Raw genomic sequence first — 41,921 nt, 5'->3', positions numbered from 1 at the left:
TCTGCAATTTAAACTCGTCGTTATAATGCTGCCTCGTTTTCCCCATTGTGAACACCTCACCTTTTATTAGGATTATTATCTGTCCAACGTTACGAGGTGTCCACTTTTTATTCTAATTGCAATTTGCGGCTTAAACACTCTCATCTCGCAAGTTTACGTCCAAATCGAGGGGGATAAGAGGAAAATATCCCCTTACAGCCTGATTGAAGAGAGTGGTCCTCAGCTGTAAGCACGAAAAAGCCTTTTACAAAGAGCAGACAGAGCAGAATTCCATAGATATCGCTGCAAGAAAAGAATAGCCTATTCCGACTGATTGGTCGGAACAGGCTATTGCGATAGTTACTGACCCTTGAACATGAGGGTCAAATAATAGATAGAATAACTACTGCCAATCCAGTTTATTCTCTGACTGGCGTGCTTCCTCGCTTAACAACGTATACATGCCACTCGCTTCGTCCTTTTTCGTCGTCTCAGCAATCCGCTCCACGCGGACCGTGATGATTTTCTGGCCGAATTGAATTTTGAGCTCATCGCCGGCTTTGACGGTGCTGCTCGCTTTGGCTTCACGTTCATTGATCCAGACACGTCCTTGGTCGGATACGTCTTTGGCGACAGTGCGCCGTTTGATCAAACGCGATACTTTGAGAAATTTATCTAAGCGCATGAACTACTTGATTGCTTCTTTCAGCTTATTGCCCGCTTTGAATGCAGGAATATTGGATTCAGCGATTGTGATCGGGGCGCCTGTCTGCGGGTTGCGGCCAGTACGTCCAGAGCGTTTGCGAGTTTCAAACGTGCCAAAGCCGATCAGTTGGACTTTATCTCCACCTGCAAGCGCGTCAGTTACTTCACCCAAGAATCCGTTCAATACGACTTCAACATCACGTTTAGTCAAGCCGCTCTTAGCTGCAATATTGTTGATCAGATCTGTTTTGTTCATGTTTTTTTAGCCTCCCAAAAGTTTTCTGCGATAGTAACCTGTTATGCTTCTTGCGAGTAGAAAACTTGCCTCGTAAGCATATGCCTAGTTTTCTGCGATAGTAACCTGTTAAGCTTCCTGCGAGTAGAAAACTTGCTTCGTAAGCATATGCCCAGTTTTCTGCGATAGTTCCTTGATAAGCCAGAGGAGCGCCATGGTGCTGCATGATTGCTCTCTTTCGAAAGATACTATTCTGCTTGCTCCTAAAAAAATCCTGCTGTTTCGGCAAACTTTTTGCGATTCCTGGGGAATTTGAACGATTTTTGACGAAATAGGTCATGGAATCCGCTTGGCTTCCTCCCAATAACGGTCCATCTCTGTTAAATCAGTTTGGTCAAACGTTCGTCCACTTATACGAAGCTGCTCTTCTATATATAAGAATCTCTTTCTAAACTTCTGATTCGTTCGCGCAAGCGCCTCTTCAGGGTCCGCATGGATAAATCGCGATGCATTAACCGTCGCAAACAGCAAATCCCCCAGCTCAGCAGCCTGCTCCTCCGAATCCTTGCTTGCAATCGCTTCGCGCAGCTCGCCGAGCTCCTCCTGGATTTTATCCAATACCGGGTTGATGTCATCCCAATCAAAGCCTACCTTGGCTGCTTTTTTCTGAATCTTATAAGCCTTCATGAGTGCAGGCAGATCCGGAGGAATACCGTCAAGCTTCGATTGTAGTGCAGGATCGATGCCTTTGCGGCGCTTCTCCTCTGCCTTCATCTGCTCCCAGTTCTGGAGGGCTTCCTGAGCATCGACGGCACCCAGCTCGCCAAACACATGCGGATGACGGAACAACAGCTTCTCGTTCAGCGTTTGTATGACGTCATAGACGGAGAAGGAGCCCATCTCCTCTTCCATTTGGCTGTGCAGCATGACTTGAAGAATAACATCGCCGAACTCCTCGCGCATGCCGTCAGGATCATCGTTGTCGAGCGCTTCAATGGCTTCATACGTCTCCTCGATGAAGTTCTTCCGAATCGATTGATGCGTCTGCTCGCGATCCCACGGACAACCATCAGGACTTCGCAGGATGGAGACAATTTCATGCAGCCGGTCAAAAGAACGGTTCTGAAGCGCCGCGTCATTCGATTGCGGAATCCAGATCAGCGATAGGTTTCCATACCCCTGAAGCCGATCCAGCTCATATAGAGGAACGGTTGTAATCTGCTCTTCTTCAGGAACGCCAAGCGCATGGCCGACTGTCACCTGATGATCGTCCGGATACCGCTCCATCAGCGTTAGCTTGACGTCAGAGGCGGTATATTCATCATATACCTGTCCGATTAAAGTGTGCAGCTTAGGTTGCAGCAGGGATGGCTCCAACGCTGTTGCATCCAGCAGCTGAAACCCCTCGATGGGATCAAAGCCAAGCCGTGTGAACGCCTGGTCAAGAAAGCTCTCCCCGCCAAGGACAGTGAGCGTGATGCCCTCCTGTGAGCAACGATCGCGCAGCAGCTGAACTGTGCGTTCGGCTACCATCGGGTGTCCCGGGACGGCATACACAATATGGCCCTCCAGGGCAGCCTTCTCCAGCAGCACATCCGCAATCGCCGCGTAGACATCCGGGAAGGAATGAAGCTCTTCGTACAAATAATCGAATGACGTATAAGATAGCTGATGATCCGTAAAAAGCCGCATCGTTGGGTGCTTGTCCGTCCGCACGTAACGATGTTCAGCAGCCTGAAGCTTCCGCCAAATGCCCATCGTCAACTGATCAGTATCCCCCGTGCCAAGCCCGACGACAGTAATACTTGGTTGCATGTATGTATCCTCCTCTATTGTTAACGCTATCACGCATTGAAATGTTACAGTCGGCGGGGCAGCCAGCCAGCGAATTGCTTGCGCCGCAGGCAGCTACTCTCCGCGCGGCAGCAGCCGCCAGCGACGCAAGCGCGAGGCGATCGCCTCGCCGCCGGGCAATGCGCGCAGATCGCGCGCTTGCAGGCAGCCGCTGCGCAGCGCGGCGGCGAAGAACAACGCTGCGCCGAGGGCGGTGCCCCCGAGCGCAAGCGCCGCAGCTGCCGCCCTCGGCGGCAGCGCAGGGCCGAGCAGCGCAGCACCGCCGCGCTCGGCCAGGATGAGCGCCGCGGCCATGACCGCGAGCGCAAGTCCTATGCCCGCAGCATGGCGTGCGGGCATAGCTGCGCCTGTGGCGCGGCGAACGGCGCCCGCGCTCAGCAGGGCGGCGACCGCAAGCGCGGCAATGCCCGCGCAGGCCGCGCCAGCAATGCCGAAAGGCGGCACGAGCACAGCGTTGAGTGCCGCCTTAAGAGCAGCAGCGGCAAGCATGAACAGCATCGGCCCGCGCAGCAGGCCAATTCCCTGCAGCATCGCCGCTGCAACCGCATTAACAGTACCGGCAAGCGCGGTACAGCCTACAAGAGCGAAAGCTAACGATCCCTTATCATCCGCATACAGCAGCACATTAATGGGCTCGGCCAGAATAACGAGCCCGACGGCAGCGGCGGCGCCTAAGGACCATGCCGCCCGCATCGCAAGCGCGGCATGCTGGCGTACAGCCGCTTGGTCACCGCGCATGCGCGCCGCCGCTAACGCAGGAACAAGCGCTGCGCCTATCGCGCCTGCAACCATGACAACCAGCTGCACAAGCGGCTGGCCTCTGCTGTAAAGGCCGAATAGAGTCAAGGAATCGGCTGCACTTGCCCCCGTGTCGCGTAGAAGACGAGGAATAGAAAAGGCATCAACAACGCTCAGGACTGGCACAGCTAATGCCCCCAAAGCAACAGGCAGGGCAAGCGCGGACAGACGGCGTACAGTAGCGGCAAGCCCTCTGGGCATTTTCCGGCTATCTGGGACATCGCCCCTCTTCATCACGAAATCGCGAGCCTCGCTGCGTACGACATCGCTATTCCTTCGGCTATCCTGCTCGGCCCCGCCGCTTCCAGAGCCATCCTGCACGATATCGCCGTTCCTACGGCTATCCCTCTCGGTCCCCCCGCTCCCGACATCCCCGCTCGAATCATTCCGCCTCTCTCCGCTGCGGCGGCGAGGGTCGCGAAGCCAGTACGCGACCATGACCCCGAGCCCAACAGCTCCGCCTATGGCCGAGCCCGCCGTCGCTCCAGCAGCGAGCTCCGGCTCAGCCCAGCCCAGCTGCCAGCCCGCTGCCAGCAGCATGAGCATGGCTGCAACCCGGACACTCTGCTCAGTCAGTTGCGATATCGCGGAGGGTAGCATCCTCCCCAGCCCCTGATAATAACCACGAAGAGCTGCCATGAGCGGCACAACCCACAGCGCAAGAGCCGCCATCCGAATAGCGGGCGCTGTCCCTCTGTCGCCTATCCAGCTTGCAATCCAATCAGCCCCGACCCATAACAATATAAAACCTGCCGCACCGCTAATAGACAGCAGCAGCGCACTCGCGCCCAGAACCCTTCGGGAACCCGCATGGTCTCCAACAGCCTCTCGCTCAGCGACCAGTAGCGACACAGCTACAGGAAATCCGGCTGTCACCATGACCAGCAGCAGCTGGTACAACGGATAAACTGCATTATAGATCCCGAACACTCGATCACCCGCAATATTTTGCAGCGGTATCTTCTGCAAGGTACCGATTACCTTGCTTATTAACATCGCAATCCCCATCACTGCCGCGCCTCTCCACAACGAGGCCTTGCCTGCACGCCTGCCCGGATCCACGGACGGCCCGTCAGCTGCGGAAGTCTCGGCACTGGTGCCGGAAGGAACCGCATTCTTGTCCAGCCCGCTCTCCAATTCGTGCACCGCCTATCTCTTCTCCTATCCCTCATTATACCCCGTAATGCTCCTGCTCGTACAATAAGCAGAATATATGCAAGGATGCTGCAGCTGCTGCCTAAAGGTTCATTTTTCCCAAAAAAAAGCTCCCTTGAAGAGCAATCTCCAGGAAGCTTCTCTATTATTGTTCCATCTGTTTGGCGAGAAAACCCGCGGCGGTCTCCGACATCTTCACTTCCATATCCGCCATCTTCACATTCTCTTCCTTGCTAAGCAGGACAACCGTGCCAATAGGGTCCCCGCCAGCAATGATGGGAGCAGCGACGAAGGAGCTGAAGGTTTCGCCGATATCCTTAACAACCTCGAATGAACCGCCCGTTGCTTCCACTACCGTTTTCCGATTCTCCATGCAGCCTTCAAGCAATGCCCCGATCTGCTTCTCCAAATATTCTTTCTTGGGGGCGCCCGCCAGTGCAATAATATGATCACGGTCGGTAATCATGGCAATATGGTTCGTGCTTTCGGATAGCGACTCCGCATATTCCTTGGCGAAGTCACCCAATTCTCCGATTGGCGAATATTTCTTCAGAATAACCTCTCCATCACGGTCAACGAATATTTCTAACGGATCGCCTTCGCGTATACGCAATGTACGGCGGATTTCCTTCGGTATGACGACCCGGCCAAGATCATCGATGCGGCGAACAATTCCAGTTGCTTTCATATTCTAGTTGCCCCACTTTCCTTGAAGATTTGAATTTGACTGGGATACATACAGCTTGTCTATCGATCAAGAGGAGATGATCCATGAAAATGTTGATTTCGAATCTGACCATAGTATTCATCCCCTCCCAGATTCTTATGCACGAATTGCCCCGTCCTTCACCCTATCTGACACCTGTCGCCCCATTACCATCAGCGTTCGTACAGCCTAAGCCGCTGTTGCTGCTCGTCGTGACCGCCCCCTTCCCCGATCGGGCCAAACAAAATCAATTGCTCCCATGAATTCGTTCTTAGCGTAAAGGATACCCAGCAAAGCGCTTCAATATCACGGAATGAATTCCATCTCAGTGGGCACTATCCAAGTCCACCATTCTTCTGCACCGCGCGCAGCTCCCAGCGCGCGGTGGGACGGTACGGGTGTCCTCACCGCTGCCAAAGGGCCAAAGGGCCATATACAGCAAACATCCTGCTTCTCATGTATGAGCAGCAGGATGCGAAAACATTTACACCGATTACTTATGTGCAGCCGGCATGCCGCTGCCGTCTCCGTGATTGCCTCGGCCTCCATAATTACGAGAGATCACCCATAGCGCGGCCAGCATAACAAGAACACCGATAACCCCCGCCGAGCCAACCTTCAGCGCATTTCCTGACAACCCAGCGACTTCATAATCCGGTATCGGAGCCCAGTTAAAGACTGTTTTTGCAGAATCAAGGAATCCATGATCTTCAGCGACACGCTCCAGTCCGTCAGGGGAAGAAGACGCCCAGGGCGACAGAAGCCCTGCAACCGCGAATGTCGATGCCAGCATAATGATCCATTTGGTCTTATTCACCGTAATAACATAAGAGCTCGCACTCTCTGCCCCAGCAGCATTTGTTTCCTTATCATTAAGCATGCTGCATCTCTCCCTTGGCAAGCGTCATCTTCCGCTCCAGCAGGAAGCCCGCTACAACAGCTGTGATTGCCCCTTCTCCAATGCCGATCAGACTGTGCCAGCTGATCATTGCCCCAAGCGCCGTGCCCAGCTCGAAGGTTCCTGACCATGACAGCAGCAACGCCACACCAGCAGATGCAGCCACAATGGACAACCACGACGCGAGGAATGTGATTATAATACGTCCTCTGCCGCGCGATAGAGCCATTCCCGCACGGTAAACGCCATATCCGGCAAAACAGCTGATAACTCCAGCGCATAGCACATTAGCACCTAATACCGTCACGCCTCCATCATGGAACACAATCGCCTGAATAGCGAGTACTGCCGCCATAATGAGTGTCCCAATCCAGGGTCCGAACAAGATTGCGGTCAATGCCCCACCGAGAAAATGACCCGAGGTCGCCCCCGCAATAGGAAAATTAATCATCTGAGCGGCAAAAACAAACGCCCCTATCAACGCTACCATAGACACCTTATCAGGCTGCAGAGCCAGCTTCGTTCGCTTCAGACTGTAAGCTGCCGCACTCGCTCCGATCACTGTCGTCGTTATCCACACCTTCGTGTCAAGAAATCCATCTGGAATGTGCATATCAAATTCCCTCCCATAAATCGTTCGCTCACACGGTCAAATAACGGCGAATGACTTCATCATCCAAAGCCTCCAAGCCACCCTCCCATGCAATAGAACCCTTCTCCAAAATATAGAAATAGTCCCCGACACTCTTCACGAATTCCAAGCTTTGCTCTGCAAGAAGAATAGCCGTGCCTCCCTCCGCTTTGATGGACCGAATAACATCCCGGATATCATCCACGATTGACGGCTGTATGCCTTCGCAAGGCTCGTCAAGCAGCAGCAGTGCTGGCTCAGATGCCAGCGCGCGGGCAAAGGCAAGCTGCTGCTGCTGTCCCCCGCTCAGATCGCCGCCGTTCCGTCCATACATGGTCGGCAGCACTGGAAACTTCATAATAGCTGATTCAGGAATTATGCGACCCTTGCCAGGAGTCGCCTCCAGACCAAGCAGCAAATTCTCGAACACGGTCAGCTGAGGAAATATCTCCCTGCCTTGCGGCACATAACCAATCCCCCGCCTCGCCCGCTCCCCAGGCGCCCGCTTCGTCAGATCAGCTCCGCTGTAAGTGACATGCCCCTTGCGAGCCTTGAGGACACCCATAATACTCTTCATAAGCGTCGTCTTGCCTACGCCATTGCGGCCCAGCAAGCAGACGACCTCGCCGCGCTGCACCTCCAACGTTACATTCCGTAGAATGACACTCTCGCCATATCCCGCTTCAAGCTGTCGAACGGCCAGCATCGGCATCCCGCCTTTTCCCCAGATAAACCTCCGCAACCCGATCATCCCGCTGCACTTCCTCCATGGAACCTTCTTTGAGCAGCTTTCCTTCATGCATGACGGTCACCTTGCTTGCGAAATTACGGACAAACTCCATATCATGCTCCACGACGACAATCGACTGCGTCTGGCTGATCGCTCGGAGCAGCTCGCCCGTCTTCTCCGTTTCATTGTCTGTCATCCCTGCAACAGGCTCATCCAGCAGCAGAATCTCCGGCTCCTGCAGCAGCATCATTCCGATCTCAAGCCACTGCTTCTCCCCATGGGAGAGCCCGCCAGCCCGCCAAGAGGCTTTCTCTTGAAGGCCGATCATCTCCAGCTGCGCTTCGATCCGCTCCTGCTCCTCTGCCCTCAGCTTCGCGCGAAGAGCAGCGAGCACACTCCGATTCTGCCGCATCGCAATCTCCAAATTCTCGAACACCGTAAGTGTCGGGAATATCGATGGCGTCTGGAACTTGCGTCCGATGCCAAGCTCGGCGATCTGATGCTCCTTCTTCCTGGTGATATCAACCTTCCCCCCGAACAATACCTTGCCTATAGTCGGCTTAACCTTCCCGCAGATCACATCCAGCATCGTTGTTTTACCTGCTCCGTTAGGTCCGATAAGGAATCTCAGCTCACCTTTTTCAAGCCGGAAGTTCATCCCTTGAACCGCTTTGAATCCGTCAAAATCAACCGTCACCCCGTCACACTGCAGGATAGTGGACTCCATCCCCTTCTCCATGCTTCGCCCTCCTTCTTCTAAGCCACTTGAACTGTCCAAGCAAACCAGCCGCGCCCTTCGGCAAGAACACAACGACGATGACGAACAGCAGGCCCATGAAGAACAGCCAGGCGTCAGGGTAGGATTCACTGAATACGCTTTTGGCTGAATTGAGCAGAATAGCTCCAAGCGCCGCGCCAATCAACGTTCCGCGCCCGCCAATCGCAACCCATAGCACCATTTCTATCGAAGGAACGATACCCATCATAGATGGCGAGATGATGCCAACGTGGAGGACGAACAGCATGCCGGCAAGTCCGGCCAATCCAGCTGAAATGCTGAACGCAACCATTTGATAGATAGCTGGGTTATAGCCGATAAACCGAACCCGGTTCTCGCCATCGCGAATTGCCCGAAGCACCTTGCCGAACCGGCTTTTGACAAGGAAACGGCATAACGCATAAGCAGCAATGAGCGCGATGACCGTCACCCAATACAGCATCTGCTTCGTATCCGGCGAAGCAAGCGATTGTCCGAACAGCTTGCCGTATCCCGTAATGCCATTCGTTCCGCCCGTGAACGCTTGCTGACCGATAAACAGCGTAACGGTAATGATGACAAGCGCCTGCGTTAGAATCGTGAAATAAACGCCCTTTATCCGATTGCGGAAAGTAAAATAGCCCAGCACCAATGCCAGCAAGGCAGGCAGCAGAATACCCGCCGCAAACGCAAAGCCGAAGCTGCTGAACGGTTTCCAGAACCACGGCAGCGCAGACAGGCCGCTCCAATCCATAAAATCCGGCAGACGGCCGCCGCTCGCCTCCAGCTTCAAATACATCGCCATTGCATAGCCGCCCAGACCGAAGAACACCCCGTGACCCAGACTCAGAATACCGGTATAGCCCCATATTAAATCCAGACCGAGCGCAACAATGGCGAATGCCAGAAACTTAGCGAGCAAATTAAGGCGAAAATCACTTAGGAAGAGCGGTGCGCAGAACAGCGCCGTCGCCGCTGCCGCATACCCCGCCAGCAGCCATAGCCGCTGGCGCGACATCAATCGCTTATGCATGCATAGTCCCACCTTTATCCCTTAGTCAAGTGAACGCGAGCGCATCGCCACAAGCCCCATTGGCTTCCATTGCAGAAAGGCGACGATGCACAGGAACACCAGCACCTTGCCAAGAGAGGCTGTAGTCCAGTATTCAAACACCGTATTGGACAGTCCGATGCCAAGCGCTCCGAACACCGTTCCGATCAGCTTGCCAACACCGCCCAGCACAACGACCATGAAAGCATCCACGATATAATACGTCCCTATGGACGGACCAATCGGACCCATCAACGTCAGCGCACAGCCGGCAATGCCCGCAATGCCAGAGCCAATAGCAAATGTCATCGCATCGACACGGCGTGTCGAGATGCCCAGACAAGCCGCCATCTCGCGATTCTGCATCACAGCCCGCATCCGGCGTCCAGAATGACTGCGGTAAATATATACGTACATCGCGACCAAGCATAGACAGACAAGCGCGATAATAAACAAACGTTTATATGGCAGTACAACATCGCCCATAATCGTCATCCCGCCATTCAGCCAAGACGGGCTTGTTACCCCGACATTAGGAGCGCCGAAGATCGTTCGTGCAAGCTGCTGCAGCATGAGTCCAATCCCCCAAGTTGCCAGCAAGCTATCTAGAGGTCTTCCATAAAGGAATCGAATCAATGTCGCCTCAAGCAGAAGCCCAATTAGAAAAGCAACGATAAAGCTGAATGGAATCGCAGCAATAAAGTACCAATTGAACATCGACGAGGGCATATAGGAGAGAAACAAGTTCTGAACGACATACGCTGAATAGGCGCCAATCATAATAAGCTCTCCATGCGCCATATTAATGACTTTCATAAGTCCGAATGTAATCGCAAGGCCTAGCGCAATAAGCAGCAAGATAGAGCTGACGCTGAAACCATTAAACAGCTGGAGCACAATAACATCCATACACTCACCCCTGAGAGAACAGCATCAGGCAACAGGACAAGGGAGGTATTCGAGGCGTCAGCCGACGAATACCCTCCCCGCCATCACCTGCCATTGAAAAGCTCTTTAAGAAGGATCAATTAGTTGCCTGCGCTTAAGCTGCCCGCCCAGTCGTATCCCTTCAGATAAGGATCAGGCTTCACAGGATCGCCGGAATTCCACAGCTCCTTGAACTGTCCATCCGCCTGCACCTCGCCAATACGGACCGTCTTGTAGATGTGCTGGTTATCGCCATCGATCTTGATTTTGCCTTCAGGCGCATCCCATTCCAGACCTTTAGCCGCTTCCTTCACCTTCGCCACATCAGTGGAGCCTGCCTTCTCTACTGCCGCTGCCCACAGATAGACAGCATCGTAACCGGCTTCGATGGGATCAGCCGTAACGCGATCTGCCCCGTACTTCTTCTTGTAGTTCTCCACGAACGTTTTATTTTCCGGCGTGTCTGTCGACTGATAGTAATTCCACGCTGCAAGATGCCCTTCCAGCACATCCACGCCGATACCCCGAATTTCCTCCTCAGCCACCGACACAGACAGTGTCGTCATATCCTTCGCCGTAATTCCGGCATCCTTAAGCTGTTTGAAGAAAGCAACATTGCTGTCCCCATTCAATGTATTGAAAACAACATCCGGCTTCGCCGCTTTAATCTTGCTTATTATCGTCGCATAGTCCGTGTGGCCAAGAGGCGTGTACTCTTCGCCCACTAGCTCGCCACCCTCGGCTTTCAGCTGTTCTTTAATGATTTTGTTCGCCGTACGCGGGAACACGTAATCGGAGCCAAGCAAGAAGAACGTCTTGCCTCGATTCTGGAGCAGCCACGTTACCGCCGGAACGATCTGTTGATTTGTTGTCGCGCCTGTGTAGAAGATATTCGGAGAAGCTTCCAGTCCTTCGTACTGAACCGGATACCAGAGCAAGCCGTTCAGCTCTTCGAATACGGGCAGCATCGCTTTTCGGCTTGCCGAGGTCCAGCCCCCGAATACAGTCGCTACACCATCCTCAGATATGAGCTTCCTTGCCTTCTCTGCAAAAGTCGGCCAATCGGATGCGCCATCCTCTACAACAGGTACAAGCTTCTTCCCTAGCACGCCCCCTTTGGCATTAATCTCATCAATAGCCATCATCTCCGCTTCCTTCACGGATACTTCACTGATTGCCATCGTACCGCTAAGCGAGTGCAGAATGCCGACCTTGATTTCTCCATCACTAGCCGTGTTGGCTCCGCCGTCCGTACCTGCATTTGTCTTTTCCTTGTTGTCGCTGCTACAGCCTGTTATGACGATACAGAGAGCAATTAACAACAAAGAAACGCTTTTCCAAACATTTTTTCTCATTCTCCCACTCCCCGAGTCATTTTTTTCTCTATTCCGAACGTTCAACGCATCTAACGCTCCTTCGTTCGTTGATTCATTATAGTTTTACCAAAACTTATATGTCAATATATATTACATGAAAATCTTTTTAATTCTGTATTTCGACTCCATTTACTCATTTTCTACACTCAAACTAACATGTAGTTAACATTAATGTTGAATCTCTTAGAATCAAGTCGCTTTTCCGCTCTTCTATTTCGCCGAATATAACATATATATAACATAAAGATTAGGTGCTATTGAACATTGTAGCGGCCATTAATTTTCTTTTAAAAACAAAAAAACCTCTGAGTCACCAGTTTTAACCAGTGCTTTCAGAGGTTCAAACAGTATCGATCTCATAATTACGATGAACAATGAGCCGCAAACTCCAATTATGCCTACTACCACTCCACAACCTTAGTTGGAATAAGGCTGCTTTGAATCCGGCCTTATTTGTTCGCACCTTTAGTTCTCATCACAGTCTACTATCACAATAAGAATCGAATACAAACCGGCGCCTCAATATTGAGGTTGTGTTCAAGGTCAACCAGTTGTCCGGTTTCCGAATGAACGGAGTAAACGGCGATGCTATGAGAATCTTGATTAGCAGCCAGTAAAAACTGATCATCTGCCGCAAGAGCGAAATTACGAGGTGTCCGCCCTCCGCTTGGCACATGCTCGATCAGAGCCAGCAGCCCTGCTGCATCAACCCGAAAAACCGCAATGCTGTCATGTCCGCGATTGGATGCATATAGAAACCGGCCGCAGCTCGTTAGATGGATGTCCGCACTCGTATTTGTACCTTGGAACGACTCCGGCAGCGCAGCGATGGTCTGTATAGATTCAAGCGTCGAATCCGCAGCAGCGTAATTATAAACTGCGATTGTACTATTCAGTTCATTCAGCGCATAGAGCAGTTCCCCATTAGGATGGTAGACGAGATGTCGCGGTCCAGCCCCAGGCAGCACCTCTGTCTCCCTATGAAAGATCAGCTTTCCTGCCTTGCGATCAAGACGATAATGAACAAGCTTGTCTATCCCCAGATCAGCAACGATAACATACTCATTGTCTGGAGACATAATGGAGGAATGAGGATGCGCCTTCTCCTGGCGATCATGACGAGGCCCCTGCCCTGAATGTGCAATAATTTGCGCAGCAGCTCCAACCGTACCATCGACCTCTACCGGATACAAGACTACATTGCCGCCGCTGTAGTTCGTAACGACGAGATACTGCTCCTCTCCGTCAAGCGTCACATGACACGGCGCAGAACCACGGGAGGATTGCTTGTTAAGCAGCGTGAGCTCCCCATCCTTGCTATTTATCGCAAAGCTCGCAATATATCCATCGCCATCCGGAGCTTCGCTCACCGCATACAGTCGTGTTCGGTCTGCATTCAATGTCAGGAATGACGGATTTGCGATACCCGCTATTCCATGCAGCCTCTTCAGCTTGCCTCCATCATTTTGAAGCTGAAATACCGTAATTCCCTCTTCATCCTCGCCAGTGTATGCACCAACATATATTATCCTTCCACTCATGTTCCTCTTCTCCTCCTCTGTCAGCGTCTCTGCAAAATTAGTGTATCTCTTTACCATTACCCCTCTAGGGCGGAATAAACGGACGGAGTACTCAATAAAAAAGGACAAGCAACCCCTATTCCTGGAGTGCTTGTCCTGCATGTTGACGCGAAATGGGCTTATTTCGCTTCTTCTGTCTTATCTTCAGCCTTCTCATCCGGCTTGTCTGCGTCATTCCGAGGCATTTCCTCCGGTATCGTCGATCTATCCTCTGCCGGCGCTTCTTCTTTCGGAAGGTTAATCTTAGTTATCAAGCCAGGAAGCTCTTTCTTCATGAACTCGTCCATTCGGTTAGAAAGAGTCGCCTGTCTTATACTGCCCTTCTCCTCCTCAGACAGCTTGTCCAACTCTTGCTCTTCACGCTTCTCGACCTTCATAATATGGTATCCGTCCATCGTCTTCACCGGCTCGCCAATCGTTCCAACTGCTTGCGCTATAGCTGCCGCCTTGAATTCTGGTGTCCACGTGTAGACCTCCACGTTCTCATACAGGCCCCCGTTATCCTTAGAGCCCGGATCTTCAGAGTATTGCTTGGCAATGGCATTCCAGTCGCCGCCAGCATCCAGCTTCGCCTTCACTTCTTTGGCCAGAGCTAGTGCAGCATCGTCTTTGCGGACTTCTGCGCCGGTTTCTCTCTCTGTCGTCTTCACAAGCACATGGCGAACACTAACGATACTGAAGTCTGGTTTGGCCTTCTCATCGTAGTACTTCTTCACGTCAGCATCCGTAATTTTACTGTCCTGATCCTTTGTAACACTGACTACCATGCGATAAAATGTTTTCATATCATCGCCAGACAGTCCGGCGTCTGCCACTTTCTTCTTCAGATCCTCATTAGAGCTGCGTTGCTTCTCGAACTCTGTATAGAATGCTGTGATTTCCTTCTCAACTTCATCGTCTTTCTTATCATCCAAACGGCTTTGCAATATTTTGTAGCCGATAAACTGGGTGAGCAGCTGCTCCTTGAATTGCGGAATCGCAATATACATCTCGGAGCCCGGCTGAAGAATACTGAAGAAAGCCAAGTATTTATCGAATTCCGTCTTCGTTACCTCTCCATCCTTATAGGTCGCCACAACCTCTTCTTCATCCTTGCCGCAACCCGTCGCAAGCACGACGATCAAGAGGGCTGCCATTGCGAGCAGAATCCCCTTCTTCCAAAAGTTAGTGCGCAACATCCTGTAATTCCCCTTTCGATTGGTTAGTATCTCTAATGTGTACCAAGAACCGCTCTAACAATTCAAGCTTCTGTTCCATCGTGAGACCTTTGCCGCGCAATTGAATCAGAGGGTTAGCCTCGTTCCCGGTCGAGCGTTTAAACCGGTTCTCAAATTGCAGGCAGAGCTGATCCACCTTCTTCGTATCCATCCGCAATTTCTCACGTTCCGCGAAGCGAATCAATACATCATCCGCGCGGCTGCTTATTTGCTCGATACCACAGACAGCGCCAAGCACCTTCAGACGCGCTACCGCCAGCAGGTTGTCTACCGATTGCGGCAAATCGCCGAATCGATCGACCAGTTCCTCTCTAAGATCATCCGCTTCCTCGAACGACCTCACTGCCGCCACCTTTTTATAGATCTCTATCTTCTGTATGCTATCGTAAATATAAGCCGAGGGCAAGTAAGCATCGATACTCATATCGATAACTGTGCTCACTTCCTTCTCCTGCTCTACCGGCTGACCATCCATACCCGCCTTGCGCTTGGCAATTTCATCAGCCAGCATCTGCGAATATAAATCGAAGCCGACCGAAGCGATGAAGCCATGCTGCTCGGCTCCAAGCAGGTTGCCCGCTCCACGTATGGACAAGTCCCGCATCGCAATTTTGAAGCCAGAGCCGAGCTCTGTGAACTCCTTAATGGATTGCAGCCGTTTCTCGGCAACCTCTGTCAATACTTTATCCCGCTGGTAGGTGAAATAAGCATAAGCAATACGATTGGATCTGCCTACACGACCGCGAAGCTGATAGAGCTGCGACAGCCCCATTTTGTCCGCATCATGCACGATTAGCGTATTCACATTCGGAATATCCACGCCAGTCTCGATAATGCTCGTACTGACAAGCACATCCGACTCTCCGTCAAGGAAATCGAGAATCGTCTTCTCCAGCTCCTGCTCGGACATCTGGCCATGACCGACAGCCACGCGCGCATCCGGCACCAGCGCATTGATCGCCTCCGCCATCTGGGTAATTCCCTGGACACGGTTGTACAGGTAATATACCTGGCCCCCACGAGCCAACTCACGCTCGATAGCCTCGCGAACGAGAGATGGACTGTATTCCACGACATAGGTCTGCACCGGGAACCGATTCTCCGGCGGCGTCTCAATGACGGACAGGTCTCGCACACCGAGCATAGACATATGCAGCGTCCGCGGGATCGGTGTCGCTGTAAGCGTCAGCACATCCACATTCGTTTTGAGCCGCTTAAGCTTCTCCTTATGCGATACGCCGAACCGCTGCTCCTCATCGACAATGAGAAGTCCAAGGTCTTTGAAAATAATATCCTGCGACAGCAAGCGATGCGTCCCAATTACAACGTCCACCGCGCCCGCTTTAATTCCTTTGATCGTATCGTTCTGTTCCTTCTTGGAACGGAACCGGCTAAGCACTTGAATATTGAACGGAAATTCGGAGAATCGCTCCTTGAACGTCTCGTAATGCTGCTGAGCAAGAATCGTTGTCGGCACGAGAATAGCAACCTGCTTCCCTTCGATTGCCGCCTTGAATGCCGCACGTACCGCTACCTCTGTCTTGCCGTAGCCAACATCGCCGCATAACAGGCGATCCATCGGACGCGGGATTTGCATATCCTTCTTAATCTCTTCTATCGCTCTCATCTGATCCCGGGTCTCATCATACGGGAACATAGCCTCGAATTCCTGCTGATAGGTCGTATCCGCGCCAAAGGCGAAGCCGGACGTTGCCTGGCGCTCTGCATAGAGCTTGATCAGGTCATCCGCAATATCCTGCACCGAGGATTGCGCCTTGCTCTTGGCACGCGTCCATTCACTGCCGCCCAGCTTGTAGACCTTGGGATCCTTCTCTTCCGAGCCGACATACTTCTGAATCATGTCGATCTGTTCAATCGGAACGGAGAGCTTGTCGCCGCCAGCGTACATGATATGAATATAGTCCTTGTGAATGCCGGCAATCTCCAGCGTTCCGATTCCAATATATTTGCCGATTCCATGATTCTGATGGACGACATAGTCGCCAACCTTCAGCTCCGTATAGCTCTTGATTCTCTCGGCATTGTCCAGCTTCTTGTCTACTCGCCGCGCCTTGCGCTGCTTCTGCGAGAACATCTCGCCTTCCGTAATGACGACAAGGTGAATCGCTGGCAGCTCGAAGCCTGACTGCAGATTGCCTTCGATAAGAATTGGCGGCTCGATGCCATAATCGTGAAGCACGCGCCGCATCCGATCCATACGTTCGGCATTGCCGGCCATCATCATCACATTGGCCCCTGACTTGCGCCAGCGGTCCATCTCCGCCTTAAGCACATTCATCTGTCCATGGAAGTTCTGCATCGCCCGACTGACGACATTCAGAATATTTTGCGGCTGCGTATGTGGAATCTGCCTTAAGAACAACGACAAGAATACCGTCTGGAATGGACGCTGATAGAGCACCTCATCCGATGGGCATGCCAGAACAAAGCCCGGCAGCGACTTTCCGTTCTGCAGCAGATGGGTCGCCCATTCCGCTTCATCCCGCTCCAGCTGTCTGCCCGTTTCGATCAGCCGTGTCGGCTCATCATAAATAAGCAGCGTATCCTCAGGAAGATAATCGAACAACGTCTGCCGCTCTGGATAGAGCAATGAAATATATTTATAGATTTCCGGAAAATATTGATGCTGCCGCAGCTGCTCGATCTCTGCGCCAATATCCGCACGAAGCCGATCCTTCGCCGTTCGGTCCGTCATCTTCAGCAGCTGCTGCTCCAGCAGCTCGGCTGCATGCTGCGCCGCACCCGCAAACCTGCCCGCATCTGCCGCCAGCTCTTGACATGGCGGAACAACGTAATGCTGCAGCTTCTCAAGAGAGCGCTGCTCGACGGGGTCGAATGTCCGGATGGAATCAATCTCATCATCAAACCATTCAATGCGATAGGGATGAATGCTCGTCAGCGGATAGACATCTACAATCCCGCCGCGAACGCTCATATCACCTTTATTCTCTACTTTGTCTACACGCGTATAACCAAGCCCCACCATTTGCTGCAGAAACGTCTCCAATGAGAGGGTTTCCCCAACGCGCAGCTCGATTCTTGCATTCGCCATCACGCCGCGCGCAGGCAAATAACGCCGAACCCCGGAGAACGGCACGACAACAATGCCGCGATAGCCCTCCGAAAGCTGGATAAGCACATCCATTCGTTGTGCAAGCGTTTCCGGACTTGATATAGCGGCTTCAGCTGCCACCAGCTCATTGGCCGGATAGAGAAGCACCTCATTGGCATTCAGGCATTCAGCCAGATCCTCTGCGATCTTCTGGGCAGCAAACATATTATGGGTAACAACGACTATCGGCCTTGCCAACTCTCGCATCAGCGCTGCAATCATCACTTGGCGCGATGATCCCGCGAGTCCTGACACAAGCTGTTCGCGCATTCCTTTTTGAACTCCGGATAGAACCGACTGGAAGTCTGTATCCGCGGCGTACGCCTCTAATAACGCTTTCAACGCTCTGGCACCTCATTTCATCCACAAGCCAAGCACGGATACGAGCAGAGGGACGGCAGCCATTCATGCCGTCACAAAAGGAGCCTCGGCCGTGCGCCAAGACTCCTCGCTGCTATTCGTTCTGCCTACTGAAGAGGACTTGTAACAAGCAGCAATTCCGGATTGCTGTCAATCGCTTCGCGACAATAATCACATACCACTTTAACCGTCACATCTCCATTCGGATTATACGCTATTATATCGCTGCGTTCTTCGGGGGTCAAGAAATGGAAACCGAGCTGCAGCTCCGTAATTCCTGTGCTCTCGATTGATCCCATTGCGGACTTGCAATGACGACAAATATAATTCACAGCCATATTATGCCTCCTGAAGGTTTGATATACCCTCAGTATGCCCGAACCCGCCGAATTCTAACGGTTATATTTCGCCATTGTCTGATCAAAGGGATGCTTCAGAGCAAATTCAAGCGCATCACAGGTTTCTTCAATCATCGCCTTCACTTGATCTCCCTCGCTCTTGGGGAAATTGGACAGCACATAATCCGCAATATTCATGCCAGGCTGCGGACGGGAGATTCCCATACGCACCCGATTGAAGATTTGTGTGCCCGTATGCGCAATAATGGACTTGATCCCGTTATGTCCTCCCGCACTGCCCTGATAGCGGAGCCTCACTCTTCCGCACTCTGTATCCAAATCATCATAGACAACAATCATATCGGCGAGATCCGCCTTGTAGTAGTCCATAAACCCTCTTACCGACTCGCCCGACAGGTTCATATAGGTCATCGGCTTGATCAGCGCCACCTTCGTTCCGGCTATATTCCCTTCACCGAGCAGCGCCTTGCATTTGCTTTGCGTTACATGGATCCCATGCCGCTTGGCAAGCGCATCAATCGCCATGAACCCGATATTATGACGAGTACCTTGATATGTCGTACCCGGGTTGCCTAATCCGACAATCCATTTCATGCTGACCTTCAACTCCTAATTGTTTTTGCGAGCTAGCCATTAAAGCCGCTTTGTTGCATCAGAAACTCTCTCATATTCTGCCAAAATGGCTTGAAAGCGCTGTGATTTCCTGCTGTTATATGCAGATTACACGATAAATAGCTCGCTTTGCAAAATTTTCATTGAAATATTTTGTAATAATGCAACGAATGAGCGCTGCCGATTGTCATATGTATATAAACGGCATAAAGCCATACATTGAATTCAAAGGAGAGTCTTCGATGTATCTAAATGGTCAACTCATTTTTGATGATGTTCATTTCGACGATCATCGCGAATGTCACGTTCCTATTCAGATCTATTTGCACAGGGAGCATAGTGATATCGGCTTCATTGAACAATTTTGTTCAAATTTCATCAAGGTCAATAATATTTTCTACGATCGGAAGGAATATACCTTTGTTTCTCGCCCGGGGTATTAACAAATATTTTATCATCCGACGAACTCATTCTTCATCATGCAATGCAATAACAGGAAAGGGCTGCTTTGTAGGCAGCCCTTTCCTGTTATTGTCTTTTCTATTCTACTCGGTATGCACCGCGTCCATATTCGCTTCCTTCGCCCGTGAGTCCGCTTCTACCGCTTCCACGGCGGCATCCTCGGCCTCTTCCTCTGTCAGGTCTTTCTGCGGCACGAGAATCGTGACCACCACCTGATCCGCATCAATGCGGGTCGAAACCCCTTTCGGAAGCTTCAAATCGCTTACGAGCAGATTATCGCCGATTTGAAGCCCGGCAACATTAATTTCGATAACTTCGGGAATTTCATTCGGCAAGCACTGCACCTCCAGCTCATGAAGCATCAGCTGCAGAATGCCGCCCTCCTTCACTCCCTGTGCCTCTCCAACAGCTTCGATGCGAACCGGTGCCTTCACCGCCTCGTTCATATTCACTTGATGCAAGTCGATATGAACGACCGTTCGTGTCAAAGGATCCCGCTGAACCTCCGTCAACATGACAGGCTGCTTGCCGATTCCAGGCACATCTATTTCGAGCAGCGCATGGGGATGCGAGCGCAGAAGAGACAGCAGCTCCTTCTCATCTACCTTAATAGATGTCGGATTCTCCAGCTGTTTCCCGTATATGACACCCGGAATACTTCCCTGCTGCCGCAGCTTGTTCAATTGACCTTGCGTTCCTACAGTTCGTTCCTCGGCTCTTAGTGCAATAGCCATATATGAAACCTCCTTGTAAATCGAGTTCCATATATTCTTACCCATTGCAGAGCCTAAATAAACAAATTACTTATTTCTCTCTTTTTTGGCTTTGGCGCGTGAACGAAGCTTTTCTGCATATCCCGGCTTGTTCACTTGACGCTCACGGGCAATTGCCAGATCGCCTGCATCCACATTATGTGTAATTGTAGACCCTGCTACAACATATGCGCCCTCGCCTACCTTAATCGGCGCGATCAAATTAACATTACTGCCGACAAAGGCATGGTCCCCGATCTCGGTCACTGCTTTATTATATCCATCATAGTTGACGGTAATGGCTCCACAGCCAATATTAACATCCTTGCCGACCTTCGCATCTCCGATGTAGCTAAGATGCGACACTTTACTTCCATCGCCCAGCTCTGCATTCTTCAGTTCCACGAAATCGCCGATTTTGCACTCCCTGCCCAGCTTCGATGCCGGTCTCAGATTGGCATAAGGACCAACAGCGCTCTCATCTCCGATGATGGCCTCTACGGAAACAGAGTGCTTGAAGACAACGCCATTGCCGATCACCGTATCCGTAATATCCGATTGCGGACCAATGATGCAATCCTCTCCGATGACCGTACTTCCTCTGAGCAATGTGCCGGGATAGAGAATCGTATCGGAGCCGATCACAACGTCGGCTTCTATGTATGTAGCAGCCGGGTCAACAACTGTTACTCCGTTAATCTGATGCTTGCGCACAATACGAGCGCGCATCAGCCCTTCCGCCTCAGCCAGCCCTACGCGATCATTCACTCCAATGCCTTCCGCAAAGTCAGGAGCGCAATAGGCCTGTACGGTCTCTCCAGCGCTTCTAAGGATCTCCATAACATCCGTCAGATAATATTCGCCTTGCGCATTGTCATTCGTCACCTTCTTGAGCGCCTGGAACAGCTTCTGATTGTCGAAGCAGTACATTCCTGTGTTAATCTCGCTTATAAGCTCTTCCTGGGGCGTACAGTCCTTCTGCTCTACAATACGAAGCACGCCGCCCGCATCATCGCGAATGATCCGTCCCAGCCCTTGCGGGTTCGGAACAACGGCAGTTAGAACCGTTGCTGCTGATCCTGTTGATAGATGAAGCGCCAACAGCGACTTGATCGTCTCAGACGTAACCAGAGGCGTATCTCCATACAGAATAACGGTCGTTCCTTCTTCATCGCCAAGCAGAGATTCGGCCTGCTGTACGGCATGACCTGTGCCCAACTGCTTCTCTTGAAGCACAAATTCTGCCCTGTCGCCAATATAGGCTTGTACAGCCTCTGCCCCGTGGCCGACAATAACAACCGTACGCTCGCAAGCTGCTTCCTTTACCGTTTGCAATACATGTCCAACCATTGGCTTCCCGCATACCGGGTGAAGCACCTTATATAATTTCGACTTCATACGCTTGCCCTGTCCAGCAGCAAGCACGATCGCCATCATTTTCAATTCTAGTTCCCTCCTGATTCGACGAGACGAGTGAGTACGCCCGTAAATTCTCTATTGAATATAGCGTATTCAGCAGCAAAAGAAAAGAGAGCCTCTAGGCTCCCTTATTCCCCATGAATCGAATCTATCGACTCATTGCACTTATTCAGTTCCACTCACGCGTTCCTAGATAACGTCATTACGCTCCTTCTTCAATAACTTCTTCTTCCGTTGCCGCACGCTCGTATTCAGCGAGTACTGCAGCTTGAATCTTCTCACGGGTAGTTGAAGAAATAGGATGGGCGATATCGCGGAATTCTCCATCAGGAGTCCGCTTGCTAGGCATTGCTACAAACATACCATTGTTTCCGTCGATCACACGAATATCGTGAACGACAAACTCATTATCAATGGTAATGGAGGCAATAGCCTTCATGCGACCTTCGGAATTTACACGGCGGAGTCTGACATCGGTAATTTGCACTTATGTTCACCACCTTTGCCTATCGAAGACTTGCTGTATAATTCCACATCCAGATGCAAATTCCTTCATGTTTTTGGTAAAAACTTGCTCGTTTTTAAAATATTTTTTTCCAGTTTAGCCATTTCGCTAGGTTTCGACTTTTATTCGACTTCAATCGATACAATCAGCTCTATTTCGACAAGCACATCTTTGGGGAGTCGAGCCACTTCCACTGTTGACCGAGCCGGTTTATGGTCTCCGAAATAGGATGCATAGATCGCATTGAGAGCTGCGAATTGATTCATGTCTTTAATAAATACCGTCGCCTTAGCCACATCTGCGAACGTTGCTCCCGCTTCAGCAAGCACTGCCTCCAAATTGCGGAATACTTGATGCGTCTGTTCCTCGATGCCGCCTTCGATTAGCTGTCCATCAGCATCAAGCGGGATCTGCCCGGATGTGAACAATAAATTGCCCAGCTTGATCGCTTGTGAATAAGGTCCGATCGCAGCCGGAGCTTTGCTTGTAGCGATAATTTGCGGTTGATGTTTCATACCAGAATTACCTCCTCTGTGACATTCCATTAATTAAAAAAGTTGCCTGGTTCAATCGTCGTTTGCTTCGTCTTCATATCGACCGCCGTTAAATTCGCCAAGGATACATAATCCTCCAGCAGTCGTTCCTCTGTCCCCACCTCGGCAGATTCAACAAATACTCCGACACCCGCCACCGTTGCGTTGAATTCATACAGCAGATCCATCATGCCCTGAATCGTGCCGCCGGCCTTCATGAAGTCATCAATGATCAGTACGCGTGACTGCTCCTTTAGGGCCCTTCTCGCCAGCGACATGGTCTGAATCCGCTTATTGGAGCCGGATACATAATTGATGCTTACCGCTGATCCTTCTGTTACCTTGTTGTCGCGTCTCACAATGACGACCGGCAGGTTCATACAGGCAGCTGTGGCATAAGCCAGCGGTATCCCCTTCGTCTCCACCGTCATAATGACATCGATATCCGATGATGCGAATGCGGTTGCAAACATACGTCCCACATCGGCCAGCAACCCGGGCTGGCCCAGCATGTCGGTCATATACAAATAACCGCCTGGAAGCACCCTCTCCGGCTGCTCCAACTGGCGGCAAACGTCTTGAATGATCGCAAGCGCTTGGGCACGATTCATTTTGGGCGTATACTTGACACCCCCAGCAGCGCCGGCATGCGTCTGAAGCTCCCCGAGACCTTCATCCTCGAATACTTCTTTTATGATAGCTAAATCCTCACTGATCGATGACTTCGCAGACTGATAACGATCAGCAAAGGCTGTCAGTGAAATTAACGTATGGGGGCGGGTAAGCAGGTATTGTGTCATTTCTACTAACCTTGCGCTTCGTTTCAATTTCTTCACGATGTTCTCCCCCCGCTAAATCCGAATAATATAATGACAATATACCATTTTCATACGGATTTAATCAAGAACAACGTCCGATTCATGTAAGCATTCTTACCACATACACTTCCTTACAGAAGCCGCGAAGCCCATTATAGATTCTGGATACCTTGGCTTCCTTGCTGACGAGCCCAAAAACCGTAGGACCGCTCCCTGACATGAGAACGCCATCAGCACCGAGCCGGTGCATAATTTCCTTCAACTGAAGCACCTCAGGATGCAGTTGCAGCGTCACCGTTTCCAGCACATTGCCTAGATTAGCAATAATCCCTGGAAAGGAACCGCTTGATATCGCGGATAGCATGGCTGCTGTTGAAGGATGCTCCTTCAACTCTGCCGCGCGAAACTTGCCGTACACATCAGCAGTAGACACGTTGATCGGCGGCTTGGCAAGAATGACCCAGCATTGCGGCGGGTTGTTAATCCGCTCCAGCTTCTCGCCGCGGCCTCGTGCGATTGCGGTGCCGCCAGTAACGCAGAACGGCACATCTGAGCCCAGCTCCGCTCCAAGTGTGCATAGCTCGTCCTCTGGGATGCCAAGCTCCCACAGCCGGTTCAAGCCTCTCAGCGTCGCCGCAGCGTCGCTGCTGCCGCCTGCAAGGCCTGCTGCCACAGGGATCTTCTTATCCAGATGAATATAGACCCCTCTGCGGACATCATAGCGGTCCTTGATCAGCCTCGCTGCCTGGAATGCCAAGTTCTTCTCATCCAAGGGTATATATCCGGCTTGACTCGATATAATGATCGTGTCGCGCGGCAGCTCCTCCATCTCAAGGCGATCCGCCAAATCGACCATCGTCATAATCATTTCCACTTCATGAAATCCATCTTCGCGTTTGCGCAGCACATCAAGCAGTAAGTTGATTTTTGCCGGCGCTTTCTCATAGACCTTCATCAGCTTCACCCGTTCGGTTAATCTTCAAAACTTTAATTCTCTCTTTATATTATCAAAAGGACATAAGAAAAGCTAAGATGTCCTTTTGCGCTGCTTATGCAATCGCAATGACATCTTAGCCGGAACCCGCCTGTATTCGTTATTGCCCGTATAAATCAGACTGTCCTGCATGCTGGATTTTCTGCTGTACGTAAGGAATATTCCCTGCATATTGCGAAGCTCTGGATGGATAGGAAGATTGTTGATTCAATGCCTGCGGCCGACCCGCCGATTGCACTACTGCTCCAGCCTCCACATTATGCACGATATTGTGCTGAGCCTGCTGCGCGCTCTGTTGAGACGGATACGGCACATTTTGCTGAGACAGCACGCTCGGCTGCGCGTATTGCTGAGACTGCGGCACGCTCGGCTGGGACTGCAGCACGCTCGGCTGAGACTGCTGTGCGTATTGTTGAGACTGCGGCACGCTCGGCTGAGACTGCTGTGCGTATTGCTGAGCCTGCTGCGCGCTCTGTTGCGCGTGTTGTCCTGCTGCAGCCTGCTCTGCAAGCTGAATCGCTCGCTTGACCATATTTCCTGCGTCCTTCGCCTTTATGCCTCCCCAGCCCTCACGTTGAACTGTATCATAGAACCCCAAGTCCTTCGCTAATTCATTCTTCAACTGCTCACTCATGAAGCTTCGATTTCTACGACCCATACGATAATCCTCCTTCGTCCATTGGATTGCCATTAGTATGTGTCATATCCGTGTTCTCATACAAACAGTCGACGCTCAAAAACCTTTTACACCTTTGTAAGCGTGTTTCATCTTCTTACCATCTTCGCCAACGTTACTTTTACCCGCTCCCTCGGTCTGTAAGACGTTTTTATCCGCTTACTTGACCGATCGCGTACCTTTCACCACCCTATAAGCGTGTTTCATCACCTTACGGTCCTCACCGACGTTACTTCTGCCCGCTCCTTCAAGCTTCGAAAACGATCTCGGCTCGGCCCTCACAGCCACATACCTCTCACACGGAAGAAACATGCTGCCCATTTTGGGCCGCAAAAAAAAAAGAACGCGGCTCTAATTAGCCGCGCTCCATTGGTAAACCTTAAATATACATGGTTATTGCATAAACGAAATGCGCACTTGACCGTCATCGCTATCTACAGTCACTTCGACCGACTCGGTCAAAATATCCGCATAGCTATAGGAGACCCGTTTGAATGCATGCTGCTCCTGGTCGAGTTTGACAATGAAAACAGAAGGGTAGATTTCTTCCAACACACCGGTCCGTTCGATGGTCTTTCGGCGACCACCGTTTGCTCGAAGACGTATTTTGGAGCCGACATGGGCTTCCAAACTGCGTTTGATCTCCAACAGCGCATTTTTTGCCATTATCCACTACCACCTCTTTCCTTGTCCATTATAACCAAAGAGGTGGCGTTTGTCAAAAAATTATTATTATAACAGCGAAGTAAATGAATTGTCAACAAAGAAAAAGCTATTTTTTCGTTTGCGTGAATAATTTATAACGAACAAGGCATATTATAAAGTTGCTTTCACACTGGACAAAATCTTCGGCTTAGGCAGGCCAACACGATACTTGCCGAGCGTCTCAATGCCGCCTACTCCATCAATCCCGCTAATTGTGCCGCTAATGACATCTGTCAGGCTAATCGTCTCACGAATCGATGTATAGCTCGCTTTGATGGCGACATAGACAGGATCAAGCGCATGGATGAGAACACGACCCGGTGAGCTGGCGAAATTAGACCCTGTCTGCAGCAGCGCTTCGTAATGGGATTGACAGGCGCCGGCAATAACGATCAAGCTATCCCGATTCTTCTCATATTCCCGCGCAACATTGACCGCATTCACAAAGTTCTGCGAATTTTTGTAGCTGGATAAGCTGTATAGATCCTTGTTGACCCGATTCTTGAGCACACCGTCATGGCCGGTAATTACGATAATATCCGGCTTAAGCTGTGGCAGTAGCCGGTAGACGATTTCTGTCATTTGCGACTCATGCACATGCAGGCCATAAGCGGGAACACGCATCTGCGTATACAGCTGCATGCTCTTCTTCATGTAGTTTCCGTCCCCGTCCAAGTGAAGCACTTTTCCTGGCAGTTCAAAATACGGCTGGCTCTGGTTCGAAGCCCGCCGCAGCTCGTTCTCATTTTGCTGCACCTGCTGTTGACGCTGTTCTTGCATCCGCTTCATCGACGCATTGACTTTGACTCGAACTTGCTTCGCTGCACCCGTTACTTCCGGATCACGGACAACGGACAAGTCGGGAATCGGCGCGTCTGCAAGCAGCCGGTAGTCCGTGCCTTTAAGTACAGCTGCTTGTCGATGCTCATCTATGGTCGAAATGCGGAATATCACGTCCCCGCCGTATGATTTGCGGACGACCAGGTCCCCTTGCTTCATGGGCAAATCACCTCTTCGTCTATCCTATGGGCGGACACGATCATTGGTGCTTCCCTCCATGAGGCAAATTCAAAGCTGCTCCCTCTACGCTTCCGGCAGCCCCGCTTCTATTAGCGTGCGGCTAAGCACCGCATACTCAGCGAGCGAGAGCGTCTCCCCGCGCCTTGACGGGTCTATGCCGCAGCTCTGCAACAGCGGTCCTAGCGACTCTCGATGGACTTTGCCGACGTATGCTGTCAAATTATTCGCAATCGTCTTGCGCCTCTGTGCGAAGCATGCCTGTACTGTACGGAAGAAATGACCCTCATCTGCAACATCAACAGGAGGCTTGTCCCTTACCTTAAGCTTAATAACTGCGGAATCAACATTCGGCTGTGGAATGAAGACCGTATGGGGTACAATGCACACCAGCTCTGGCTCACTGTAATACTGCACAGCAATACTAAGGCTGCCGTATTCCTTGCCCCCTGGCTTCGCTGCCATCCGCTCTGCGACTTCCTTCTGAATCATGACAACAATATGCTGCAGCGGCAGCTTCTCCTCCAGCAGCTTCATCAGGATTGGCGTTGTGACATAATAAGGGAGGTTGGCAACAACACTTACTCCATTGAGTCCTGCGAACTGCTTCGCAATCAGCTCCTCCAGATTCAGCTTCAGAACATCCCCATGCTCAACATGAACATTCGGCGAATCCGCCAGCACATCTCTCAGAATGGGGATAAGCCGGTTATCAATCTCTACAGCGGTTACACGCCCTGCTGCTTGCGCCAGCTGCTCGGTCAAGGCGCCGATGCCAGGTCCGATCTCAAGAGCCCCCTTCGACCCATCCAGCTCGGCAGCGGCGACAATCTTGCGCAGTATATTCTGATCAATCAGGAAGTTCTGTCCAAGACTCTTCTTGAATGAGAAGCCATACTTCGAGATAATGTCTTTCGTTCGTCTTGGGGTCCCTACATCCCCTTGCGAGGACGGCTTAGCTCCTGTCCCTGTCTGCACTGTACCGCTTGTCCCTGCATCCCCACTGGCTGCTGCCCCTTGGATACCTTGTCCGTCCATTATGACGCCCCTCCTTCAAGCTCGCGCTCCATTTGTTCATACGCCTGCTGAAATTCCTCCCGCGTAATTCGGAACATCGAACATCGCTTATAGAACTGCTTACCGTTGGCATAGCCGATACCGAGCAGCTTGCCCATCCTGAGTCGCCTGTCCGATGCCTGGGGATGAACGAGCAGCCCCGCTTCCATCAGATCATCCATCGCGATCGCAGCTGCTGCCCCACCTGACTGCGCCTCATCATCTGCTGCGATTTCCGTGCGCACATTAGCCAGCGCCCTCCTGATCGCCTCAGGCGAGGCATTCTCCACGCCGATATCGCCCTTATACAGCGCATCCTCCTGCGGCAGGAACGCATGCTTGCAGCCTGGGACATGCCGCGAGACAATTTTGCGTATACGCTCACCGGCATGATCCGGGTCCGTAAATATAATAACGCCACGACGCTCCTGAGCCAGCTTCACCCGGCGGAGCACATCTTCGCCGATAGCCGAGCCGCCGGTCTCGATGGTCTCTGCATCAACAGCGCGTTTGATCGCGACCGTATCATCCTTGCCCTCCACTACAATGATTTCCTTCATCATGTCCAGCATTCACTCCATTCAGACAAACATACAAAAAGAAGAGGCATCGCCTCTTCTTATGATGGCATATTTAGGTTTGAATTACGATATGAATAAATCACAGCTTCATCGCGCCCATTAAATGGAGTCTGGTTTCTTCGGACCGATCACATAGACAGTGAATCCCCGCTTGCGGCCAAACTTCTCGGCATACGATTCGCTCTCGAAATAAACATCAATCTTATTCCCTTTAATTGCACTGCCCGTATCCTCTGCACGACGGAAGCCAATGCCTTCGATGTAAACCCACCAGCCAATTGGAATGACCTTCGGATCGACCGCGATGGTACGTCCCTCTTGAACACGCGCACCCGATGCGGTAATCCCGTATTGCGGATGCTTCTTGCTCTTGCCCGTCGAAGCAACGCCTGCCGTATACGCAGTCAGAGTCACGTTGTTCAGCACTTTCTTCGCCTTCAGATCTTTCCCGCTCTTCGTCAGCGTCGTAACGCTTGGAGTCTTGGCGGATAATACGGTCACCTTCGGCTCAAGCTTCTTCGTTCCTACAGCAACCACTTTGTCCACCTTAGCCGTCTCTGTTGCTTTCGTAACGAGTGTCTGAGAGATGAGAACACCGTCTGCATATACACTCTCAAACCGCTTGCGAATCATTCCATCTTGACCGGCTTGCACCATCTTCTGTTTGCCCTTGTCTAGCTTAGGGTCATCCTTCTTCACAACAGTGAAGGGGATCTTGTGCTCGCTCTCGGAGTACTTCTTGTCGATACGGATGACCGTTACGGTCATATTCGGTTCGATTGCAGCACCCAAGGAAGGGAACACTTTGTCTTGATTGCGTATCGATATGTCAGCTTGACCGATCGCCGCCTGAACCGTTCTTTCTGTCGTGTACAACGTTCTTACCTTGCCGTCAGCCTTTACCGTCAGGGGATATGCCTGATCGATTACAATTCGGTCGCCGTCCTTGATACCCGCATTCATGGGCAAGGATACTTCATCGTGCGGCCCGATCTTGATGGCTTGTTCATCCAGTAGGCGTTGAAGGACCCATTGTTTTGTCGAAACAACGGTTTCTTGTCCGTTCACTACTACGGATACGCTTTTGTCAGCCGTTCCGTACAACAACACCAGAAACATGAAAGTCATAGCGATTGAGATCATAGCGCTTAGTACAATTAAACGCAAGTTCTCATGCTTCCATCGCAATGCGAAAGACATGCTGGATGATCGTTTACCATGGGTGTCCTTAAGCTGGAGTGCGCCCACTTCTTCGGTCCTCCTTCATAGCCCCGCCGTCGAATTTGCATGATTACATTTGACGGTACTATTTGTAGTTAGTTAGCGTGCAAGCACGCTACTCCTATGTTCCTCCCTATGCCCACCTCCATGTAACACCCTATGTCGTCAACCGGCTTAATATTCAAAATAAAAGAAGCCCGACGACAGAGGATCTGTTTCGTGGCTTCCCAGTTAGACCTATTGGGACATGGATTAGATGCACGAGGTTGATCTCTCTTATTTACGCTGACGAGGTTAGCTGTCGGATTCGGGCGTGAGAGTCGCCCTATTCGCTATGACGCTTCCAACAGAAGTTCGCCACTCGCAAAATTCACCCCAAGATAGGAATTCAATGTTGACAACTAGCCGCTCATGGCGACAGTCTTGCACACTTGGTTCCCCCGCTCTCCGATTCGGAGATTAAGCGTTATTTGGAAAAGGAATACAGGTATTCATATGCTCTGAGATGAATGATACCGTCTTTTACGCCTCATTGTAAAGAAGCGATTAATGACGATTTTAACGAATTTTTAGGAAAATCACGTCAAAAACGAGCGATTTCATGGATCAAAATCAGTTTTTTCACCGGAATAGTCCCAAATCCTTGCTTTCAAAGCGGTTTTCAAGAGATGTTAAAACATTTCTTTGCATTTTCGCTCGTAATTTTAGCAATTTCTTCCACAGTTTTACCTGTTATCTCCGCTGCCGTTTCGGCTACAAGACGAACATAAGCGGACTCATTTCTTTTTCCTCTATATGGATGAGGGGCTAAATACGGGGAATCCGTTTCGATAAGAATTCGGTCTAGTGGAACCTGTCTCAGAACCTCCTTCGGCACTCGCGCATTCTGGAAAGTTACAGGTCCGCCGAACGAAATATAGAAGTTCATGTCGAGACATTGCTTGGCTGTTTCCCAGCTGCCGGAGAAGCAATGCATGACCCCGCCGACAGCTTTCGCATTCTCTTCCTTCAATATATGTACGACATCCTCATGCGCATCGCGATTATGAATGACGATGGGCATGCGCTTGTCAAGGGCCAGCCTGATCTGCTCACGGAATACACGCTGCTGCACGTCTTTGGGTGAGGTGTCCCAGTGATAATCCAATCCTATCTCGCCGATTGCTACCACCTTCTTATGATCACATAATGAAGCAATCCAATCGAGATCCTCCGGGCGCATATCAATGCTGTCCACCGGATGCCAGCCAACGACTGCATAGATGAACTCGTGCTGCTCCGCAAGCGCCATCGTTGACGGTATCGTCTCCCGGTTGAAGCCGACATTAATCAGTGTTTCGACACCTGCCGCCCGCGCCCGTTCGATGACTTCCGCGCGGTCCTCGTCAAATTTATAAGAATCCAAGTGCGTATGTGTATCAATCAACATCCTATATATCTCCTTTCTACATGAAACCAAAAAATTCGCGGATATGCGGCTTCAATTTATGCGCTGATTCGCGAACTGGCTCCTCAGGGTAATACAAATGGTATTTGCCTTGGTGAAGCCCTGTAATGGAGCGAATAATATCAGATTTGGCCGATATTTCGGATAACCTGTCCTCATTGTCAAGGAGCAGGATTGGAGGCTTCTCATTCTCCACCGCCCGCGTACCCGGACGATATACATCATACGGCATATCATAGGGAAAGTCGATTTCCAGATGGTAATCCGGATTCAGGCCAATCGCAATAAACTGCTCGCGTATTTCTTCCCACAGCTCATCATCAGCATTGTCCATCGCTACATATTTATATAACTTTCGGTGTAAGAATCGTTTGCACAGATCAGACAGGAGCTCGTCCGGTTCATAGGTCCACTGCGTGAATGCCGTTTGGACAAGCGCTTCATCAAGAGAGAGGTAGCCATCTACATTCAAAGTACCTTCCAACAGCTGCCTGAGAGGTTCGATTATCCACTGAAAGGAGTAGCCACCCCCGTATAATTCCTTGGCTCTGCGAAATATTTGTCTCAATATAATTTCCGAGCTTCGGGTGACCGGATGGAAGTAAACCTGCCAGTACATCTGATAGCGGGACATCAAATAATCTTCAACAGCATGCATGCCGCTTTCCTTCACTACAATTCGACCCTGATGCGGCCTTAGAACACGCAAGATGCGATCGAGATCGAAGGTGCCGTAGTTGACCCCGGTATAATAGGCATCCCGCAGCAAATAATCCATCCGGTCGGCGTCCATCTGACTCGATACAAGACTGATTACGATTGGCTGATGGTATGTCTTGCGAATGACCGCAGCAATACGCTCCGGGAAGCTTGGATCGAACTCGCGAAGAACAGCATTCACTTCTGTATCTTCTAATAATATACGGCAGGTCCAATCCTCGTGATGGGTGTCAAAAACCTCTTCTATCGAGTGCGAGAACGGGCCATGTCCTATATCATGCAGCAGCGCCGCACAGAGAGAGACAAGCTTCTCCTCCTTCGGCCAGTCCGCATAGCCGCTCCTCTCGAATTGCGAAATGATCTTTCGCGTAATCTCGTATACACCGAGCGAATGAGAGAATCGGCTATGCTCGGCGCCATGGAAGGTCAGATAGGAGGTTCCGAGCTGACGGATTCTCCGCAGCCTTTGAAGCTCCTTTGTATTGATGAGATTCCAGATGGTCTGATCCTGAACGTAAATATATTTATGCACGGGATCCTTGAATACTTTCTCCTCTGCTAGCGGCCGCTGCTGTCTTGTCATTATAAAACCCCCTTTGTTCAATTTTTCGACACAAAATGTCGGAATAATGTCGAATGATGTCGCTTTTTCATTTCCAAATGCATGTCGTTGTTGTACGCTTAGTGATGTGTATTATACCTTATCTCTTCAGCATAGACGAGGAAAATTGGCGTTTTTTGCATATAAATCAAGGTTGACTATTATGGGAAACGTTGGTATTATAGAGACAAGAAATAATAGAATTTTGTCGAAACGTGACGAATTAAGTAACTGAGAGGGGACATGGATATATTATGATGAAATCCACTGGTATTGTCCGTAAAGTTGATGAGCTTGGCCGTGTAGTTATTCCTATCGAACTGCGCCGGACACTGGGCATCGGAGAGAAAGACGCGCTTGAGATTTATGTAGACGGAGAGCGCATTATGCTGAAGAAATACGAGCCTGCTTGTATCTTCTGCGGCAACGCTGAGAATGTATCTTACTTCAAAGGAAAAATCGTTTGTAACGTTTGTTTATCAGAAATGCCTACTCCTGCTACAAAATAAGAGACAAAACGAGAAATATAGGTTATAATACATTTACCGCACTTGTTAATTCTAACCTTTTTAATATCTCCTTACTGCCTTCCTGATTCTTGAACCCGATCAGGAAGGCCCTTTTTTTATTTTTTCATAACCTCATTATAAACATCCCGCTTCGACAAACCTCGATCCTGAGCTGCGCGTTTGATTGCCTCTTTGCGGTCTCCCAGCTCTGCCTCATACCGATTAACATGCTCCTCAATATCAAGCTCCTTCCACCAGGAACGCCCATCCTCCGCCAATTGGGCAGCTTCAGCATCAGCTTCAGACGCTCCGCCAATTACAAGGCAATATTCTCCAAGAGGGGGATGCTCGCTTAGCCAAGCTATACATTCTGTTACCGTACCTCGTGCCGCTTCCTCATGACGCTTCGTCAATTCTCTCACCATTGCAATCGGACGATCACCCCACTGCTCCAGAATGGCATTCAATGTCTTCATTACCCGATGCGGCGATTCGTAGCATATGATCGTCCCCTGTTCCTTCCGGCTGTGCTTCAGCCATTCATTGAGACTTTTCCGCTCCCGTGGCGGGAATCCCATGAAGGTGAATCGATCAGTCGGCAGACCGGATATAATGAGCGCTGATAAGGCGGCATTCGCACCGGGAATCGGCACAACCACAATGTCCCGCTCTGCAGCGGCCTTTACCAGGTCAGCACCGGGATCAGAAATTGCCGGCAGGCCTGCATCGCTCACAAGCGCGATCGATTGACCTTCCTCCAGCAGCCGAATTAACTCCATGCCGCTTGCTTCCTTATTATGCTCATGATAGCTGACAAGCCGAGTCGATATTTCGAAATGGGTAAGCAGCTTTCTCGTTTGTCTAGTATCCTCTGCTGCGATAAGCCCCACTTCCTTCAAAGTACGGATAGCGCGAAATGTCATATCCTCTAAATTGCCAATCGGAGTCCCTACCAAATATAAGGTCCCGCTCCCATTCGACACCTTCTCGCCGCCACTTGCCGCTATAAAGCTGCGTTGTACATTCATGATGATACTTCCCTCGCTCCCGGGTTATTATTCCCATAATAGATTCCCATCATTTCCTCTGTATAATTCCGCTCGTGGGTATAAGCAATCAACGGGGGCAGCAGCCTTAGCTCCGGCTTGCCATCCTTGGCTGCCTCGATGAGCACCATATTCGCTTCCGCTCCCACATACGGATGGACAAAGCGCATTCGCTTCGGCTCCAGCCTCCACTTGCGCATGGCCTCTACAATTTCGATCAGCCGTGATGGACGATGCACCATAGAGACTCGACCGCCGGCTCGTACCAACCGCGAGCAAGCAGCAACAATCTCATCCAAAGAGCCATTCATCTCATGTCTGGCCATTGCAAAATGCTCATTCTCATTGCGATCCCCGCTGCCTGCTGGCATATAAGGAGGGTTGACCGTAACGGCATCATAGGCGCCATGACCGACCTCCTCATGAAACAGCCTTAGATCGCCCTCATAGATTCGAATTCGCTCATCCAGCTTATTCCACGCAATGCTGCGTCTGGCCATGTCTGCAAGCCTTGGCTGAATCTCGACAGCATCAATAATCGCCTTCGTTCTTGTCGTTAAGAGCAACGGCACAACACCATTGCCTGTACACAAATCAAGAATTCTCCCTCTGGGGGGAACGCCAGCGAATCGTGCCAGCAGAACAGCATCCATAGAGAAGCTAAACACCTCTCGGCTCTGAATAATGTGCAACTGATGAGTTAGCAGATCATCGAGCCGTTCATTCGACTCCAGCGTAATTTCAGTCGACATAATTAACGAGACCCCGCTTTCCAATAAAATTATCATCACAAGCAAAACAAGACCCCTGGTGGCAGGAGTCTTGTTCGCCTTACTCTTTATTAAGGAAGGAAAGACAGAATAGACAATCGCCTTCCGTTCGCAAATGACCGTAATACAAATTGCAAATATGAAATCCCTCATGGTATAAACGCGCCAAATTATCATGTCCTTCACCTACCACAGCAGCAAAGTCTACTGCCTCGGGCATTTCTGCTGACAGTGTTTGGGCTGAAGCAGCAACATCAACCGCTTCTTCTGCTGGCAGATGAATCGCAGTCTCGCGCTTTAATATTTTGCGCAGCTGCTGGTTTTCTATACTTAATCGCTTATTCTCTTCAAGAAGCGCTTTAATTTTTCCCTTCAGCGATCCAAGCTCGCTGTGCAGGCTGCCCATGTTCGACTCCAGCGCATCCATTTGAGTAAAAATATCGTTTTTTCTCACATTCCCACCCCAAAAAGACAGTTCTGCTCTGGACTATCAGCTGATATCTTTATTTGATCACAACATCATCAAGCGCAAGCTCCTTAGGCTTGCCGCCTTCAAAGAGCTGGACGTACACGGTTTTGGAGCCTGCGTTAATGCCGGTCACTTTACCCTCTCCAAGAGAAGTAACAACGACCTTGCCAACTGCCGGCATCTCCTCGCGAATACTCTCATAATTGTCATGCTCGTACTTGAGGCAGCACATCAGTCTGCCGCACAAGCCGGATATCTTCGTCGGGTTAAGGGAGAGATTCTGATCCTTCGCCATTTTGATAGAGACAGGCTCGAAGTCGCCCAGCCAAGATGAGCAGCACAGCACGCGGCCACAGGGACCAATACCGCCGAGCATCTTCGCTTCATCACGCACGCCAATCTGACGCAGTTCAATTCGAGTACGGAATACGCTGGCCAGGTCTTTGACAAGCTCGCGAAAGTCGACACGTCCCTCAGCCGTAAAGTAAAAAATGATTTTATTGCGGTCAAACGTAAATTCAACATCGACCAGCTTCATTTTCAACTGATGATCTCTAATCTTCTCCAGACAGATGGAAAAGGCATTCCGCGCTGCCGTCTTGTTCTCTTCAACGACCTTAGCATCGTTGTCACCAGCAATTCGTATGACCCGCTTAAGCGGAAGGACAACATCCGATTCACCGACTTGTTTCTGTCCTACCACCACTTTGCCGTATTCGATCCCTCTTGCAGTCTCAACAATAACATGCTGTTCTTTGTCGATTGGGAACTCAACGGGATCGAAGTAATAGATTTTGCCCGCCTTCTTAAAACGGACACCAACCACGTTATACAATCCATCACCCCTCCTGTATGCGGATTAGTAGCTGCTCGATCGCCAACTGCGGCGACACATGCGCCTTCATTCGTTTACCCGCTTCAAGCGTATGCTCGATACAGTTCACCCAGCCTTCCACTGGGCGTGCGAATGCATGCTTGCTGATCCAATCAATCTGATCTATAAAAACGATTGCTTCTTGTCTTCCAGCTTGAAAATGAATCATATCTTTATACCATAAAACAAGTAGTGCCAACAGCAGCTGAGGCTGTTCGCCAAGACTCGTTTTGAACACTTGCTGATGGGCGGACAGCATAGCCGCGGTGAATCGGGTTCCACTATCCTTCCCTAATTGTATCACTACGTTTCTCATTTCTGCAAACCCATTCTGTTGGATAATGACACGGCACGCCTCCAGCCCTGATGCCAGATGAACCGCCGCACGGACTGATAATTGCGGAAATCCTTCCATAGCAAGTGTCTGCAGCATAACCTCTGGCGCCAGCGGCATAAAGGGAACCAGCTGCGTCCGTGAACGTATCGTAGGCAGCATGGCTTGTCCGTTCTCCGTAAGCAAAATAGCCACAACCGATGATTGCGGTTCCTCCAGATATTTAAGCAGGCTGTTGGCAGCCTGCAGCGTCATCGTCTCCGCACGCTGCATAATATAAATCTTGCGCTGCGTGCCTGAATTTCGATAAGAAAGCTCCTTCTGAAGCTCGCGAATCTGATCGATCTTAATGGAATTGCCGTCCGGCTCCACAAGGTGAAGATCCATCTGATTGCCGTGCTCGAACTTCCGGCATTCCAGACATTGACCACATGCGTCGTCTCCCCCGCTTGTACAGAACAGCGCTTGTGCGAATGCATTCGCCATCGCCATTCTTCCGCTTCCTTGCGGACCGCTGAATAAATACGCATGCGACACCTTGCCGCTCGCAATCGCATATTGTAGAATGCGTTGTGCCTTAGGCTGTCCGGTTAATTCTGCCATGCTCATACAGGTGTTTCCCCTCCGAATACCGCAGTTCCACTAAAAAAACAAATTAATGAGCATGCCGCGGATATCTCCGATCTTCGCAAGCAGCTCCATTCTGCCTTCTTCACTCTCAAGCAGTTCCTCGCCCATTGCAATGAGCGCGGAATCCAGCTCATCGAGCAGCTTGTACCGTTTCGTGCGTCCCCGCCGATCAAATCCTCTTGTTTCCTTCAGTCCAACACCGCGCCCCAGTGTATCTTCAAGAAATTGCTTGACCATCTGCCGATACAGCTTCAGCTCGCGCACGGTCATAGAGCGGGTTAACCGCTCACCCTGATTATGAATATCCTGCAGCTTCTGCTGCAGCTGCTCCATCGTTCGTTGCTCATCCTGATGACTCATCACATCTGCGAAGTTTCTCATCTGAACGGGCTTCGCACCGTGATCGGTACGAGCGCGGTCTTGACCGAGAGGACGCCAGCCTGGATTAATCTTCATTGCTATTCACGTCCAATCAGAAATGTTCAAATCGTTCAACAGGTACAACGAATACGGCTGCTCCACCTACCTGAACTTCAACCGGAAACGGAATGTAGGCATCTGTCGTGCTGCCCATTGGAGATATCGGTGACACAAGCTGATCGCGCACCTTGCAGTTCGATTTAATAACCTGCATGACATCAGGCACACGCTCATCCTCAATACCGATCATAAATGTCGTATTCCCCGCTCGGAGAAATCCACCTGTGCTTGCAAGCTTCGTCGCTCTGAATCCTTCACGAACGAGAGCATTAGACAATCGGTTGCTGTCCTTGTCCTGTACGATCGCAATCACTAATTTCATCGGATACCCCTCCTATTGAAATCGCTGTACTATAACTGTTTGACATCACCTGCGAATAATCCTTCAAACCGGGCAATAATGATTGCTAATGCTTCATTTAATATCTTCTCTGCTGACTGTTCAGCGTCTATGCGCACAATTCGCTCCGGCTCACGCTGGAGCAGCTTTATATAACCTTCCCGAACAAGCTCATGGAATGCGAGTCCCTCCAAGTCCAGGCGGTTGATCTCACGACCGGAAGCCCCATGAATACGGGCGAGCCCTACCTCTGGAGAGAGGTCCATCAATAGCGTCAAATCCGGCATAGCTCCTTCTATAGCAAATCGGTTAATGGACCATACCTCATCCAGCCCCAGCCCTCTCGCATGTCCTTGATATGCCAAGCTGCTATCCACGAAGCGATCGCAAATAACCATTTTGCCTTCAGCCAAGGCCGGCATAACCTTCTCCGCGAGATGCTGTCTTCTAGCCGCAGCATAGAGCAGCGCTTCCGTCCGTGCATCCATAGCGGTATTCGCCTGATCCAGCACAATGCTTCGAATTTGCTCAGCAATAGGGATGCCTCCAGGCTCTCGTGTTGTCACTACACGCAATCCCTGTTTATTCAATCCGCTTGCAATGCCTTCTATTAAAGTTGTTTTACCGGCTCCTTCGCCGCCTTCAACTGTTATAAACCATCCTTTATTCAAACGAAGAACTCCTCTGTCTGTTTATACCCTTATCATAACATAACAAAGCCAATGCAGGCGTAAATGTCTAACTGCGCCTTATAACAGCAATAGTCTTCATCGTTGGATCCATCGCTCCTTGGCATCTTGCACCGTACCCAGCAAGCTTGGCAATGTAGGCTGCCGCTTTTGCTGAGATCCGTTCACCCATGTAAAGGATCGGAATCCCCGGCGGATACGGAATAACGGCCTCTGCAGCAATTCTTCCCGCTGCTACCGCAACTGACACTTGTTCGATTGAGTCTCCGTCTACTCCGCTTCGGGAGAAGAGGATTGGCTCTGAGATTCGTTCCAATTGATCCTCCATAGCTAAAGATTCCATCTCATGATGCTTGCTGAGTAAATCAATCGCTTCATTAATATAAGCATCACTGCGTGCATTATTATATGAGCTATCATGATCTTTCGAAGCATGTATCCCCTCGTTAAAAATACATTTTCGCGCAATCTCGCTTAATGCCTCCTGAAGTCGGCCTATATCCCTCTCTGAAACTGCTGCTCCGATTAATAAAACAACATAGACGGGGTCTGCCATCTCTACCCAGCACCCTCTATGCTCCAGCTGCCGCTGCAGCTCATATCCGGATAAACATCCCGTAGTATCGCGAAGCACGATTCTCAGGGGGTCCATCCTTTCAATTATGCGATGCTTGCTGCCGTCAATGACCTCGAATGGCAGCTTTTCATTAGAAGCTACCCATCGTCTGAAGGAATCCGCCCGTCGAATACCTTGTTCGAACATCGATGCTCCTAGCCTGTCCAACATTGCCCGGGCAATATCCAGCGATATCATGATGGGATAGGAAGGACTGGAGCTTTGTATCATAGTCAGTGAATGACGTATTGCCTCACGATTGATTTTATCTCCCTGTAAGTGCAGCATAGCGCCCATTGTAAGTGCTGGCAGCGTCTTATGCGTCGATTGAACGACAGCATCTGCACCAGCTTGTATGGCCGACCGTGGAAAATCCGGGTGATGCCCGTAATGGGCGCCATGCGCCTCGTCAACTAACAGCAGCTTTCCATGCTCATGTATAAGAGCGCTATAGGGTGTCAGATCAATATAAGCGCCATAATAGCTGGGATTGGTCAGCATCACGGCCCGAGCTTGCGGATAGCGCTTCAAAGCCTCCTCAACATCGAATAGCGAAGGTACACCATCAAGTCCTGTCTGCAGCTCTCTCTGGGGTGACAGGAATACAGCCTGAGCACCGGCAAGCGCCAAGCCATTGATAACCGATTTATGCGCATTGCGCTGAACGATTATAAGCTCCCCCGGATTACAGCAAGCAAGCAGCATGGCTAAATTCCCCGCCGTACTGCCGCCGACCAGGAAGAACGTCTCATCTGCACCATAGCATTGAGCAGCCAGCCGCTGTGCCTCAGCAATCGCATCTGTCGGATCATGCAAGTCATCCGTTACCGAAAGCTCCGTCACATCCATCGTCATCAACGCCCGGAACGTCTCTGCCACGGAGTGATCGACATCATCCAATAGCTCAAGCATCTCCCCATGCTTATGTCCAGGAACATGGAAGCTGCTTGGTTTTGTGCGCCTCCATTCATCTATTCTTTCATATAATGGAGCATGCCATCGCATATCTTTATCCGTCATGAGAAGTTTAGTCCTTTCATCACTGCCTATTCCTTCATCTTAACTGAATTATTCAAAAAAAATAACCCTCTACCTTCCCGTACCTTCGGACGAGATTAGTAAGGATTATAAGCAGCATCGAAAGCGATTTCGTCCCTTGCTTCGTTACGCATTCTTTTGAATCCAAATTCTCTTCAACTGATGAATGAAGAATGGATATTTCGCATCCTGCACTTCCGTTCTAACCATCTCCAGCTCGCATGTCTCGCAAATAAACCCATCAATAATGCGAAGTCCCTCCTGCTTCTCATCCCCGCAAATAATACACAATTGTTCAGCCCTTTGTTCTTCCATCCTGACGCACCTCACGATTCTTCATTATTAGCATTACTATTATTATGCCGCAAATTCTAGCAGGCTATACTTGTTTCATAGCCTATTTCAAATAGCCCTACATTTTATGTGCATGAGCATGAATTGGTGAATGTACGCAAGCGACAGCTTGTACTCGTTTTAATAGAAACTCTTCACAAAACGCATATATATTCCGATATATGTCATAGCTATTTGAAGGAGCGTTGATTGCATGAGAGGTGCGCTTGTCGAACAAATAAAAGCAACCATATATCAATATCAACTCGTTCGAAAAATTGTTGTTCGAAAAGAGCTGCTGTGGAGCCATCTTGTTATTGCGCTGGTGTTGTCCATATTCCAGCTTCTCATGTATCGTCTGGATGGCGCAATTGCCATTGGGATCGGTATAGCAGCTACACAGATTATTCACTTCATTATAATCCGACTGACACTCATCCGTGTAGATGAACCCGACTATAAAAGATGGGGCTGGAGAATCTTCCCGCCATGGATTGGATATATTCCAACCTCCCATATCGAGCTGGCCTTATTCCGTCGATTGCATCGCCATATGTTATGGCTAGGATTATGCGCCATCGGAGTTGCCTATCCTTGGGCAACTGAAGCTCAGATGATAAGCCTTATTAGCTGGCATCTATGGTTTCTCGCTCCGCGCATCATAATGCTCCGACAATTCCGCAAAGCCCGTCGTGACGGTGTGCTTCGAATACAAGCGTCCGATGTCAGTTATTATCATCGTTAGCATGCAGCGGCAGACGAGACAGTCTGTCGCTGTAATTGTTGGCATAACAAAAAACCGACCGTGTACCACGGTCGGTTCTTCGTGCTTGGCGACGTCCTACTCTCCCAGGACCCTGCGGTCCAAGTACCATCGGCGCTGGAGGGCTTAACGGTCGTGTTCGAGATGGGAACGCGTGGGTCCCCTCCGCCATCGCCACCAAACGGGATTGTTGCGGTGCATCCACTGAGTTGCCTCAGCCGAGCATTCATCACAGGCAATCGTTCAAGGTGTTACACCCTGAAAACTGGATACGAAAGGTTTGCGTAAGAAACAATTAGCTGGTTCTGCTCTCTGGAAGGAACCCTTCAGAAAGCCATAATAGGATAAGCCCTCGACCGATTAGTATTCGTCAGCTGCATGCATTGCTGCACTTCCACCCCGAACCTATCAACCTGGTCGTCTACCAGGGGTCTTACGAATTGGGAAATCTCATCTTGAG

At 50.5% G+C, this 41,921-nt stretch carries 43 protein-coding genes, 2 rRNA genes, 1 pseudogene and 1 riboswitch; of the genes and pseudogenes, 3 read left to right on the top strand and 43 right to left on the bottom strand.

The genetic code is table 11. From position 1 onward, the window contains the following. Nucleotides 1–382: 382 nt before the first annotated feature. The 17 genes from L6H65_RS24250 to pth all read right to left on the bottom strand — a co-directional run bounded on the left by L6H65_RS24250 (nt 383) and on the right by pth (nt 19,045). A complete protein-coding gene (locus tag L6H65_RS24250; protein WP_236346580.1) occupies nt 383–664 on the bottom strand; it encodes an RNA-binding S4 domain-containing protein in 282 nt (93 codons plus the stop codon). A gap of 3 nt (nt 665–667) precedes the next feature. Beyond that, nucleotides 668–940 carry an HU family DNA-binding protein gene (locus tag L6H65_RS24245; protein ID WP_236346577.1) on the bottom strand — a complete coding sequence of 91 codons (273 nt, stop codon included), beginning with the start codon at nt 938–940 and terminating at the stop codon, nt 668–670. A gap of 315 nt (nt 941–1,255) precedes the next feature. After that, nucleotides 1,256–2,734 carry a bifunctional methyltransferase/pyrophosphohydrolase YabN gene (gene yabN / locus L6H65_RS24240; RefSeq protein ID WP_236346574.1) on the bottom strand — a complete coding sequence of 493 codons (1,479 nt, stop codon included), beginning with the start codon at nt 2,732–2,734 and terminating at the stop codon, nt 1,256–1,258. Nucleotides 2,735–2,827: 93 nt separating this feature from the next. Continuing rightward, nucleotides 2,828–4,717 (bottom strand): putative polysaccharide biosynthesis protein, encoded by a 1,890-nt coding sequence (locus L6H65_RS24235; protein ID WP_236346571.1) that lies wholly within the window; start codon nt 4,715–4,717, stop codon nt 2,828–2,830. 154 nt (nt 4,718–4,871) lie between these two features. After that, nucleotides 4,872–5,414: a stage V sporulation protein T gene (spoVT, locus tag L6H65_RS24230; RefSeq protein WP_236346569.1), complete on the bottom strand. Its 543-nt coding sequence runs from the start codon at nt 5,412–5,414 to the stop codon at nt 4,872–4,874. Between the two features lie 511 nt (nt 5,415–5,925). Continuing rightward, nucleotides 5,926–6,312 (bottom strand): PDGLE domain-containing protein, encoded by a 387-nt coding sequence (locus L6H65_RS24225; protein ID WP_236346566.1) that lies wholly within the window; start codon nt 6,310–6,312, stop codon nt 5,926–5,928. Next, on the bottom strand, nt 6,305–6,943 hold the full coding sequence (locus L6H65_RS24220; RefSeq protein WP_236346564.1) for an energy-coupling factor ABC transporter permease: 639 nt from the start codon (nt 6,941–6,943) through the stop codon (nt 6,305–6,307). The genes L6H65_RS24225 and L6H65_RS24220 overlap by 8 nt, the downstream gene beginning before the upstream one ends. A gap of 28 nt (nt 6,944–6,971) precedes the next feature. Then, nucleotides 6,972–7,667 (bottom strand): urea ABC transporter ATP-binding subunit UrtE, encoded by a 696-nt coding sequence (gene urtE / locus L6H65_RS24215; protein WP_236346561.1) that lies wholly within the window; start codon nt 7,665–7,667, stop codon nt 6,972–6,974. Continuing rightward, nucleotides 7,645–8,430: an urea ABC transporter ATP-binding protein UrtD gene (gene urtD, locus L6H65_RS24210; protein WP_236346558.1), complete on the bottom strand. Its 786-nt coding sequence runs from the start codon at nt 8,428–8,430 to the stop codon at nt 7,645–7,647. The genes urtE and urtD overlap by 23 nt, the downstream gene beginning before the upstream one ends. Continuing rightward, the gene (urtC, locus tag L6H65_RS24205; RefSeq protein WP_236346555.1) at nt 8,393–9,481 is read right to left on the bottom strand and encodes an urea ABC transporter permease subunit UrtC; all 1,089 of its coding nucleotides are present in this window, start codon (nt 9,479–9,481) and stop codon (nt 8,393–8,395) included. The genes urtD and urtC overlap by 38 nt, the downstream gene beginning before the upstream one ends. Nucleotides 9,482–9,502: 21 nt before the next feature. Further along, nucleotides 9,503–10,408 (bottom strand): urea ABC transporter permease subunit UrtB, encoded by a 906-nt coding sequence (gene urtB, locus L6H65_RS24200; protein WP_236346551.1) that lies wholly within the window; start codon nt 10,406–10,408, stop codon nt 9,503–9,505. Nucleotides 10,409–10,527: 119 nt separating this feature from the next. Beyond that, on the bottom strand, nt 10,528–11,781 hold the full coding sequence (gene urtA, locus L6H65_RS24195) for an urea ABC transporter substrate-binding protein (protein ID WP_236346548.1): 1,254 nt from the start codon (nt 11,779–11,781) through the stop codon (nt 10,528–10,530). Nucleotides 11,782–12,290: 509 nt separating this feature from the next. Next, nucleotides 12,291–13,343: a lactonase family protein gene (locus L6H65_RS24190; RefSeq protein WP_236346545.1), complete on the bottom strand. Its 1,053-nt coding sequence runs from the start codon at nt 13,341–13,343 to the stop codon at nt 12,291–12,293. Between the two features lie 158 nt (nt 13,344–13,501). Beyond that, nucleotides 13,502–14,560, bottom strand: a complete 1,059-nt coding sequence (locus tag L6H65_RS24185; RefSeq protein ID WP_236346543.1) for a peptidylprolyl isomerase — start codon at nt 14,558–14,560, stop codon at nt 13,502–13,504. Beyond that, nucleotides 14,547–18,074 carry a transcription-repair coupling factor gene (mfd, locus tag L6H65_RS24180; RefSeq protein WP_236346540.1) on the bottom strand — a complete coding sequence of 1,176 codons (3,528 nt, stop codon included), beginning with the start codon at nt 18,072–18,074 and terminating at the stop codon, nt 14,547–14,549. Before mfd ends, L6H65_RS24185 begins: the two co-directional genes overlap by 14 nt. A 125-nt stretch (nt 18,075–18,199) precedes the next feature. Beyond that, on the bottom strand, nt 18,200–18,430 hold the full coding sequence (fin, locus tag L6H65_RS24175; protein WP_236346537.1) for an anti-sigma-F factor Fin: 231 nt from the start codon (nt 18,428–18,430) through the stop codon (nt 18,200–18,202). Nucleotides 18,431–18,484: 54 nt separating this feature from the next. After that, complete coding sequence (gene pth, locus L6H65_RS24170) at nt 18,485–19,045, bottom strand: aminoacyl-tRNA hydrolase (protein WP_236346535.1); 561 nt, start codon at nt 19,043–19,045, stop codon at nt 18,485–18,487. A gap of 260 nt (nt 19,046–19,305) precedes the next feature. Here pth and L6H65_RS24165 point away from each other — a divergent pair, with 260 nt between their 5' ends. Further along, nucleotides 19,306–19,506: a hypothetical protein gene (locus L6H65_RS24165; RefSeq protein WP_236346532.1), complete on the top strand. Its 201-nt coding sequence runs from the start codon at nt 19,306–19,308 to the stop codon at nt 19,504–19,506. Nucleotides 19,507–19,608: 102 nt separating this feature from the next. Here L6H65_RS24165 and L6H65_RS24160 read toward each other — a convergent pair whose 3' ends face one another. From L6H65_RS24160 to L6H65_RS24095, 14 genes and pseudogenes are all read right to left on the bottom strand, one after another. Beyond that, complete coding sequence (locus L6H65_RS24160; protein ID WP_236346528.1) at nt 19,609–20,259, bottom strand: 50S ribosomal protein L25; 651 nt, start codon at nt 20,257–20,259, stop codon at nt 19,609–19,611. 66 nt (nt 20,260–20,325) lie between these two features. Beyond that, entirely contained in the window at nt 20,326–21,720 is a 1,395-nt protein-coding gene (gene glmU / locus L6H65_RS24155; RefSeq protein WP_290370471.1) for a bifunctional UDP-N-acetylglucosamine diphosphorylase/glucosamine-1-phosphate N-acetyltransferase GlmU, read from the bottom strand. A 178-nt stretch (nt 21,721–21,898) separates the two neighbouring features. Beyond that, nucleotides 21,899–22,183, bottom strand: coding sequence for a septation regulator SpoVG (gene spoVG, locus L6H65_RS24150; protein WP_018759486.1), 285 nt, complete (start codon nt 22,181–22,183; stop codon nt 21,899–21,901). A gap of 140 nt (nt 22,184–22,323) precedes the next feature. Next, nucleotides 22,324–22,716, bottom strand: a complete 393-nt coding sequence (locus L6H65_RS24145) for a RidA family protein (protein WP_236346526.1) — start codon at nt 22,714–22,716, stop codon at nt 22,324–22,326. A gap of 29 nt (nt 22,717–22,745) precedes the next feature. Next, nucleotides 22,746–23,570 carry a pur operon repressor gene (purR, locus tag L6H65_RS24140; protein ID WP_236346524.1) on the bottom strand — a complete coding sequence of 275 codons (825 nt, stop codon included), beginning with the start codon at nt 23,568–23,570 and terminating at the stop codon, nt 22,746–22,748. A gap of 82 nt (nt 23,571–23,652) precedes the next feature. Further along, complete coding sequence (gene ispE / locus L6H65_RS24135) at nt 23,653–24,507, bottom strand: 4-(cytidine 5'-diphospho)-2-C-methyl-D-erythritol kinase (protein ID WP_236346585.1); 855 nt, start codon at nt 24,505–24,507, stop codon at nt 23,653–23,655. Nucleotides 24,508–25,036: 529 nt separating this feature from the next. Then, a pseudogene (locus tag L6H65_RS24130) lies at nt 25,037–25,204 on the bottom strand (small, acid-soluble spore protein, alpha/beta type); the annotation flags it as partial. Nucleotides 25,205–25,615: 411 nt separating this feature from the next. Continuing rightward, a complete protein-coding gene (veg, locus tag L6H65_RS24125; protein WP_236346521.1) occupies nt 25,616–25,888 on the bottom strand; it encodes a biofilm formation stimulator Veg in 273 nt (90 codons plus the stop codon). Between the two features lie 150 nt (nt 25,889–26,038). Next, complete coding sequence (yabG, locus tag L6H65_RS24120; RefSeq protein ID WP_236346518.1) at nt 26,039–26,926, bottom strand: sporulation peptidase YabG; 888 nt, start codon at nt 26,924–26,926, stop codon at nt 26,039–26,041. Nucleotides 26,927–27,010: 84 nt separating this feature from the next. Further along, nucleotides 27,011–27,982, bottom strand: a complete 972-nt coding sequence (gene rsmA, locus L6H65_RS24115) for a 16S rRNA (adenine(1518)-N(6)/adenine(1519)-N(6))-dimethyltransferase RsmA (protein ID WP_236346515.1) — start codon at nt 27,980–27,982, stop codon at nt 27,011–27,013. Continuing rightward, on the bottom strand, nt 27,982–28,563 hold the full coding sequence (gene rnmV, locus L6H65_RS24110) for a ribonuclease M5 (protein WP_236346512.1): 582 nt from the start codon (nt 28,561–28,563) through the stop codon (nt 27,982–27,984). Before rnmV ends, rsmA begins: the two co-directional genes overlap by 1 nt. A 117-nt stretch (nt 28,564–28,680) precedes the next feature. After that, the gene (locus L6H65_RS24105) at nt 28,681–29,829 is read right to left on the bottom strand and encodes a resuscitation-promoting factor (RefSeq protein WP_236346509.1); all 1,149 of its coding nucleotides are present in this window, start codon (nt 29,827–29,829) and stop codon (nt 28,681–28,683) included. Between the two features lie 241 nt (nt 29,830–30,070). Continuing rightward, nucleotides 30,071–30,278, bottom strand: a riboswitch (cyclic di-AMP (ydaO/yuaA leader). Nucleotides 30,279–30,463: 185 nt separating this feature from the next. Continuing rightward, the gene (locus tag L6H65_RS24100) at nt 30,464–31,231 is read right to left on the bottom strand and encodes a TatD family hydrolase (protein ID WP_236346506.1); all 768 of its coding nucleotides are present in this window, start codon (nt 31,229–31,231) and stop codon (nt 30,464–30,466) included. Between the two features lie 16 nt (nt 31,232–31,247). Continuing rightward, a complete protein-coding gene (locus L6H65_RS24095) occupies nt 31,248–32,552 on the bottom strand; it encodes an HD domain-containing protein (RefSeq protein ID WP_236346503.1) in 1,305 nt (434 codons plus the stop codon). A 272-nt stretch (nt 32,553–32,824) separates the two neighbouring features. Between L6H65_RS24095 and L6H65_RS24090 the strand changes: the two genes are divergently transcribed. Then, nucleotides 32,825–33,079, top strand: coding sequence for an AbrB/MazE/SpoVT family DNA-binding domain-containing protein (locus tag L6H65_RS24090; protein WP_236346500.1), 255 nt, complete (start codon nt 32,825–32,827; stop codon nt 33,077–33,079). A 116-nt stretch (nt 33,080–33,195) separates the two neighbouring features. Here the strand turns inward: L6H65_RS24090 and rsmI are convergent, their stop codons facing one another. The 10 genes from rsmI to L6H65_RS24040 form a co-directional block, all read right to left on the bottom strand. Further along, nucleotides 33,196–34,107 carry a 16S rRNA (cytidine(1402)-2'-O)-methyltransferase gene (gene rsmI / locus L6H65_RS24085; protein ID WP_236346497.1) on the bottom strand — a complete coding sequence of 304 codons (912 nt, stop codon included), beginning with the start codon at nt 34,105–34,107 and terminating at the stop codon, nt 33,196–33,198. After that, nucleotides 34,104–34,877 (bottom strand): tRNA1(Val) (adenine(37)-N6)-methyltransferase, encoded by a 774-nt coding sequence (locus L6H65_RS24080; protein WP_236346494.1) that lies wholly within the window; start codon nt 34,875–34,877, stop codon nt 34,104–34,106. The genes rsmI and L6H65_RS24080 overlap by 4 nt, the downstream gene beginning before the upstream one ends. 79 nt (nt 34,878–34,956) lie before the next feature. Continuing rightward, nucleotides 34,957–35,349, bottom strand: a complete 393-nt coding sequence (locus L6H65_RS24075) for an initiation-control protein YabA (RefSeq protein WP_236346491.1) — start codon at nt 35,347–35,349, stop codon at nt 34,957–34,959. A 49-nt stretch (nt 35,350–35,398) separates the two neighbouring features. Beyond that, nucleotides 35,399–36,199: a PSP1 domain-containing protein gene (locus tag L6H65_RS24070; RefSeq protein ID WP_236346488.1), complete on the bottom strand. Its 801-nt coding sequence runs from the start codon at nt 36,197–36,199 to the stop codon at nt 35,399–35,401. A gap of 4 nt (nt 36,200–36,203) precedes the next feature. Beyond that, nucleotides 36,204–37,181 (bottom strand): DNA polymerase III subunit delta', encoded by a 978-nt coding sequence (gene holB, locus L6H65_RS24065; protein WP_236346485.1) that lies wholly within the window; start codon nt 37,179–37,181, stop codon nt 36,204–36,206. A gap of 33 nt (nt 37,182–37,214) precedes the next feature. Next, complete coding sequence (locus L6H65_RS24060) at nt 37,215–37,658, bottom strand: YaaR family protein (RefSeq protein ID WP_236346482.1); 444 nt, start codon at nt 37,656–37,658, stop codon at nt 37,215–37,217. 16 nt (nt 37,659–37,674) lie between these two features. Next, on the bottom strand, nt 37,675–38,004 hold the full coding sequence (darA, locus tag L6H65_RS24055; RefSeq protein ID WP_236346479.1) for a cyclic di-AMP receptor DarA: 330 nt from the start codon (nt 38,002–38,004) through the stop codon (nt 37,675–37,677). 29 nt (nt 38,005–38,033) lie between these two features. Then, nucleotides 38,034–38,693 (bottom strand): dTMP kinase, encoded by a 660-nt coding sequence (gene tmk / locus L6H65_RS24050; RefSeq protein WP_236346476.1) that lies wholly within the window; start codon nt 38,691–38,693, stop codon nt 38,034–38,036. Between the two features lie 67 nt (nt 38,694–38,760). Beyond that, entirely contained in the window at nt 38,761–40,332 is a 1,572-nt protein-coding gene (locus tag L6H65_RS24045) for an aminotransferase class I/II-fold pyridoxal phosphate-dependent enzyme (protein WP_236346582.1), read from the bottom strand. A gap of 159 nt (nt 40,333–40,491) precedes the next feature. Continuing rightward, the gene (locus L6H65_RS24040) at nt 40,492–40,680 is read right to left on the bottom strand and encodes a sigma factor G inhibitor Gin (protein WP_236346473.1); all 189 of its coding nucleotides are present in this window, start codon (nt 40,678–40,680) and stop codon (nt 40,492–40,494) included. Between the two features lie 232 nt (nt 40,681–40,912). Between L6H65_RS24040 and L6H65_RS24035 the strand changes: the two genes are divergently transcribed. Next, on the top strand, nt 40,913–41,443 hold the full coding sequence (locus L6H65_RS24035; RefSeq protein ID WP_236346470.1) for a transposase: 531 nt from the start codon (nt 40,913–40,915) through the stop codon (nt 41,441–41,443). An 83-nt stretch (nt 41,444–41,526) separates the two neighbouring features. Here the strand turns inward: L6H65_RS24035 and rrf are convergent. Continuing rightward, a 5S ribosomal RNA gene (gene rrf / locus L6H65_RS24030) occupies nt 41,527–41,643 on the bottom strand. Between the two features lie 158 nt (nt 41,644–41,801). Then, nucleotides 41,802–41,921, bottom strand: a 23S ribosomal RNA gene (locus L6H65_RS24025); the annotation flags it as partial.

It is taken from the genome of Paenibacillus plantiphilus, from assembly GCF_927798095.1.
Classification (GTDB): domain Bacteria; phylum Bacillota; class Bacilli; order Paenibacillales; family Paenibacillaceae; genus Paenibacillus_Z; species Paenibacillus_Z plantiphilus.
Note: the sequence above shows the minus strand (reverse complement) of the source record. Positions and strands in the feature narration are given on the sequence as shown.

Coding starts and splice junctions, on each gene's coding strand:
- urtE (WP_236346561.1), bottom strand. CDS start 7,667: ATGCTGGCCGTTCGACAGCTTGAAGCGGGATATGGCGAGAGTGTCATT.
- darA (WP_236346479.1), bottom strand. CDS start 38,004: ATGAAATTAGTGATTGCGATCGTACAGGACAAGGACAGCAACCGATTG.
- yabN (WP_236346574.1), bottom strand. CDS start 2,734: ATGCAACCAAGTATTACTGTCGTCGGGCTTGGCACGGGGGATACTGAT.
- L6H65_RS24160 (WP_236346528.1), bottom strand. CDS start 20,259: ATGGCTATTGCACTAAGAGCCGAGGAACGAACTGTAGGAACGCAAGGT.
- L6H65_RS24060 (WP_236346482.1), bottom strand. CDS start 37,658: ATGAAGATTAATCCAGGCTGGCGTCCTCTCGGTCAAGACCGCGCTCGT.
- L6H65_RS24165 (WP_236346532.1), top strand. CDS start 19,306: ATGTATCTAAATGGTCAACTCATTTTTGATGATGTTCATTTCGACGAT.
- L6H65_RS24035 (WP_236346470.1), top strand. CDS start 40,913: ATGAGAGGTGCGCTTGTCGAACAAATAAAAGCAACCATATATCAATAT.
- ispE (WP_236346585.1), bottom strand. CDS start 24,507: ATGAAGGTCTATGAGAAAGCGCCGGCAAAAATCAACTTACTGCTTGAT.
- L6H65_RS24145 (WP_236346526.1), bottom strand. CDS start 22,716: ATGAAACATCAACCGCAAATTATCGCTACAAGCAAAGCTCCGGCTGCG.
- rsmA (WP_236346515.1), bottom strand. CDS start 27,982: ATGGACGGACAAGGTATCCAAGGGGCAGCAGCCAGTGGGGATGCAGGG.
- L6H65_RS24080 (WP_236346494.1), bottom strand. CDS start 34,877: ATGTCGACTGAAATTACGCTGGAGTCGAATGAACGGCTCGATGATCTG.
- urtC (WP_236346555.1), bottom strand. CDS start 9,481: ATGCATAAGCGATTGATGTCGCGCCAGCGGCTATGGCTGCTGGCGGGG.
- spoVT (WP_236346569.1), bottom strand. CDS start 5,414: ATGAAAGCAACTGGAATTGTTCGCCGCATCGATGATCTTGGCCGGGTC.
- L6H65_RS24245 (WP_236346577.1), bottom strand. CDS start 940: ATGAACAAAACAGATCTGATCAACAATATTGCAGCTAAGAGCGGCTTG.
- rsmI (WP_236346497.1), bottom strand. CDS start 34,107: ATGAATGTACAACGCAGCTTTATAGCGGCAAGTGGCGGCGAGAAGGTG.
- pth (WP_236346535.1), bottom strand. CDS start 19,045: ATGAAATGGATTGTCGGATTAGGCAACCCGGGTACGACATATCAAGGT.
- L6H65_RS24040 (WP_236346473.1), bottom strand. CDS start 40,680: ATGGAAGAACAAAGGGCTGAACAATTGTGTATTATTTGCGGGGATGAG.
- L6H65_RS24090 (WP_236346500.1), top strand. CDS start 32,825: ATGATGAAATCCACTGGTATTGTCCGTAAAGTTGATGAGCTTGGCCGT.
- urtA (WP_236346548.1), bottom strand. CDS start 11,781: ATGAGAAAAAATGTTTGGAAAAGCGTTTCTTTGTTGTTAATTGCTCTC.
- L6H65_RS24045 (WP_236346582.1), bottom strand. CDS start 40,332: ATGCGATGGCATGCTCCATTATATGAAAGAATAGATGAATGGAGGCGC.
- yabG (WP_236346518.1), bottom strand. CDS start 26,926: ATGAAGCAAGGGGACCTGGTCGTCCGCAAATCATACGGCGGGGACGTG.
- rnmV (WP_236346512.1), bottom strand. CDS start 28,563: ATGATGAAGGAAATCATTGTAGTGGAGGGCAAGGATGATACGGTCGCG.
- L6H65_RS24095 (WP_236346503.1), bottom strand. CDS start 32,552: ATGACAAGACAGCAGCGGCCGCTAGCAGAGGAGAAAGTATTCAAGGAT.
- L6H65_RS24190 (WP_236346545.1), bottom strand. CDS start 13,343: ATGAGTGGAAGGATAATATATGTTGGTGCATACACTGGCGAGGATGAA.
- fin (WP_236346537.1), bottom strand. CDS start 18,430: ATGGCTGTGAATTATATTTGTCGTCATTGCAAGTCCGCAATGGGATCA.
- L6H65_RS24100 (WP_236346506.1), bottom strand. CDS start 31,231: ATGTTGATTGATACACATACGCACTTGGATTCTTATAAATTTGACGAG.
- L6H65_RS24185 (WP_236346543.1), bottom strand. CDS start 14,560: ATGTTGCGCACTAACTTTTGGAAGAAGGGGATTCTGCTCGCAATGGCA.
- L6H65_RS24225 (WP_236346566.1), bottom strand. CDS start 6,312: ATGCTTAATGATAAGGAAACAAATGCTGCTGGGGCAGAGAGTGCGAGC.
- veg (WP_236346521.1), bottom strand. CDS start 25,888: ATGGCAAAAAATGCGCTGTTGGAGATCAAACGCAGTTTGGAAGCCCAT.
- L6H65_RS24220 (WP_236346564.1), bottom strand. CDS start 6,943: ATGCACATTCCAGATGGATTTCTTGACACGAAGGTGTGGATAACGACG.
- L6H65_RS24250 (WP_236346580.1), bottom strand. CDS start 664: ATGCGCTTAGATAAATTTCTCAAAGTATCGCGTTTGATCAAACGGCGC.
- urtD (WP_236346558.1), bottom strand. CDS start 8,430: ATGGAGAAGGGGATGGAGTCCACTATCCTGCAGTGTGACGGGGTGACG.
- urtB (WP_236346551.1), bottom strand. CDS start 10,408: ATGGATGTTATTGTGCTCCAGCTGTTTAATGGTTTCAGCGTCAGCTCT.
- holB (WP_236346485.1), bottom strand. CDS start 37,181: ATGAGCATGGCAGAATTAACCGGACAGCCTAAGGCACAACGCATTCTA.